This is a genomic window from Luteolibacter sp., from assembly GCF_039920825.1.
Classification (GTDB): Bacteria; Verrucomicrobiota; Verrucomicrobiia; order Verrucomicrobiales; family Akkermansiaceae; genus Luteolibacter.
This window is the reverse complement of the sequence record NZ_JBDSCX010000077.1, coordinates 115,343-173,013: the sequence shown is the minus strand read 5'-3', so window position 1 is coordinate 173,013 and position 57,671 is coordinate 115,343. Positions and strand designations below refer to the sequence as shown.

Genomic DNA, 57,671 nt, shown 5'->3' with positions numbered 1-57,671 from the left:
CGACTGACCCTTTCGATTAGGGCGGTGTCTAAATTTACCGTCCGGAGCCATGGCATTTTTTGAATTTTTGGCCACTCCCGCATGGGCATTGATCGTTGCGACCAAGCATTTTTGAAGAAGAGAGAATTCGCTCGTGATCAGAAAAGTCTGCATTTATTACCCGAAATAAATCTGAACGCTGCAGTCTAGGCAGATTCTTTCCAATATGATCACTGATTACTTGTAGTTGGTTGCTGCTAATTGCTGAATCAAATTTCTCGTAGGCAAACTTGGCTCTCGCCACTAACCAACTGCCGAATAGTACGTCACGGATTTCCTGGGGTGTTGAAAGCGTGCCTTCGTCACAATCAATTCGTGTTCCGACCCAGTCGGCATCAGAGTATGGCGATAACATTCCTACGAAAAAGAAGCGGGAAAATTTGACAACGACATAGCAATTGCCGCTGAGTTCAAAAAACGTCACATCAAATGCCCGAGCACAATATTGGTTGAACTTCGGAGCTCCTGGTGGATTCTCCACAGTAATATCCGCAATGAAGATATGAAAATGATTGAATCTAGTCAATGAACCGCGCCCTAGTAGATATTCCCTCCATTCTTTTTCTGCTAGAAAAAGCTCTTCATGGCGAGAAAAGGTAGTCTCAAGGGCTTCATTTCTATTTCGCTGTAGGGCTCTCCACAAAAGCGAGACTACGAAATAGGCAAGGCGACTGTCGTAATTTACTCTTCGTTGCCCAGACAAAAATGGTCTAAATAATTTTGATGCGAAGTAACTTTCAGGCTCTGAGAAACGCTGCTCGCATTCTCGGCATAGCAACCGCATTTTAGCACCATCTTGTAAGCGAATATTGGGATTTGCAATCCGACGGAAATATCCTGTCCCGGTATCTTTCATCCACCGAATTGCAAATTTTGGAATAATGTGACTTTCTTGGAGATCAGCGTCTTGCTCGCATAGCCTGCAAATTCCTTTCACTGTATGATGGGATTGAGATATGCTTTGCCCATGCATTCAGGCATCTAAGATTGAAAGTATTTGCTGCTCAGTGAGATGATATGCCGATCCCATTGACTTCCATGCATTTACCATTTTCCGATATTTCGGCACCATGGGTAAATGGCTATTCAAATTATCGTTTCTTTTGAGGTAGGGCTTTTGCTCAGTAAATTTACCCTGTTTTTCGATCAAAAATCTCGAAAAACTTAGGTACTCCGATTCATTGTTTCCGTCAAATCCAGGAAAGAAATGGAATGAATGCTCCATCACCGCTTGGCTGGATACCAGACGTTTATGGTCCTCGATAATTCGATAGATACCAAGAATGTCGAGAACGAGAATGCTTCGATCCTCCGGCATGTCATCTGATATCCATTCGTCAATCATTGAGTAAAATAATCGATATCCGTTTTCCAGGATTTCGATTAATTCTTCAAGTCGCTCCGATTCATTGGGTTCAAGCTTCGCTAAAATTCGGTATTGATTGATCAGGATAATCCGATCTTTTTTGGAAATTTCTAGATCCATAGAATTAGAGTAAGATTTTTCGTTTTATGTGATAAGCCATTCCTACGATGTCAGGATATATCGTGTATTCGTCAAGATTTGCCCATTTTAGGAAAGTTCGGGCCTCCGCTTTTGCTGCGCTGGGAAGGATCACCTTTTTTACGCAGTTCGCTGCGACGCTTTCAAAGCCTGATGCGAGTGTGCCGTGAACGGTGAACATTCCCTTTTGGGCCTGAAGTCGGTCGGTTATCATCCCCGGACGGATTGCGAGCGGCTTGTCTATCCTTACTGGATTGTTATCCCAATAGACTTTTTGGTAATCAAATCCTTTGTCCTCGGGCACGTTAATCACTTCATCTCTTCCACTAAGGCGGTTGAGATCAGTGGGATTCAAAATGAATAAGGCGCTATCTTCTGGAGTGGAGTAATCATTGTGCAAGATGAACGCGATGGCCACACCCATCACGGTCGTCCAATCAAGCAGTCTAGTCGGAATCCAGTAATGTTGCATGTCAAATAACGTTTCCCAATCGCTCGTGCGCTTTTCGAATAGTCTAGAAGCTGTTTTCTTGAATTCGATAAAGAGATCTTTTTCCTTTCTTTCCCAGTCTGACTCACGCATCAAACTAGGAGTTAAAAGCCAATCTTTTTGGGAGTGCCCTCGGTACCAAATTTCTTTCGGGTTTCCGAGTTCGGATTCTGCCTGCTTTACCTCGGCTAGAAAGCTATTCCATTCGCTCATTAGTGATTGGTTGTGTTGGTTTTTAGCTAATCTAGAATAGATGATTTTTGTCTGGAGCCTATGTTTCCAACATGTAGCCCGCTATTTTGAAAGTATTACCCAATCACCTCGGAATATAGACCTCCGCACGTGCATTGGCAAATTGCTGCTCTTGTCCTCCATGCCATTTTCAAGGGCTTCCTCTTCGGAGATGCCTTGCTGGGCGGCGTATTGGCGGACGTCCTCGCTGATTTTCATCGAGCGGCGGGGAAGAGCTTGGGATGGCAGGAGGGAGATCATGGGCTTGGGTGGGTTCTAGCAAGCGGTGGCTTGGAGGGCAATGGGGAAGTGGAGGAGAAGAAGTTTGCTAGTTTTCAGTTTGCCGTTTTCAGGGAAGAGGTGGCGAGTGAGCAGTGATCAGAAACGGGAGTTCGCAAAGTGGGCCTCAGCCGGTCACGGCGGCGCTCCATTCGCCGAGCTTTTGCTTCAGCAGCTCCTTGGAAGGCAGGTAGAGTTGGTATTCGCGGGCGTGGATGTTGGCGTCTTTTTGCAGCGTGAGTTCGACGATGGTCTTTTTGGCGGATTTGCAGAGGAGGAGCGGGGATGCGAGAGGGATGTCAGGATTGCGGTTTGCTGGTTCCGAGCAGGGTGTCGGTGCTCAAATCGTTAGGAGGCGGCTGCGGGTCTTCTTTTGCGAGCGGATGACGACCCAGTCTTACCCGGCGACAATGGAGTTTCGCGCACCAGGACTGCGGCGGGAATTCCGAGGTGGATGCTGAGTGACCGAATCATCGGCAGGCTGAGAGGTCGTTTGCGATTCATGACCTCGGACACCTTGCTCTTTTGACCGATGAATTCCTCCAGGTCTTTTTGTCTGAGCCCGAGCTGATCCATGCGGAAATGGATTGCCTCGATGGGATCGGGAGCGCTGATGGGATAGTGCTCCTTCTCGTATTGTTCGATGAGCAGGGACCAGAGTTCGAGTTCTCCTTCCTGTTCAGATCCCGGTTCGGCATCCATCAGGGATTCCACCAAGGCGAGTGCCTTTTCATGCATTTCGTCGTTTTTGATGATTCCAGGTTTCATGGTTCGCTCAGATGGTTGCGGCGTTGATCTTGTCGTATTCCGCATGGGTGCCCACGAAACGGATGTAAACGATGCCGGTGTTGTAGTGCATTTTTACGATCAGACGATAGGTGTTGCCCTTGATGTTGAAGATGATGCGATTGCCAGGGAGGATGTCTGCCGAAGGATAGTGCTGCTTGATGTCATTGGGGCCGTTCCAACGTGTGGCGGTGGCTTCTTTGAACCAGGATTTGAGGGCTTGTTCGGCATCGGCGTGAGTGGTCCAGAATTCCCGCAGGGTTTTCACTTCGATGATTCGCATGACACCCTGCTCCGGCTTGTGAGTGGGGTCAAGCTTGGAGTTCCCTTTTTGGGAACTTTCTTGTTTTTCGGAAGATTTCCTTTTCGCGCTCATACCGGGTAAGAGCTCTCCGGGAGGTCCGTATCCCGGCTAAACTCGGCCGCGCCGTAGAACACGCACGCCTGGCCGCCCATCAGCAGGCACTGGACGCGGTGCTTGCGCATCGAAGAAAGGACTTTGAGTATCGGGTTCGGGATCAAGACTTCCTCCTAGTGCGATGTAGGTTTGCCAGAGTTTTTCAGATTCCGCCCAGCGTTGGACAGGAGTGAGGCGATACCAGTCCGCCCACTCCCCTCCAACCAGTTGTTCAGGCTGAATCATTGGCAACAAGTAGCAGGTTCAGGCCGGGACGTAAAACTCTGATCCCGCTTTGGTCAGAGCGACCTCATATTTGATTTTTACCGCGAATGGACGCGAATCCAAATCATTTGGCTTGGGAAAATCACCTTGAGTAGAATTCCGCCTGGTTTCAGGAGCGGAATTCGGCTCAATCCATCAGCCATTCGTGTCCATTGGCGTCCATTCGCGGTTGGTCCTCTCAGATTGGGGTTACCCTACCGCTTTGGTGAATTCCTTGAGCATTTCCTTCATGCCTTTTTCGTGGGCTAGATGTCTTGTCGGGCTCCTGGATAGGATTTGGCAGAGTGGCCGGTGCGGTGTTTCCGGTGGGAGCGGTGTGGCTCGTTAGGAAGCGAGGGATTTCAGGAAATGAGTGAGAATCTCGATGCTGATCCGGATGTCTTCGGGTGATGCGAGTTCCTCGGGATGGTGGCTGAGACCGTCGCGGCAACGGATGAACAACATGGCGATGGGGCAGATTTTCGAAATGGCGACGCCGTCGTGTCCCGCACCGCTGGCGAGGGTGCGGCGGGAGCCGGTGATGGATTCCAGTGAATCCATCAAGTGATGGGTTAGATCGGGATCGCAGGGAGTGGCGTCGTTGTCCTGGACGGGGATCCAGTCGAAACGGAGCGAGCGTCCGTTGGCAATCTGGTTGAAGGTTTCCTGGAGCTCGGCGAGAGCCTGGTGGCGGGCGGCGTCCTCGGGATGGCGGAGATCGATGGTGAAGCTGACGGATTGAGGGACCGAGTTCGATGCGCCGGGGTGGATCTGGATTTTTCCGACCGTGATGACGAGCGGCGGGTGGGTTCTCGCGAGGGATTCGGCGGCGAGGATGCATTCCGCAGCGCCTGTTAGCGCGTCGCGGCGCATCGGCATGGGAGTGGTGCCGGCGTGATCGGCGCGTCCGTTCAGCTTGACGGTTAGGCGGGATTGTCCGGCGATGGCGGAGACGACGCAGCAGGGCTCTCCCGCTTTTTCCAATACGCGTCCTTGTTCGATGTGGAGTTCGACATAACCACGGCATTGGCCTTTCGTGTAGCGGATGATGGTGGATCCGACGTTCCAACCGTGATCTTCAATGGCGGCGGCGATGGTGACGCCGTTCGCATCGCGGGTGGCGAGCGTGGTGGAATCGAGCGGACCGGTGATGCTGCGGCTGCCGAGGTAGGTGGTCTGGAAGCGGGTGCCTTCCTCGTCGGAAAATGCGAGGAGGTGGATCGGGAAGGGGAGGGTGATGTTTTCCTGTTGGAGATTCTCGAGGGCCGCGAGGGCGGCGATGATTCCAAGCGGACCATCGTATTTCCCGGCATCGATGACGGTGTCGATGTGCGATCCTAACAAAAGTGGTTTCGCCGCGGGATCGGAACCCGGCAGGATGCCGCGGACGGTGCCGTCGGCGGCGTGTGAAATTTCCATTCCCAGACCCGTCATCCAACCGGCGACTTCCTTGGCGGCAAGCAGGTTGGCGGGAGACAGGAACGTGCGGACGAGGTGGGACGGAGAGTCGGAGATGAGGCCGAGTTGATCCAACCGGGCGAGAGCGTTTTCCAAAGTTTTTGACATCAGGCGAATCGTTTAGCTGCCACGGTAGGTGGAATAGGAGTAGGGTGAGCAGGCGAGGGGAACGTGATGGTTCCGGCCGGGCTCGATGCTGAAGTGGATCGGAATTTCATTCAAGAACGGCGAGGCGATTCCCTGTGCCCTGAAGTAGTCGCCCATCCGGAAAACCAGCCGGTATTCCCCGGGAATCGCGTCGTCGAGGAGCGGGGCGTCACAGCGTCCGTCGGCGTTGGTGATGGTGTCGGCGAGGAGTTCGGCACCGCGATAAAGCTGAAGATGGACGCCGTTGGCTGGATTTCCCGAGACGGTGTCGAGAACGTGCGTGGTGAGTTTTCCCATCGGGAAAAAGGGGAGCAGATGGCGGGCCGGGATGCAAGACCCGTGAAATCCGGCATATAAGCATTCTCATCCGGCCGCGATTCGCGCAGACTCCCGCCGCGACGACGCAAATTTCCCTTTTCCCCATCCAAATGCCCCCTCCTCAAAAAGGCTATAAAATCATCAATCACCACGATGTCCAATACCGCTGGATCATGCAGAACCGGCGCGGGACGAACGAGATTGTCATCGAGGCAAGCGCTCCGGTGAACGGCCAACCGCTGGTTGGCGAGCTGCCGAAGGTGGTGAGTTACGTCATGGTAACGGCGGCGATTGATTTCGGAAACGCGAACGGCTGGAAGCCGAATGACGCCGGTGCGCCCTTCCGCTGCAAATGGGAGCGCAAGGGATTCGTGATTCCTGAAGCGTGAATCCGACCGGAAACTCGCCGGGAAAATGGCTGTGGCCGCTGGGGTGTGCGTTGCTGTGCCTGGGCCTCGGAACCGCATCCGGTCTCTCGACCGTGGGTGGATCGGACACGTGGTATCAGGAACTCGCCAAGCCACCGGGCACGCCGCCGCCGTGGGTTTTCGGGCCCGTGTGGTCGGTGTTGTATTTGCTGATGGGGATGGCGTTGGGACGATTGGTTTTCCTGAAGGCATGGACTGCGGTTTGGGTTTTCGCGATGCAATTCACTTTGAACCTGATCTGGACTCCGGTGTTTTTCGGCGTGCATCGGATCGATGTGGCGCTGCTGGTCATCGCGGCACTCTGGTTCGGCTTGGTTTCGACGATCCAACTGGCTCGGAAATCCGACATCGTTGCGGCATGGATGCTGGTTCCTTACTGGCTTTGGGTCAGCTACGCCGCTTATCTCAACGCCGGATTTTTCTGGCTGAACGGAAGATAGTCGGACTTGCGGAGCGGAGTGGCAGGGCTTAGCTGTCGCGCATGGTTGGTTTGAAAACGATAGCCCTGCTCACCCTTTCCAATGTGTTCATGACCTTCGCCTGGTATGCCCATCTGCGCGATCTTCGCGATAAAACGTGGCTCGTCGCCGCGCTCATTTCCTGGGGCATCGCCTTTTTCGAATACATGATCCAGGTTCCGGCTAACAGGATTGGCTCGCAGGTGTTCAATCTCGGGCAGTTGAAAATCCTTCAGGAAATTATCACTCTAACGGTGTTCGTGCCGTTCGCGGTGTTTTTCATGAAGGAGAAAATCACCTGGAACTATCTTGGTGCGGGCGTCTGTCTCGCAGGTGCCGCGTTTTTCATTTTCCGGAAATAGCCCGATGGTCATCGCGTTTCACAAGCCGTATGGCGTGCTGTGCCAGTTCACCCCCGATCAACCGGGCCAGAAAACACTCGCGGATTTCGGATTTCCAGCGGGCGTCTATCCGGTCGGGCGGCTGGACATGGATTCCGAGGGGCTGCTCCTGCTCAGTGACGAACCCGGATTCAATAATCGCTTGCTAGATCCGAAAACCGCCCACCCGCGGACTTATCTGGCGCAGGTCGAAGGTGTCCCGACAGCTGACGCTGTTTCGCGACTCGCGCGTGGCGGCCTGGTGATTCAGGGCCATCGCACGCTGCCATGTTCCGCCAGATTGTTGGAAAACGAACCGGAAGCGGCTCCCCGCGATCCTCCGGTTAGATTTCGCCAGGCAATTCCGACTTCATGGCTGGAGTTGAAATTGGTCGAAGGGAAAAACCGCCAGGTGCGCCGGATGACGGCAGCCGTGGGATTTCCGACACTCCGCTTGATCCGTGTGGCCATCGGCAAGCTCGACGGCGCAGGGTTGGCGCAAGGTGCTTGGGAATCACTCGCATCCGGCGACATCGCACGGATCTGGCAAAAGTAGCCTAGAGCTTTTTTCCCTTCCCTCTGCCCCGATCACTGGGGGGCGACCGGGGCAGTTACACACACTATGCTGGGGGGAGCCCCACGTTCCGAGTCTCAGAAACAACGGGAGGGGGCTGGGGAAATTGATGACGGAATAAAAGCACGATTTCCGGACATAAACAACCCACGCGATCGCGTGGGTATCACCATTCGGAATGATTTTCCGGTTCGTGCTTCTCCGTGGTACCTAGCGAGCACTGCATGTAGAGTTCGCCCTCGGGGGGAATCGTGTCGACACCGAAGGCGACACCGAAATTGTAGGTGCCATTGCCGGGGCAGATCGGTGTGTTTTCCACAAATTTCCCCATTCCGATCACCTGGTTTTGCAGGTTGGTGGCATTGTCGCCGGGCGCGTAACCGTTGAGGTTGGAAAAACTGCGGACGCCCTTTTGCACGTTTTGAATGAGGACGATGCACATGGCGCGATCCGAACCGCGTTTCCAAGCCTTGGCCCCGAAGAACATGACGCTGATGAGTGTCAGCAGCACCAGAATCACCACGGTCATTTCCAGCAATGTCATGCCGGACTTTCCGTTACGTCCGGAGGGACGAACGGGGTTCGACATTGCTAAAGTTTCCTTGATGATCCGAGAGAGCATGACTTTACATTTGGTTCACGGCTAAGAAGGGTGAATAATTCGTGCAAAATCAATCGTATTTTCCGAAATCTAGTCCCATAAGCGGCCACAGAGCCCTATTTTGCGTGGATTTAGCCCATATGTCCGGAAACAGGACGTCGGTACTGGCTACTTCGAACCTTTTTCGGAACTTTGCGCCACTCCGGCCTGATGCTGTTTGAGAAGGTCCCGCAATGCCGTTTCCGCGGCTTCGGTGGTCGATTTTCCGAGGCGTACGAGCGCGTCATTGTTGAGGAAATCACGGCCGCGGTTGCCGGATGAAAACAGGTCGATCTCCACCAGGATGCGGGGGCCTTGTGCGGTCTTCACGACTGTGTAAAGCGGGTAAGTGGATTTGCCGTCGCGATCCATTTTTACTCCAGCCGCGGACCACGGCTTCGACTGATAGACGCCGGTGATCGGGGGCAATTCCGGTTTTCCGCGAGAGCCTGCGATTTCATATCCCAGATTCTGGAGGGTGGCGGCGCCACTGCGAGGGGAGTCCAGACAAGCGATCCGCGCGATCGCCGCATTCACGTCGCCGTGGCGGATGGCATCGAGCCAATCACCCACGCATTTCCGAGTCTCTTCTTCGGTAGATGCCTCGAGACCATCGACATCGGTCACGACCGGACAAGCGGATAGAACCTGCCGCTGCCAGTCATCCGGCAGATGCTTGGTTTCGGTTTCGACCCATGTCTTGAATCCGTCGCTGCTTTCCTTGGATGGCACGGGAGTCCAAAGCCAGCCATTGGGAGATTTCTCGAAATAGACGGGACGCGCATCCAGTTTGTCGGGATCCCGCGCGGCGAAGAACTGATAGATGCCGGCGGCGCGGGATTCGTCCGCCTTGAAAGAAAGAGGCATCACGAGATCGGCGGAACCGCCGCGGATGGTCCACCAGGTTTGTGCGGCCCTGGCACAGGCTTTGGCGGTGGTTTCAGGTGTGGTGTCGAGTTTTGAAATCGCAAGGAACGATTGGAAGCTTCCTTCCCGCAAGGCTGCAAGCCACGCTTGGGCGGCGAGCTCCGCGCTCGGCTGTGGTGTGGTTGGATGGGTTTTAGTCCAGCGGCCGGCGAAAAGGCTCTCCTTATCAGCAGCGGGGCTGTTAGCAGGATCCGTATCCGTGGCATTGCCAGCTCTCGGGTTCGCTTGGCCAGCCGGTGATTTTTCCTTCTCGTGAAGGTAGGAAGCCGGAGGATCGATGCGCCATAGCCCGTCGCTGGATTTCGAAAGGGGGAAATAAATCACTTCGATGCGCGCCGGAGAGCCGTCGATGCCGACGGGATCCAGGCATCCGATGGAAACCAAGCCGGTATCGCCGTCCGTTTCGTGATCGACCACGACCCGCGCGACATCCGGGCTCACCATCAGCCGCCACGGACGCGGTGCCGCGGCGCCTGCGGTGATGGCGTTTTCCGCGGACTTCAGCCGGGCGGACCAGTCGTCCGGAAGTTTGCCACTCAAGCCGCCGAGGACTCCTAGCAGGGAACCCAGGTCGCCGGTCTCACAGGCAGTTAGAAAACGGTTGCCGGTTTTTTCCACGTCGAATTTCCGCAGGTCCGTTTCGGATAAACTGGCTTCGATCTTGCCGCGCATTCGGCTGTTGGACTGGACTCGGAGTTTTTCCAAATCCACGACCTGTTCCCGGAGCATCCAGTTTTCCAACTGCTCGATGCGTTTCTGAAGGGCGATGGCGTATCCCGCGCCGGAGTTCTCAAATGATGCCGGAACCGGGGCCGCTTCCCAGCCGGTGTCGCGTTTGACCAATGCCACGGGAAACACCTGCAAGTGGCTGGGATCGAAATTTCCGACCTTGCGGATGAGGACGGCGGCGAAATCCTCGTCGAGTTTGATCGCGCCGACTTCCAGCGGATCGGTGCCCAGATCGCGGGCCATTTTTTCGAGGCGCTTGGCGATCTGGCGGCGCTTTTCCACCGCCGTTTGGGCGGAAAGGGCGGTGTCGCCACCCGGGTCGAGATTGAGTTTCCGGTCCCTCACTTTTTCGAGGAAATCGATGGCCACCTTGCCCGGATCACTCGGTGCGGCTTGTGCGGCCAGAGTTGCCGCGAGGAGGACGGAAAGGACTTTCACTGAGTGGATCATAACGGATTCCCGGTTTCGCGAAAGCGCTGATTTTGTCCGGCTGGCCGTGGATTTTGAAAATAATCCCGCTTCGATGTCACATTCCGGCCTGTGGAAATCAATAACTGGTGAAATCCGATGAAACCTTTAGCCATTGCCTATTCACCACCCGACATGGACCGTAGCCGATTTTCCGAACTGATCCATGATCACCACCAGCCGCTTCTCGCCTACGCCCGGGTGCTGGCGGGCCATCCCGAGCGGGCGCGCGAACTCGTCCAAGACGCATTCGTCGCCGCCTGGCAAACGATCGGCCGTTTCGATGTGACCCGCGACTTCGGTTCGTGGCTGCGTGGAATCGTCCGCAACAAATGGCGGGAGGACTGCCGCAAGCATCGCCGTGAGGTGGCGTTCGATGATCCGGAGTTGGTGAGGCTGGAAGAAGCCGTTCGCGCCTGGAGTGCTGGTGATGGCGAGTCCGGGCTGCTGGATCGGTTGGCAGATTGCCGGTCGAAATTACCCGAAGCGCTTTCGTCCGCCGTCCAGGCTTACTACGACGAAGACCGCGATGGTGACGGGGCCGCGACCTCGCTCGGCATCCCTCCCGCGACATTCCGCAAACGCCTCGAACGCGCCCGCTCGGCGCTCCGCCAGTGCCTTGAATCCAACCCTTGAATCCTAACATTTTTATCGCCATGAAATCCGAATTTACAAACTCGCCAGAAGACCGCCTGCTCGATGAACTGCTCCGCGAGCAGGCCCATGGACCCGACGAGGCGTTTCTCCAACAGATCGAAAACGCCGTCGATGACGGAGCGCCGCTCGCGGCAAAGCGTCCGGCAGCACGACACTACGGCCGCTTTGCCATCGCGGCAGGCCTCGCGCTGACAGCGGGAGGTTTCGTCTGGTCTTCGTTGCAGAACCGGCACCCGCGAGCGACTGTTAGCGCGACTGATCGAAAGAACGCCGAAAAGGAGAAGTCCGCGCTGGAGTTAGAAAAACTCAACACGGCCATCCACTATCAGGAGGACAAGGTCGAGGAACGCCGGAAGGTGTTGGCGACCATCGCCGCGGCGCCGGCTAGCGGCGAAAACGTGGAACTCCTCCCGTCTCTTATCGGGAAGCTGATGTATGTGAAGGATGAGAGCCGCGCTTGGGTGCTTCGCCCGGGCTTTGGCGCGGACGGCGGATTTCCCATCACATATGAGGACTCCTCCCGCCAGACGAACAAAAGGGCCCCGGCGGAGTTGATCGGTCCCGGTGACAGCTTCTTCCTCACGGGACCGATGGCCAACCGCTTTAAGCTCCTCGGTTCGGAAGTCCGCCGGGAAATAAGCAAAGCGACGAAGAGCGAGCGGGATGTCACGATCGTCCGCATCGAGGATCAGTGGCCCAACAAGAAGGGGACAGTCTATGAATTCCCGTCCCCGCTGAATGACCAGCGCAAAAACGAGTTCCTGCAATATGACCGGACCGCGGTGTTCTCGCTCGGAGCAACCGGCGTGGAGGGAAAGGAATTTAAAGTGGAGGAAAACACGGCTTTCTCCCTTCCGCCAGGCGGCGAGAAGAAGGATTATTTATTGAAATCGATCACCCCGACAGGCGTTATCGTTGAAATTGTCGATGGCGGCAAAATGGTGGAGATCAGGAAGGGGGCGATGCCCGCTGATGGGGCTCTTTCGGCCATGGCTGAGAATTCGGCTGGCAGCCCTCGGGGTCATATCCCCGAAGAAGCGATCATGCGCGGGCTCGATGCACAGGACTATGTTGATGCAAAAAGGGACTTTGAAACCGATCAGCAGCTGTTGCAGGGGATGAAGCTGAAGCAGGCTGAACTTGCTGCGAGATCCGGATACGTCGACGGAGCGAATTCGGCGAAATTGGAGCGGTCGGAGATCGTTGCCGGTGGATTGAACAAGAAAACGGTCGCGAGCAGCAGAGTGGACGCACTCCCACCCGTGCTTGGAATGACCGTAGATTCCAAACCAGCGCTGCCAGAGCCGGAGTCATTGCCAGAAATCGCGCGACTCGACGATATGGGAGCAGGTAGTGGTTTAGGAGGATCAGGGATAGGTAAAGGATTCGGAGCTGGAATGGCCGCCGGAAGATCCGGAACAGGTGAAGGCAGTGTTCCTAAAAAGGCACCGTTAGGCTCGTATTCCCGTCTCTGGAATGATTCTCCATTCGATACCAGACCAGCACCTGAAGCACTTGCTGGAAACGATGCCATGGACAAGAACCGGACAGCAGGATTGGCGAGGCTCGAAAGGGAAAACAGAAGATTCCCTGCCGAGGATCGATTTTCAGCTCCCGAACAAACCTCCGGCGACAACTACGGCACCTTCATCGACCAACCATGGAAGACCTCGGAGAAAGATCCGCTTTCGACCTTCTCCATCGATGTCGATACCGCGTCCTACTCTAACGTCCGCCGGATGATCCAAGAGGGCCGGGAAATTCCCAAGGATGCCGTGCGCATCGAGGAGTTCATCAACGCCTTCAAGTATCACTATCAGGCACCGAAAGGAGATGCGCCCTTTGCTGTGGGTGCCGCTCTGGCGGTTTGCCCGTGGGCTCCGACCCACCAACTCGCCCGCATTTCCATCAAGGGCCGTGAAATCGATGCTGGCAATCGTCCGGCCTCCAATCTGGTGTTTCTCGTGGATGTTTCCGGATCGATGCAGAGTCCCGACAAGCTGCCACTGCTCAAGCAATCGATGGAAACCATGGTCAGCCAGCTCGATGAACGCGACCGGGTCGCCATCGTTGTCTATGCGGGATCCGAAGGTGTCGCTTTGCCCTCGACCCGCGTGGATGAAGAGGGGCGGGCGAAGGTGCTGACAGCATTGTCGAAACTCGAAGCCGGTGGTTCCACCAACGGCGGCGCGGGCATCAAGCGCGCTTATGAACTCGCCATGGAGCAGAAAATCGAAGGCGGCGTGAACCGCGTGATCCTTGCCACCGACGGGGATTTCAACGTCGGTGTCACCGGGAAGCCGCTGGTGGAAATGGTCAAGGAGCGCGCGAAAGGCGGGGTCTATCTAACGGTCGCTGGCTTCGGCTCGGGAAATCTCAACGACGAGATGATGGACGCCATCACCCATGATGGAAACGGCAACTATTTCTACATCGATTCCGAGGCCGAGGGCCGCAAGGTGTTCCTTCAGGATCTATCAGGCACGCTGGTGACCATCGCGAAAGACTTGAAAATCCAGGTCGAGTTCAATCCCGCGAAGGTCGGCGGCTATCGCCTGATCGGCTATGCCAACCGCGTCCTCCGCAACGAGGATTTCAACAACGACAAGGTCGATGCGGGAGACATCGGCGCGGGCCACACGGTCACCGCGTTCTACGAACTGACACCGCCGGGGGCGTCGAGCACCGATGATTTGAAATACCAAGCTGCAGAAAAGCCAGCCACCACCAACGAATGGCTGACGGTGAAATTGCGCTACAAGCACCCTGACGGCAACGAAAGCAGCAAGATCGAGTTTCCTCTGGCAGGAGACCCTCTGTCACTGGAAAGGACGGACAGCGATTTCCAATTCGCCGCCGCAGTCGCATTGTCAGGCATGAAGCTTCGCGGCAATGACGAGGCGAAGGAGGTGAGTTGGGATCAGGTGATCACTCTCGCGAAATCCGGCCTCGCCGACGATGCGAGGGAAGACCGCACGGAGTTTGTAGGACTGGTGGAAAAGCTCGGGCACATCACCCCGTCCGTTTCCAAGAAAGATCCCGTCAGGAATGCGGATGAGAACATGGAGGTGGACGGCCCGAACGTCCGCGTCATCCGTCATCAAGATGGTTCCCGCTCCGTCTTTGTCCGCTCTCCGGATAAGAGGAGTCTCGTTAGAAAGACCTACTCGGCGAATGGCAGCCTAGCGATGGTCACGGTTTACAAAATGGACGATGCCGGAAATCCCCTGGACACCAGGATCTCCGACGCACGGGGAGAGGAAATTTTCAGGGTCAGCTACGGGTATCACAAGGAGACTGGCCGACTGGTGGAGGAACTGATGTTCGACTCGCGGGTCAAAAGAGTCAGTCCCGATACCGGCAGGGAAATGCCTGTGCAAAAAGTCGTCTATTTCTACGATGCGGATGGCAAGCGCAGCGCTCCGGTCGTCTATAACTATCCGCCGGGCAAAACCATTGAAGAGCTCCTTGCTACCCTTGAAGGGTTTCTGGGGTTGAAGTCAACCGAGCTGGATCGCAACCCATTCGACGTGACGGACGGCAATGGACGGGAAGGGAACTTGGGAGGAAATCCCCGCATCGTTCCCGCACCTGCGGAAGTCGTTCCTGGCAATCGCTGAACGGTTACTCCTCGACAGGCAGGAATTCCGGAAGACTGCCTTCCGCTCCTGCCAGTCTGGGATTCGCCTCCCACGCTTCCCGGTCTCCGGTGATTCTCCTGCCCATCCGCATGAGGTCGCCGGGGGCTGATTCGTTGGGGAAAATTTCCCGCAGATGATCGCCGTCGTGTTTCGTGTCGATCAGCCAGGAAATCGCCAGCCGGCTGTCCACCGCGTCCTTCCTGCTGCCCCAGGTCCGTGTCTCGCAGAACCGCAGATCGCCGAGCCACGCACCTTTTATGTTAGGTCGGGCGATCCACCAGTTGTCGGTGACCGAGGTCAGCGTTTTGGTTTCCCGCAGATCGGCCACCTTGGCGAGCGCGTCAGCTCCCTTCGGATAGATGGTCCATCGAACGGGTGTGTCGTGCCGTTCGAAAATCGTCCGATAGCCGACCCATAGTTCGACGTCCCGGTCCACTACCGATCGCCACAGCAGGAAATTGAACGGGGTGGGGGATTCCATCCGGCGGCTGAATTTCGTACCGCGCCGGGCGAGGTCCGCATCGAAGCCGGATGATGCGATGAATTTCATCCCGCATGCCAGCAGCGCGTAACCGGCGGCGAGTCCCAGCCCCCAATAGCAGATCTTCTTCCGCTTCGACACGGGCGCTATTTTCTTCCCGCGGGTTTTCTTCGGCTTCTGCTCATTGATGAATACGAGCCACACCGCGGTGACGAGCAGGGGAGCTGTAAACAAAAAATCGATTCGATAGAGAAAATCGAAAGTCACCCGCTTGCTTAGGAGCGGCCACAACAGCGCGGAGCCTTCCGTGGAAAAACAATCGACCAGCACGTGCGCCGACCACACCGCGAACACGAACAACCCGGCCTCGCCCTTGCTGATTTTTTCCCGCTTCCAGAGTTTTGCCAGCCCGTGCGCGATTCCCCAGGATCCCAGCGCCATCAGCGGCAGCGAATGCGCCAGCGCGCGGCGGCAGGCCAACTCCCGCGCCGTGTCCAGCACCGGCGAAAAAAACAGCTCCAGCAGCTCCGGCATCACGCCGAACAGCGCCCCCCAAGCCAGCGCCAGCTTTCCCAGCCGCTTGCCCATCATTAGTTCTCCGATCAATGCGCCCAGCGCCGCCTGCGTAATCCAATCCACGTCGCGACGATGGAGGAAAATTTCCGTTCGCAAATCCGAAAGTTTGAGGGTTACCACGGCTGCAAGGCGTCATTCTTTGAAAAACGGTGCGATGCCCCAAATTTCCGCCCTACCGGCGAATGCAAAAAGCATGCTGATGGGGCGATCTGCATGAGCTGGCTCCGGTTAAATCGCGGAAAATCACGCGACTGCGTTAGGAACGGGCGGTGCTGGGAAGGTGTTAGCAACTTACCACCCGAACCCATGAACGGAAAAACATCCAACTGCTTCCGAACTTGCAGCCGCCTTTTGGCGGACGAGTTACAGTTGATCCGCACTTACACGGAAGCGGTCCAGCGATTTACAGGATCTCCTTACCAAGTCTTGATCGCGACGATTCTTGCAAACCATGAGAAAAGCGCTGCTGAGCTGGGTGCTTATGTGGATTACAGCGGCAAGGCATTTACCGACCTGATTCCGCCTTCGCCTCAAAAATTGCCATCGATTGGCAATTTGGTGGATCTTCCGGCGCTTGAGACGCTTGTCGAGGGCGAGAAGCTGGCCTTGGTCGCGTCTCAAAAAGCTCTGAGTGACGCCGGGATGACCGACGAAATTCGCGCATACATCGTGGAAAATCTGATTCCTCGACTTCAGGACCATGTCGTGGTGCTCGAAATGATTACCCCGATGCGAAGTGATCTGCAGCAAAATGTAAATAAGGGTTGGCTGGAGGCATTGTACCGCCATTAAGCAGAGGATCCGGGAGCGAAATTCTCGCCCGGCTGCGGAAAAATCTCCGAGTCTTGACGCCGCCCCCCGAACGGCAAGATGCTCCGCCCGCGATGAATGATACCAAACGCCCGTTTTCCAGTCTGATGCTTGATGGCCCCGACCGCGCGCCCAGCCGCGCGATGCTTTATGCCACCGGTTTCCAAAAAGAAGATTTCTCCAAGCCCCACATCGGCATTGCCTCCACTTGGAGCGAGGTCACGCCGTGCAACATTCACATCGACAAGCTCGCCATCGAGTCGTCCAAAGGCGCGGATGCCGCCGGCGGAAAAGGCGTGATTTTCAACACCATCACCATCTCGGACGGCATTTCCATGGGCACCGAGGGGATGAAATATTCGCTCGTTTCCCGCGAGGTCATCGCTGACTCCATCGAGACGGTGGTCGGTTGCGAAGGCATGGACGGCTTCGTCGCGATTGGCGGCTGTGACAAAAACATGCCCGGCTGCGTCATGGCGATGGCCCGCATGAATCGGCCATCCGTGTTCGTTTACGGCGGCACGATCCTGCCCGGTTGCGCGAAAATCAAAGGCGAGGAAAAGGACCTCGACGTGGTTTCCGTGTTCGAAGCCGTCGGCAAGCACGCGAACGGCGAATATTCCGATGAGGAACTGGAAACCGTCGAAAAGTGCGCCATCCCCGGTCCCGGTTCCTGCGGCGGCATGTACACCGCGAACACCATGGCCTGCGCGATCGAGGCGCTCGGCATGTCGCTTCCCAACAGCTCCTCGCAGGCGGCGATTTCTGATGACAAGATGCGCGACTGCTTCGACGCCGGAGCCGCCGTGCTCAACCTGATCAACCTCGGCTTGAAGCCGCGGGACATCATGACGAAGAAAGCTTTTGAAAACGCCATCACTGTGCTGATCGCACTCGGCGGCTCGACGAATGCCTGCCTTCACCTCCCGGCGATGGCCCACGCGGCGGGAGTGGATTTGCACATCGATGACTTCGAGCGCATCGGCAAAAACGTTCCCGTGCTCGCCGACCTCAAGCCTTCCGGAAAGTTCGCCATGGCCCACTTGGTGAATATCGGTGGCGCGCTCCCACTGATGAAAATGCTGCTGGATGCCGGCCTGCTTCACGGTGATTGCATGACCGTGACCGGCCGCACCATGCGCGAGAATTTGGAAAAATTCGCGAAGCCCTATCCGGAAGGTCAGGAGATCGTCCGCCCGGTGAACAATCCGCTCAAGAAGGACAGCCACCTCCGCATCCTCTACGGAAATCTAGCAGAAGGCGGTGCCGTCGCGAAAATTTCCGGCAAGGAAGGCGAACTTTTCCAAGGCAAGGCCCGCGTTTACAACTCCGAGGACGACGCCATGAAAGCCATTCTCGCCAAGCAAATCAACAAGGGCGACGTCATCGTCATCCGCTTGGAAGGACCGAAGGGCGGACCGGGTATGCGTGAAATGTTAGGGCCCACCAGCGCCATCATGGGACTCGGCCTCGGCAAGGATGTCGCGCTCATCACCGACGGACGTTTCTCCGGCGGCAGCCACGGATTCGTGGTCGGCCACATCACTCCGGAAGCATTCCTCGGCGGCACCATCGGCATTCTCGAGGAAGGCGATGAAATCGTCATCGACGCCGTGAACAACCGCATCGATGTGAAGATCTCCGACGAGGAAATCGCCAAGCGCAAGGCCGCCTGGGTCCAGCCCGCCCCGCGCTACACCCGCGGCGTTCTTGCAAAATACGCTAAGCTCGTCTCCACCGCCAGCGAAGGTGCGGTGACGGACAAGTATCTGTGAGGAGCAGGGACCTTACTGTCCCTTCTTCTCTTCCAACTCCTGCTAACGAAGAAACGACAATAAGGTCGTTACTCCTTATCGGGAGCTCCAGCCTCCAACATCCAAAACCATCACCGCTTCCGAATTCAACTCGACGCTGGAATCCTATCGTTCATTCGAGTTGAAAGTCGGAAAGCTGATGCAAGGAGTGTGCGGGCCGTTCTGCGGAGTTTGTAAAACACCCTGCTGCCGCGTGGACATCTGTCGGGAAGCCTTTGAGAGCCCGTTCCTGCTAGCCGTGCACGGTGAAAAGCAGACGTTCGATAAAAAATCCGGTTACCTCGGCTGCACCGGTTGCAAGCTCACCACCGGCCGGCCGCCGCTTTGCCACGCTTTTGTCTGTGACCTCATCGTTAGAAATCAACCGAGCGACGACCACCGCTACGCCCTCGACTGTCTTGGCGATCTGGTAGGATTCATTCAATCCAAAGTCTGGCAGAAACGCCAGCTCATCGAAGCCATGACCGAAGCCGATCTGCTCAAGTCGGACAAAGCCATCTACGACGCGCGCCTGGCCACCGCCGAAGCCGCCTTCACCGTTCTGGATGCATTTTTCACCCGGCACAGTCCGCTGGGCTTCCGGGAACTGGGGATTCTGAGTCGCATCAGGAAACCCTAGACGCAGCGGATTTTCATTAGAACGTCCAAGCGCACCCCACGGTGAATCCGAAGGCGTCGATGCCGGGGTTCGGGTCAGTGAGGCCGAGGTTGGAGTGGTGGATGAAGTAGGGGCCGGCTAACAGCGAGACGTTTTCCGTGATTTTCTGACGGATGCCGAGCTGGGTAAACCAGTTGAAGGTGAAATCCTGGCCGAGTCCCTGGTCGCCGCCGGAGCTGTTGGTCCAGCCGAAGCCGCCGCCGATCGAGAAATAGACGGAGGTTTTCTGAGAGGGAAACCAGTATTCGACGGAAGGCGCTCCGGCGAGGCCGATGTAGGTGTCCTCCGGGCCGTGGGTGATCGCCTCGAACAACGCGGAGAAACGGTTCCTAACGACAATTTTCGCGCCCGCCTCGTCCTCCCACAGTGTCCACACCACCGGGGAGCGGAGGGTGAGCTGGGTAGGGATGATTTCGTAATCGATGTCGGTGTTGTTGCCGACATTCCAGAGATAGCCGCTTTCCAGGGTGAGTTCCCAAGTGTCCGATGCGTGGCGGGCGGGCTCGCCGGCCAGAGCAGGAATCGTCAGCAGGCAGAGCAAGGAAAGGATCTTCATGGGCTAGGATTAGTGGGGTGGCAGTAGCCGGTCGAGAACGATTCAATACTCCTCTTCCTCGTCGCCGGGAACGGGCGGGATGATGTCCTCGCGCATCAACAGGCGGCTGAGATCGAGATCGTCCAGCAGATCTTCCGGCGTGTCGCGGACGATGGCGGCGTAGGGCGTGATGCGGTCCAACTCGGCGATGGCGCAGTGGACCATCGAGGAAATGATGTCGCTGTCGTATTTTTCCCGTTCGAACAAATTGGTGATGCGGAAAACGAGGAACTCCCGATCCAGATCATACTCGAAGCCGCCGAGTGTGAGTTGCTTGTTGGCGCGGGCCAGCAGTTCGAGGACGGGATGCAGATGCGCTTCGTCGAGCGGCATCGGAGATTCGGAAACCACGGTCAACGCGTTCAACTGTGGATAAGCCTGTGCGATCATGTCGATGCGCGTGTGGTGGGCGTCGAAGCCAGCACGGAGGACATCGCGGCCCTCGACGAGTTCGCAGTGCCAGCCGTTTTGGCCAAAAGTTTCTTCCACCGTGAGGATTTGTCGGGAATGGGTGCGCATGTGATTTTAGCCGTTCGCGGCGGGCGGAGATACGCGCCCGATGACGGCTTTGGCAAGCAAGGTCCGCCGGTCGGCGCGAATCGGAGTCAGCGAAAGGTGAATGCCCGAGGTTTTTTCCGCATCGTGATGGAGGGTGAGGCGGGTGGTTTTTTCATCCACTTCGGCGTGGTCGATCTCCTGCCAGAGGATGAGCCGCATTCCGTCGGCAGGCTTGAAAAATGGGAAAATCTCAATGCCAAGCGGCGTCAGGATCAAATAGGCGTGTCGGGTCAGTTTAATGGCCGCGTGCGCCATGAACGCGGCGAAGGAGAAGGGCAGCAAGGTCCAGAGCTGTGCAAGCTGCGGACCGAAATCCCGGTAAACAGCGGTCGCAAGCATCGTAATCCCCACCGCGGTGAGCACGGCGGACGCAATCCAAAACAGGCTCGCTTGTCCGGAACGGGTGAATCGCAGCTCTTTTTCCGGGGATTGAATCTTGCCTGCCATCGTTCTAGTCCGAAGCGGTGTCTTGATCGGGGTTGGAATCGATCCGACGGGCCATGAGAATCATTTTGGGGCTCGTGTAAAACCCGATCTTCGAATAAAATGACTCCGAAATATGACCCTTGGCGGTCAAAAGGTAAATCCGTTTGGTGTTTCGTTCGCGAAGTTCTTCAGTCAGAAAATCCATGAGTTGGGTTCCAAGACCCTGCCTCTGGTGGTCGTGGCGGATGCACATTTCCTTCAAATAAAAATGTGTTCCCTCATGCCAGGGCTCCGAGAACCCGAGTGCGAATCCCCTGATGCCAGGACCATCGATCACAACACCGAGTGACTGGGGCGTTCTGATGATCTGGTCGAGCCTCAGATAGACTGTATGGCGATCCCACTCCTCATTCCAAGGCGGTTGAGAAAAAGTGGATACGAACAGGTCAACGCATGAGTCGATGTCGGAACCCGTGAATCTGCGCAGCATGAGGATTTTTTAGCGGACTGTTGTTCTCATTCCGTCATCGCGACGACGGCACTCTCTGCTGCGGTCAGCTCGTTCTCGAAATTCACGATGTCAAATCCCCGGCTTTCAAGAGCTTCCGGACTCTCGACAGACCCGATCATTGCAACGATTCGCTCCAGCCCGAAGAGCGAGGCTCCGCCTTTGCAGCGATGGAGATCGTCGCGAAGTTGCTTGAAATTTCCGGCTTCGATGAGGGCCAACCAGCCGGTCATCTGGCGGCGGGTGTCATTGAAAAAGTCAAAAGCCAACTGACGCAGACCGGGCAGATCGCCGTGGGCCATCTTGAGAAAATTCGCCGTATTCATGGGTTCGAGATCACGATTCACAGCCCTCAGTTTAAGCCGGTTTGAGCACGTTTTTTGAAGGCAATAATCGCGTAATGTTCAAAAGCGCAGTTGATCACGACTTTAAGTCGCGGATCTCACATTCCAAGTCACTTGCGAGATCCGTACGGCCAGTCGCACGGGCCAATTTCAGCCGCAATTCCAGCGTTTCAGGCTGCCGCAATTCTTCTTGGCTCAGCGTGCCAATCCACTCGGCTGCCGCCGGGTAGTCACCGATGAAATACGCTCCCTCCGCTTGGGCGAAAGCGGATGGCTCCTCCGCGTCCAACGGCTTTTCCCGGTAGATTGCCCATTTCGCCTGCTCGGGTAAATTTTTCGGCAGATCGGGACCGGAGACTTGTTCCAGATAAACGAACTCATCGCCTTCCTTGTGTCGCCGCCAGATATTCACGAAGAGGACAATCATCAGGCCGACAGCGACGAATGATCCTTCCAGGAAAAAAGGCGTGCTCATGACGCCGACCATCGTTCCAACCCATTCACCCAGAAGGCCGGGGAGATACCGCCAACCCAGCAGCAGCCCGCTGATCGACACCGCAAGAAGGATCAAAATCCCTGCTCCGATGGCGACTTGCCTTACCCGCTCGTCATGCGCCCGCTCCATTTGTGAGAGGAATCTACAGCGAACCGCCGGGAAACCCAATCCCCTAAATCTATAAATGTATTTCATAAAACTTGATTATTTTTAAAATTTAAGCACCTTGGGTGGGTCGTGTCTTGGGTTTTGAAAATAAAAGGCCTGTTGTTCGGAATGCTCGTCGCATCGCCGGCGGTCGGACTGTGGGTACTCCATAGGACGCCTGTGAAAGAGGCGCGGCCTGAGATTCATACGATTTCCTTTGGTGGCGCGGTTCCGCTGCCCGCGACGGTTTCCCGGATCCCGGTGGAGGTGATTTCAAAAGGCAGCGCTCCGGAGGTGATTTATGTCGATGTCGCCAATCAGGCGGTGCCTGAGCCCGGAGTGGTCTCGCTGGTGGGATTCGCCGCGCTGCTGCTGGTGCTTCATCGGAAACGGACATGAGTGGCGATCCCTGCTGCTATTTCATCGCGCATCGATCATTCCACTTGGCTCCAAGCCTCCCGCTCCTTAAACCGCGCCATGCGGCTTTTTGACACGCTTTCCCGGACCGAACGCGACCTGCGACCCATCGACGGCTCGACCTATCGGTTCTATTGCTGCGGCCCGACGGTTTACGGTCCGGCGCACATTGGGAATTTCCGCACTTTCGTGCTTCAAGATGTATTTCGGCGCACTTTGGAAACCGGAGGGTTCCGCACGCTTCATGTCAGGAACATCACCGACGTGGACGATAAGACCATCCGGGATTCCCAAAAGGCGGGGAAGTCGCTCACCGAGTTCACCGCCGGCTGGACTGCGAAATTCCACGCGGACTGCGAGAAGCTCGGCCTGCTGCCGCCACACATCGAGCCCGGTGCCGTCGAGCACATCCCGCAGCAGATCGCGATGATCGAAAAGTTGGTGGAAAAGGGCAACGCCTACGCGTCCGAAGATGGCTCGGTATACTTCAAGATCTCCTCGTTTCCCGGTTACGGCCGTCTTTCCCGCTTGGACCAGCGCGAGCTGGACATCGGGAAAACCCAGAACGCGCGGTCCAACTCCGACGAGTATGAAAAGGACAGTCTATCGGATTTCGTCCTTTGGAAAAGCCGTCGGCCGGACGATGGTGACAACTTCTGGCAGTCGCCTTGGGGCGAGGGGAGGCCGGGCTGGCATTTGGAATGCTCGGCGATGATTCAGGAGTATCTGGGCAATTCCTTCGATCTCCATTCCGGCGGCATCGATCTTGTTTTCCCCCACCACGAAAATGAAATCGCGCAGAGCGAATGCGCGTGCGGCGGCCACTTCGCCGAACACTGGTTCCACATCACCCACTTGTTGGTCGATGGGGGAAAAATGTCCAAGTCTCTCGGCAATCTCTACACGCTGGATGACCTCGCGTTGAAAGGCCACACCGCCATGGAAGTCCGCTACGTCCTGATCGGGGCGCACTACCGCAAGCAGCTGAATTTCACACTCGACTCTCTAACCGGAGCGCGCGAGGCGCTCGCGAAGCTGGCGAAAGGCGCGCGTCACCTCGCAGCGAATGCCGATCCGGATGCCCGTCTAACATCGGCGGATTTCGGCCCCTTTCAGGCGGCGTGGGACAGTCTTGCCAATGATCTCAACACCCCCTGCGCCCTCGGCGGACTTTTCACCGGACTCCGTGATGCCTCTGCTCTAACCGGTGTTGAGGCCGCTGCCGCGCTTGCTGGTTTCAACCGCGTCCTGCGTGCGCTCGGACTCACGTTGCCGGAAGAGGCCGTTCATGATTCCAGTGCCATTCCCGAGTCGATCCAAGCCATCGCCGAAGCCCGCTGGCAGGCGCGTCTCGCCAAAAACTGGGCGGAATCCGACACGCTTCGTGCCCGGCTCGCCGAGGAAGGCTGGCTCGTGAAAGATGGGAAAGAAAGCTACAGCCTTGAGCCGCTGCCTGCGGCTTGACGATCGTTTCATTGCCGCAATGCCGACCCGTTTGAGGGGGCGTCGGGTTTTCCATTGATCTGGTCGATTTCAGGCGCTAGGTACTCTCGGAAACCCATGATTGAAAACCTCTTAGTTCTCGGTGCCGGAAGCGCCGGCCTGATCGCCGCCATTTCCATCAAGCGCAAGATTCCCCAGCTCAATGTCCGCGTCGTGCGCAGTCCGTCGATCGGGGTGATCGGAGTCGGTGAAAGCACGACCCCGAATTTTCCGCGGCACATCTTCGAATACCTTGGCATCCCGCGGAAGCGCTTTTACGAACTCGCCCAGCCAACGTGGAAACTCGGCATCAAGTTCCTCTGGGGCAGCCGCGGCCGCTTCGACTATACGTTTGATCTCCAGATGGACACGCATTGGTCGGACCTTCCGAAACCGACAGGCTTCTATTGCGACGATGATTTCGACAATGCCAGCTTGCCCGGTGCGCTGATGCATCAGGAAATGGCCTTTCCCCGCCAGTCTAACGGCGCGCCGGACATTCACCCGTGGCATGCCTTCCACATCGAAAACAAGAAGTTCGTCGAGGTCCTCGAAATCGTCGCCCGCGAGCACGGCGTCGAGTTCACCGACGGCAAGGTCACCGGCAGCGAGCGCGGTCCGAAAGGGATCTCCGCCATTCATCTCGAAGACGGGCAGCGGCTCGAAGCGGATTTCTTCATCGACGCCAGCGGCTTCCGCAGCGAGCTCATCGGCAAGGCGTTGGAGGAGCCGTTCATCAGTTTCAACAAATCCCTATTTTGCGACCGTGCGGTCATCGGTGGTTGGGAGCGCACCGACGAGCTGATCCAGCCTTACACCACCGCCGAGACCATGGACTCCGGCTGGGCATGGCAGATCGACCACGAGCAACTCATCAACCGCGGCTATGTTTATTGTTCGCAGGCGATCTCGGACGATGCCGCCGCAGATGAGTTCTATCGAAAAAATCCGAAGATCAAGGATGCCCCGCAGATCGTGAAATTCAAATCCGGCTGTTATGAACGACAGTGGGTGGAAAACGTCGTCGCCCTTGGAAATTCCGGTGGCTTCGTCGAGCCGTTGGAATCCACCGCGCTGATGATCCTCTGCTCGCACACCCAGACACTCATCAATTTTCTCCTTCATAACAGCCTGGAGCCTACGCCGACCATGCGAGATCTCTACAATGATCTGACCTTGAATGGCTGGAAGGACATTCGCGATTTTCTGGCCATCCACTACAAGTTCAACGGCATGCTCGACACGCCGTTCTGGAAGCAGGCCCGCGAAGAGACCGACGTTTCCGGCGTCGCGGAACTGATCGAATTCTATCAGGAAAACGGGCCCACCGGTTTTTGTCGCTACCGGCTTCCCAACACGCAGACCGATTTCGGACTGGAGGGTTTTCTCGTCATGTTCGTCGGTAATCAGGTGCCGTATGAAAATCGTCACAAGGCGACGCCCGGAGAGTTGGAAATCTGGAAGCAACACAAACAGAAATTTATTCAACAGGCGAAAAACGGCATCCGTTGCGAGGAGGCGCTGGCCTACGTCAAACATCCCGGATGGCAGTGGAACTCCGACGGCTGAGAAGCGCTGAATGTTTCGTTAAGGGAAAAGTTTTCACAACCTGAACCTTCTTGGCGGGATACTGATGGAAAGCCGATGTTTCCGCAGGCAACCGCGAGACTTCGTTGACTGATGGTTTTTCGTCATCTCTCACGGAACCAACAGCTTGTAAGATTGAGGGTGTTGCATTTCGAGCGACATCGTGCCGTGCATCAGGGGGCATGCTTCCGCAATTTGATAGAACCGCGCGAAGTGCATTGACATGATAGATCCGAATCTTCATTTACAAAGGGTCAACTACCCCCATGAGAAGGCATCATTTAATCCTGTTGTTTGCGCTGCACTGCGCTCCTCTTCACGCCGCCGAAATCGATTCGAAGTCAGCGGAGATCACCAAGAACGCCTCGGCTTTTGTCGAGGCCTTCCATAAGGGCGACGCGAAGGCGGTCGCCGCATTCTGGACGCCGGATGGTGACTATTGCGACGACACCGGGCGGGAATTGAAGGGGCGGGCGGAAATCGAAGCATCCTTTGCGGAACTTTTCGCCGCGAACAAAGGCATGAAACTGCGAATCGATATCCAGTCGATCCGGTTTCCGAGCGAGGACGTCGCCATTGAGGATGGCTCATCGGTGGTGATTCCGCCGGATGGTTTCGCACCCTCTCGGGCCCGCTATACCAACGTCCACGTGAAGAAAGACGGTCAGTGGCTGCTCGCAAGCGTGCGCGAGTCCGCCGATCCCGGCCCTAGCAATTTCGAACATCTCAGCGATCTGGAATGGACCATCGGCGAATGGGTTGACGAAGCGCCGTCCGTGGAGATGGGGCACGTTAGCTTCACTTGGGCACCGGGCCGGAATTTCATCATCTCGACCCGTTCGGCGGATTTCAAGGATGACATCCAGCTTCAATCGACCCAGTGGATCGGCTGGAATGCAGCGGACAAACAAATCCGTTCCACGAGTTTCCAAGCGGATGGCGGCACTGGCCAGAGCACTTGGACGAAAGATGGTGATCTATGGATCATCAAGACGGAATCCATTCTCGCGGACGGAGGCAAGGTCAGCTCTACTAACATCGTTACCCCGGTGGACGCCGATTCGATCACCTGGCAATCCAAGGACCAAACAGTGAACGGCAAGTCCATTCCGGACACCGTCGTCGTGAAAATGAAACGCGCGGAATAGTCGGAACGCTGCCACATAACATTTAACCGGAATCAATCAGGATGATCACCAAAACACTCGCAATCACCGCCGCCACTTGCGCCGCATTGTCACTCACCACCTCCATGGCTTCCGCCTGGGGATGTTCACGTTCCGTAAGCAGAAGCGGTTACCGCGGAAGCATCTCCCACACCAGCAGCACTTCGGGAGGGTGGGGGAATTTCTCCCACTCCGCTTCCACCACCGCCACGGGGCGCTATGGCAATACCTACACCGCCGGCCATTCGGGATCCGGAAACTACGGCTACGGCGGCGCCACCTATCATGGAACTACCGCAGGCGGTGCAAGCTATGGCGGAGCCGTCTATCATACCGGCGGCTACGGAGCCTATCATTACGGCGGATGCTATAACACCGGCTACGGCTATGGAGCCGCTGTTGCCGCCGGCGCGGTGATCGGTGCTGCCGCGGCGACTGCCGCCACCGAGCCGCCACCGCCTTATCCGTATGCGCCGGGTGTTTACTATCATCCGTTGCTCTGACCGTTGCCTCCCCCAGGACCTTCACTTGCGCATCGATGATGAAATTCAAATCACCGGGCCTGTCCCCGATTGCTCTAACGATGCTTGCCGTGGTTTGTCTCAATGCCACGGCGGAGGAGGCGGTGGTAAGCGGCGAGGATCTCACCCAGCCCATCGATCGCTTCGACATCCGGATGCAGTTCAAAAGCCTTCCCGATGCCCCGCTCGCCTCGGGCGGAACCATCAACGATGTGAGCGAGGAAACGCTAACCTTGCGGACGGATCTTTTGTTTTTTAAAAAGCCGGACCAGCTCTCGCTTCGTTTCGACCTCCCGCTGATCTGGACGAACAAACCCGAGAAAGACAACCCGGGAGCCTCCACCGATTTCGGTCTGGGGGACATCCTGATGCAGGCGATTTACGTGCGGGAAATCGACTCCCGCTGGGCGGCGGGTATCGGCATGCAAACGTTGCTCCCGACTGCGACAGGCGACGGGCAGGGTACCGGCAAGTGGCAGCTTGTTCCCACGCTCGGCGTTCGGGCCAGCCTTCCTGAAATCAGCCCCGGCAGCTACGCGGGCGTGATCCTGAGGCAGTACAACAGCGTGGCCGGTTCGTCGTCGCGGAAGAACATCAACAACACCGGCATCGAGCCGCAGCTCAATATCGGCCTGCCCGACCGGTGGTTCCTGAATACCTCGCCGAAGCTCATCTACAACCGGACAACCGGCGATTGGTTCGTTCCGCTGGACCTGATGATCGGGAAAAAATTCGGCGAGCGCTGGATCGCCTCGATCGAATACCAATTCGGCCTTGTTAGGGATTACGACAGCTACGACGAATGGGTGGAAGCCCGCCTCGGTTACTATTTCTGAACCAGCCTGCAAGTCCGACCCTTTTGCGATTTTTCAACCCCAACCACCTGAACCCATGTCACACCGTTCCCTTCTGGTCTTCCCCGACGATACTTCGAAATCGATCGTCGAAGCCATCCATAACGCGAAGAAATTGCTGCGCATCAAGATGTTCATTTTCTCGGATCCCGAGTTGATCCAGGCCGTCATCGACGCCCATGGCCGCGGCGTCGAGGTGAAGATCATGCTGAATCCCGCGCGCCGCACCGGTGAGCAGGAAAACGAGGAAACCCGGGCGACATTGGAAGCCGTGGGGATCGAGGTGAGGGACAGCAGCCCGTCCTTCGGCATCACTCACGAGAAGTCCTTGGTCGTCGATGACGAGGTCGCCTTCATCCAATCCCTCAACTGGGAAATCAAGGACCTCACGCTGACCCGGGATTTCGCCATCGTCACCTCGCACAAGCATGAGGTCGAGGAAGTGATCGCCGGTTTTGAGGCGGACTGGCAGCGGGAGGATTTCGATCCGGGCGCGGAAGCTCATCTGATCTGGTGCAAGGGCAACGGCCGCGAGCGCATGGCCAAGCTCATCGACAGCGCCCGGCACACGCTCTTCGTGCAGAACGAGCGCTATCAGGATCCCGTCATCATCGAGCACCTGCTTCGTGCGGCGATGCGCGGTGTGAAGGTCCATGTTCTCGCGAAACCGGCCCATTCCCTCAAACAGGGCAAGCTTGGCGAAGGCGTCGGCAGCCTGCGGATGATGGACGACGTGGGCATCAAGATCCACAAGCTCAAGGGTCTCAAGCTTCACGGCAAGATGATCCTGGCGGATGGAGAGCGCGCCATCATCGGCTCTATCAATCTGGCACCGGGCAGCTTCGACGATCGCCGCGAGCTGGCCATCGAGGTGCATGACGAGGAAATCGTGGGACGCCTGCACAAGGTCGCCAAGGAGGATTGGGAGGACTCACACAAGCTCGATCTATCCGATGAAGGGATTTTCGCCGATCTCGAAAAGCACAATGAAGGCAGCTCGTCCGAACTGGCTTTGGACGTCGGTGAAAAAGAAGCGGAGCATCACAAGCATCACGATAAATGAGAAGCTCCGGCTCGAAGCAGCCCGACGCAGAACTACGAAATTTCATGAGATCAATCCAACAGAACACCGCGGGCAGAATCCGCCGATGGCTGGCAGTCCCGTTCGTTGCCGCACTCGTTGCCCTCGCCGACGCAGCGGAAACCCCTGCAACTGCTAACAAGGAAGCCGCTCCGGAGGGCATGGTATGGATCGCTGGCGGAACATTCGCCATGGGCAGCGAGCTTCCCGGCGGCCGGATGGATGAGAAGCCCGTCATCAAGGTGACCTTGGATGGTTTTTGGATCGATGCCTGCGACGTGACCAACGCCCAGTTCCGGAAGTTTGCCGATGCCACCGGCTACAAGACGATCGCGGAGCGCCCCATCGACTGGGAGGAAATGAAATCGCAGGTCCCGCCCGGCACGCCGAAGCCTTCGGACGAAGATCTGCAACCCGGAGGAGTCACCTTTGCGCCGCAGCCGGGAGCTATTCAACCGGGAGCCGAGGAAAACTGGTGGACCTGGACGCATGGCGCGAATTGGCAACACCCGGAAGGACCTGCCAGCGACATCAAAAGCCGCGACAATCATCCGGTCGTTCTAATCGCCTGGGAGGATGCCGTCGCCTACGCGAAATGGGCTGGCAAGCGCCTCCCCACCGAGGCCGAGTGGGAGTTCGCCGCACGCGGTGGACTCGATGGCAGGCGTTTCGCCTGGGGCGACGAGTTCAAGCCCGGCGGCAAATTCATGGCCAACACCTGGACCGGAACCTTCTCTAATAAAAACACCGAGGAAGACGGTTTTCCCGGCACCTCACCCGTCAAATCCTTCCCGGCTAACGGCTACGGCCTCTACGACATGGGCGGCAACGTCTGGAACTGGTGTGCCGACTGGTATCGCGTCGATACTTTCGCCCGCGCCAAACTCGCCGGAGAGTGTATCAACCCGGTCGGCCCCAACAGCAGCTACTCGCCCGGCCACCCTCTCCAACAGGAGCGTGTCATCAAAGGCGGCTCCTACCTCTGCAACGTCGATTACAGCGAGGGCTACCGGCCCGGTGCGCGGCGCGGCTCTCCCATCGACACCGGCATGAGCCACATCGGATTCCGCTGCGCGAAGGGCGTTCCAAAGGCCAAATGATTTTCAACGACCTTTTTCAATCTCCACCCCGAAGAATCGCATGAACGTCACCAAACAAAGAATCGTCCATCTTGCGCTCGCGGGTGCCATCACCGCCGCCGCTCTAACCGGGTGCGACAAGAAAGCGGATCCGATTTCCGCCGCCGAAAAAGTGGACAAGGCCGCGGGTATCGCCTTCCCGGGCATCGAGGAGACCAAGGCCATCGCCGAGGAGGGTTTCATCTACGGGCTGCCGATCGTGATGAATTATGCGGTGATGTATGAACTTTCCGTGGACACCAAGTCCAGCCAGTTCAAGGCACCGTTTAACAAGATCCTGAATGAACATCGCACTTTCACTTACAAGGACACCGCTGTGGTCACGCCTAACAGCGATACGCCGTATTCGAGCTTGTGGTTGGACTTGCGTGCCGAGCCGATGGTGATCTCCGTTCCCGCCGTGGAAAAGGAACGGTATTACTCCGTGCAATTATGTGACGGCAACACCTTCAACTACGGCTACATCGGCAGCCGCGCCACGGGCAGTGAACCGGGTGACTACATGGTCGTCGGTCCGGATTGGAACGGGGCCACTCCAGTCGGCATCAAAAAGGTGTTTCATTCCTCGACAGAATTTGACCTGACGATTTTCCGCACCCAGCTTTTCAACGCGGAGGACATGCCGAACGTCACCAAAGTGCAGGATGGCTACAAAGCACAGCCGCTCTCAGCCTATCTCAAACAGCCCGCTCCACCCGCCGCACCGAAGATCGACTTCCTCCCGGCGTCCACCGCCGGGATCAAGAAGAACTTCTACGAGTATCTCGACGCCGCTCTGGAGTTTGTGCCGGTGACGCCGGACACGAAGGAGCTGCGCGCGCGGCTTGCCAGCATCGGTATCGGGCCTGGCAAGACCTTCGAGTTCAAAGACCTCTCGCTCGAACACAAGGCTGCGGTCCTGCTCGCCATGAAGGAAGGCGACGACAAGGTGAGTGGCTATCTGGACCACGGGATGTCCATTATCAACGGCTGGAAAATCGGTGATCTCGCCGGTGACAGCGCCTTTTTCAGCGGCGACTGGCTCAAGCGCGCCGCCGGTGCGAAGGGCGGAATTTACCTCAACGATAGCGTGGAAGCGATGTATCCGATGACTCGAAACGACGTCAGCGGCGCCACGCTCGACGGCAGCAAGGCGAACTACACGCTCACTTTCCCCGCCGGGCAGCTCCCGCCGGTGAACTCCTTCTGGTCCGTGACGATGTATGACGGCAAGACGCAGCTCCTGATCGAGAACCCGATCAACCGCTATCTCATCAACTCGCCGATGCTGTCGGGCATGAAGACCAACGACGACGGCTCGCTGACGATCCACATCCAGAAGGACAGCCCCGGTGCGGACAAGGAGAGCAACTGGCTCCCCGCCCCTAACGGCTCGATCTACCTCGTCATGCGCCTCTACTGGCCCAAGACGGAAGCTCCCTCAATCCTTCCCGCTGGCGAAGGAACATGGAAGCCGCCGGGCATTGTAATGGTGAAATGATCCTTGCCCGCGAAATCACCGGGAAGCACGGCTTTCTCACGTTTCCCGGTGATCGCCCCGTTTCAAATCCGAATCATTTCTAACGAAAATCCCTATCCATGATCGATCCATTCACCAGAACCCGCTATCACTCCGGCTGTCGGCTGGACGCATGGTTTCCCGATGGCGTTCTCGATATCACGATGGCGACATTGATGGTTCATTACGTCGGTTTTGAAGAGGCCATCACCGATGAACCCTTCAATCGGTTTGCCGACCTCTCGAAACTAACGGCCATTCACCTGGAATTCAGTGATGTGGCCAGGATCGCTGCGGAACGCCGTGCTTCCTACGACGGACCACAGGTCAAGTCGGCGTTTCTTGCGACGAACCTTCCCGCTTACGGAGTCGCTCGGATGTTCGCCGCGCTCATGGAGCCGTCGTCGATCGAAGTGCAGGTCTTTCGCAAGATCGAAGATGCCGCGGAGTGGCTGGGCGTGCCGCCTGATGTGCTCCGGGAGGAATAGCGAACCATCCGTCTTCGAACTCTGAATCAAAAGGCTGAATCAAATAGCCAACAAAATCATGAAACTAACCAAACGATCATTCCTCCACCCGGCGCTGATCGGCGGCCTTGCCACCATCGCCTTGTTCTCCACTCATCTGCCAGCCTCTGGTGCTCCCCCCACTCCGGAGGAAGCGCGCGCCATCATCAAGGAAGCCTATATCTACGGCTTCCCGATGGTGGATAGCTACCGCATCCAGCACGCCTACTTCGTGGATCGCCAGAGCCCGGAGTTCAAAGCGCCGTGGAACCAGCTCGTCAATACCCCGCGCGTCTATACTCCGGCGGATACGGCCATCCAGACGCCTAACTCGGACACTCCATATTCCTTTGCCGGTCTGGATCTGCGGGCCGAACCCATCGTTCTAACGGTTCCTGTCATCGAGAAGGAGCGCTATTTCAGCATCCAGTTTGTCGATTCCTACACCTTCAACTTCGCCTACGCCGGCAGCCGGACCACGGGCAACGACGGCGGCAGCTTCCTCGTCGCCGGTCCGGGTTGGAAAGGCGAAGTGCCTCCGGGCATCAAGAAAGTCATCCGCTCGGAAACCGACTTCGCGATGGCCTTCTACCGCACGCAGTTGTTCAACCCGGCGGACATTGACAACGTGAAGAAAGTGCAGGCCGGCTACAAGGCGCAGACGCTCTCCGCGTTCCTTAGCACCGCAGCCCCAGCCGCCGCGCCGGCCATTGATTTCATCACGCCGCTTTCGCCGGAGGAAGAGAAGCGCTCGCCGCAGTTCTTCAATATCCTGAACTTCCTGCTGAAATACTGCCCGTCGGATCCCTCCGAGAAAGAACTCATGGCCCGCTTCGCCACCATGGACATCGGGGCGGGGAAAACTTTTGATGCCGGCAAGCTCTCGCCGGAAATGAAGAAGGCGGTTGAAGACGGCGTCGTCGAGGCCTGGGGTGCCTTTGGCGGACTGGTCAAAGAATTCGATGCGGGCAAGGTGACTTCCGGCGATGTCTTCGGCACTCGCGAGTTTCTTAAAAACAACTATCTCTATCGGATGGGTGCCGCCGTCATGGGCATCTACGGCAACTCGAAGGAAGAGGCGATGTATCCGGTCTATGGCGTCGATGCCGATGGCAAAAAGCTGAGCGGTGACAACCGCTATGCACTGCACTTCGCGGCGGGCGAGTTGCCACCTGTTCATGCCTTCTGGTCGATGACCATGTATGAACTGCCCAAGAGCCTGCTCGTGTCCAATCCCATCAACCGCTACCTGATCAATTCGCCCATGGTTCCCGAACTCAAGCGGGATGCCGACGGCGGCCTGACGCTGCTCATCCAGAACGAATCCCCCGGCAAGGACAAGGAAGCCAACTGGCTGCCCGCACCGAAGGGGCCGTTCATCATGTATATGCGGTTGTATTGGCCGGAAGAAGCAGCGCTCGACGGCAAGTGGACCGCGCCGAAGCTCAAACAAGTCCAGTGAAGGAGCCTGCTCCGGGCGCGGTGAAGAACTGCCGGCTGAGCGTGCCGTGTTAAATGATCAGCCGTGCTGTGTTCGTCTAACCGTCTCCCCCGGCGTCTCGCCGAAAAGCCTCCGGTAGTCGTGCGTGAAATGGCCCATGTGCCAGAATCCCCAGCGCAGCGCACGCTCCTTGATGACCCCTGGTGCCGGGTCGCAGTCGTGGAGTTCGTGATGGACTCGGTGCAGACGGCGTGCGCGCAGGAAGGCATTCGGACCGACTCCCAGCGAATCGTGAAACAGATTTTCGATTCCCCGCCGCGAAAGTCCGGTGGCGGCACAGAGATCCTCCAACTGGAGGGTGCCATCAAGATTCTCGGTGATGAATTCCCTGGCCTTGGCGAAGCGGCGGCGTCGATCCGTCACGCGGCGATTTGTTTTGGGCATCAGGGCGGAAGAAGCTCCGCATAATGCAGTTAGAAATGCATCCAGCAGCTCCCGTTGGGCGCTTGGCACCGCCTCCGCGGTGCATTTGTGTCCGGGGGGCGTAAAGGCTCTTGCCTGGATTTTCGCGAGAAGTCCGCGCAGGCGCGTCTGATCGACGGGTGAAATGTGCAGCCTGGCTCCGCGTTCGAGAATGTGGTCGGGAATTTCAGGAAAGCATCGTTCCGCCGCTGCGAGAAACATCGCCTTGGGTACGGTGAGCGTGGCGTTGGCGTAGCCCTCCGGAGTGAACGCATCCAGCATGCCACCCGGCGGGAAAAAGCCCATGTATCCGTCGGAGTGCTCGATGGAAAAATTGAAGGAACGGCCTTTATCCGGACACTCGGTCACGAAAACCAGCGTGTAGTCATCCACCGACATCCTGCCGGTGAACAGGAGCGCCGGCCCGAGTGTGGCGAAATCCAGACAAAGCTGGGGAAACACCACCCGACCCAGATTGCTGGGCAACGGCCGCATGCTCAGATTGCACGGCTCCAGATTCGCATGCTGGATTGCCGCCACCAGCAGCTCGGGGTCCAACACCAGCTGGCTGGCAACGGTGAAGTTACCATTGTTCATCTACTACATATATAGAAAGGATGCGAATCGATAGGCAAGACGATTCACTGCGTTTTTGGGATACGGTTTTAAGTCGTCGCCATGACACGCATTCCATACGTTTGTTAGGTAGTTTGATCTCCCTTATATTCTAGCCAGGTTTTCGGAACTCTCGCACCACCTCGGTTAGTTCCGGTCACCCTTCAGTCACTCTCCACCCCCTCGAAACCAAATGAAAACCAATAGACATATCCAGGTTGGCGGATTGTTGGCGATCGCTTTTGTGGCGTTCGCATCATCCGCCGGAGCCCAGCAAGTCACCGGAACTCCCGGTTCGCCCGGTGCCACGATTTCCATCGATGGCAAACAACTCCCCGCGCCCGACCCGAAATTCGGCGGCGTGATCAAGGAAGACGCCAAGGACTCCAAGTCTTACTGGCCGCCCACCATCGTGCCACCCAAGGGCGCGCCCAATGTGCTGCTAATCATGACCGATGATGCGGGTTATGGGGTGGCTGGCACTTTTGGCGGCGTCATCCCGACACCGGCGCTGGATCGCGTCGCGAAGGCCGGGCTGCGCTACACGCAATTCCATTCCACGGCGCTTTGCTCGCCGACGCGCGCGGCGCTCATCACCGGCCGCAACCATCACTCGGTGGGTTTCGGGGTCATCTCCGAGCAGGCGACAGGTTTCCCGGGCTATGACAGCGTGATCACCAAGGACAAGGCCACCGTCGGTCGCATCCTGCGCGACAATGGCTACGCCACTTCCTGGTTCGGCAAGGAGCACAACACGCCCGCCTATCAATACAGTACGGCGGGGCCATTCGACCAGTGGCCGGACGGGATGGGCTTCGAGTATTTCTACGGGTTCATGGGCGGTGAAACCGACCAATGGACGCCATATTTGTTCCGCGGTCATGAGCAGATCTTTCCGTGGATTGGCAAGCCCGATTACAACCTCACCACCGACTTGGCGGACGAGGCCATCAAGCACATGCGGCAGTTGAATGCCGCCGCGCCCGACAAACCGTTCTTCGTCCATTTTGTCCCGGGCGGCACGCACGCGCCGCATCAGCCCACCCCGGAATGGATCCAGAAAATTGGTGACATGCATCTGTTCGACAAGGGCTGGAACGAACTCCGTGAAACCATCTTCGCCAATCAAAAGAAGCTCGGGGTCATCCCGGCGAATACCAAACTCACCGCCTGGCCGGACAGCCTGCCGAAGTGGGACACGCTCTCCGCCGATGAGAAGAAACTTTTCATCAAGCAGGCGGATGTGTTCGCCGCCTACGTGGCATACACCGACCATGAAATCGGTCGCGTGATTCAAGAGGTCGAGGATCAGGGCAAACTGGACAACACCCTCATCATCTACATTGAAGGCGATAACGGCACCAGCGCCGAAGGCTCCACGATCGGCACACCATTCGAGTTGGCCGCGATTCAAGCCGTCAATGTTCCGATTGCGGACCAGTTGAAATTCCTGGATGTCTGGGGTTCCGCCGTGACCGACCCGCACATGTCGGTGGCGTGGTCCTGGGCGTTTGACACGCCGTTCAAATGGACCAAGCAGGTGGCGTCGTTCTTTGGCGGCACGCGTCAGGGCATGGCCATGTCGTGGCCTGGCCACGTTACCGATGTCGGCGGCATCCGCACACAGTTCCATCACATGATTGACATTGTGCCGACCATCCTTGACGCCGCTGGTATCAAGCAGCCTGAAGTCGTGGACGGCATCAAGCAATCGCCCGTCGAAGGCGTGAGCATGACTTACACTTGGGACAAGGCGGGCGAGAAAGCTCCGTCCAAGCGCCAGACGCAATACTTCGAGATGTTTGGCAATCGCGCCATCTATCACGACGGCTGGGTCGCCGCCACGCCGCCGCCGCAACCGCCGTGGCTCATGGGCACCGCCAAGATGCCCGATGTCCTCACCGGCTACAAATGGGAGTTATATAACATCGCCAACGACTACTCGCAGAACGATGATCTCGCGGCTGAAAATCCGGGCAAGCTGAAGGAACTGCAGGATATGTTCATGGCGGAGGCGAAAAAGTATCAGGTGCTCCCGCTGGATAACTCCATTCTCGAACGCATCGTCGCACCGCGCCCGAGCGCCACCGCCGGACGCACCGTCTTCACCTACCCGGGTGCATTGACCGGTCTGCCGCCCAGCGATGCGCCGAGTATCCTGAACAAGTCCTATACCATCACCGCCGAAGTAACCGTTCCCGACGGCGGCGGTGACGGAATGATTGTGACGCTCGGTGGCCGCTTCGGCGGCTTCGGGCTTTACGTTCTAAAAGGCAAGCCGGTCTATACCTACAACCTGCTCAACCTCGTGCGCTTCCGTTGGGAAGGCAAGGACGCGCTCACGCCGGGCAAACACACCGTCGTGTTTGACTTCAAGCAGGATGAGGGTCCGGGCTTCGCCAAGGGTGGCGCTGGCAGCCTCTCGGTGGACGGCAAGGAAGTCGCCAGCGAGAAAATCCCGCACACGATCCCGTTCCTCATGACGATCGACGAGACTTTCGATATCGGCAGCGACACCCGGTCCGGGGTGGACGACAAGGACTATGATGTGCCGTTTAAGTTCACCGGCTCGGTTGACAAGCTGACAGTCAAGCTGATCCCGCCGACGCTGACGGCCGAGGAGCAGAAGGCGCTGGAAAAAGGAACGCAGGACGCCAAAGACGCTGCCCATTGAGTAGTTCGGTCGTGAACAACGCGGGCTGCTTCGCACCGGAGCGGCCCGCGAATTCACCCGCGAAATGACGAACACGAGCAAACCAAGAATGAATCCCAACAGTGAGAAGAAATCGGGCGTGAAGGAGAAGCTGATTGATGAAGCAAAAGAAATGCTGTCGATATTCCTCTACCTGGCCAATGTGATTCTGCTGGGGAAACTGGTGCCATTCACCCGATGGCATGATGACCGCCATCGGTCTCGGCGCGAACCGCCCGCAGGATGCCATCTATCCGACTTCCGAAGGCTCCGACATTCTCGGATCCTACACCGGTGAGAAGAATTACGTGATGCACTTCGAGAAGGGTGAACTCCCGCCCGCGAAGGGCTTCTGGTCACTCACCCTGTATGACGGGAACTACTTCTTTGTGAAGAACCCGCTCAATCGCCAGAGCATCAGCGCCCGTCAGGATTTGAAGGCGAACGCGGACGGCTCCGTCGACCTCTACATCCAGAATGAAAGCCCCGGCACCGAAAAGGAATCGAACTGGCTGCCTGCCCCGAAGGACAAGTTCATTCTCATGCTGCGCCTCTACTGGCCGAGCGAGACGGACCCTTCGATCATCGACGGTTCGTGGAAGATCCCTGGGGTGAAGGCCGTCGAATAGCCTGGCTTCGATGGCGAAACGCGCGGGCCGTGTCCTGCTAGGCGGCCCGCGGATTCGCCCGCGAAACAAAATCTTCCATCAAACCTAGCTGCCCATCTGCCGCTTGCGTGAAATGTTCACCCGTGCGGTGTCCGTCTAACTGTCTCGCCGGGCGTCTCGCCGAAAAGCCTTCGGTAGTCGTGCGTGAAATGGGCCATGTGCCAGAATCCCCATCGGAGCGCACGCTCCTTGTGACGCCCGGTGCCGGGTCGCAGTCGTGGAGTTCGTGATGCACGCGGTGCAGGCGGTGCAGGCGGTGCAGGCGGTGCAGGCGGCGCGCGCAGGAAGGCATTCGGGCCGACTCCCAGCGAATCGCGAAACAGATTTTCGATTCCCCGCCGCGATAGTCCGGTGGCGGCACACGCCGAAGCCCATGGCCGTTCATGGGCGGCGCGAAGCTCGTTTCATGAGTTCTGTATGGATCCAGTTGCAGCATCCGCGCGCTCTCCATGACTTTTGCTAGGGCGGCTGCTGGGTGAAAGGAAACAGCAATCGGAGACAATCACCGATATCCTGAAGATGTCGGAAAGAAAATGGTCCCACCCATCAAAGAATCCGGCATCCGGGAAGGCTCCCGGATGCCGGATAGATGACCTGGTTGTGACGGGCTTTGTCCGTTAGTCCGCCGACGGGCCGCCGATCCGATAGAACATCCGGCTCTTCGGAGTTTCGGAGGCGGATGCGTCGTTGAATTCGATCGGGCCGGCGGAAAACTCCTTTTCTTCGATGGTTTCCCAAGTCGAGAGGTCTTCCGAACGTTGGAGGAAATACACGCCATCAACGGCAGCGCTCGAGCTGATCCGGAATTCGCCCGGAGCGGTGGCTGTCAACGAGGCCGATCCGAGACCGCCGTCACCGTTGGTGGGGACGATGGGAGCGATGGCCAGAGACTCTTGAGGAGGAAGCGGGATGGCAGACGCTCCCGTGGAACCGTTGAGGCGCACATTGTCCAACAAAAGGTCGAGACCGTCGCCGGTGGTGGACTGATCGCTGAAGGTCAATGTGGTGGAGGTGCTGTTCGCAGTGAACGTCACGGTTTTGCCAGCGTAGTTGACGTTTCCTCCGCCAGTGCCGGTGATCGAGAAGTTCTGGTTCACCAGGCTGCTCGAACCGGTGACCTGGCACTTGAGCGTTTGATTCGAGGTGTTGAACGCCTTGGTGCCGATGTCGAAGGTGAGGGTGTAGAGCGTGCCCGGAGTGGTGGTGAACGTCTGGGTAATCGATCCATCGAGGCCGGAGCTGTTGCTATTGAACTCGACGACGATCAGACCATCGGTGGAAGGCAGGCCGTCCTTGACCTTGACGGATTGCTGGCTGCCAGACCAAGTCCAACCGGTGAACTCGCTTTCAAAGCTGCCGTTGGTGAACGGACCGAGCACGGGTGTCGTGGTGTAAACCGCGGTCATCGTGGTGTTGGCATCGACCACCACCGAGATGGTTGGGTTGGTGGCATACCACGCACCGTTTTTGAGCCACTTCACAAAGTTGGCGTAGGGAGCGACCATGTTCACCGTGGTGCCTGCTGCATAGATGCGGCTGAAGCCCGTGGTTCCGTTGCCCTGACCTGCGAGATCGGGAGTGCTGACCGTTATCACCTTGCCGGCGGCCGGGGTGGAGTTCACCGCGAGAGTCACGGGAGCCAGCGTGCCGGGGCGGATTCGGACGTTGTCCACGAAGAGGTCGGTGCCATTTCCGGTGGAGGATGCATCCGCCAGGAACAACGTGGTCGCGGTGGTGTTGGCCGTGAAGGTGAAGGTCTGCGGCGCCCACACGGTCGTCGTGCCGCTGCTGACAATACTCACTGTGCGGGAGAGCAGGATTCCGGAACCCTCGACAGCGACATTCAGGGATTGGCTGATCCCGGAAATCCCGGGTGCGTAGGCAGAGACATCCAATTGCAGTGTGTAGGTGGTGCCGACGGTCGTGGCTAACGTTTGCGAAGCTACGCCGGTGGTTGGTGTGCCGCCCACATTGAAGGAGAGCATGTTGTTGCCGTCGGAAGGGAAACCAGAGGCCGAACCGGGTTGCTCGATGCGGTTGGAGCTGTTAGCGCGGTTCCAGGATGTGGCCCACGAGCTGCCGTCCAGTGATTCGAAGCTTCCGTTCTGAACGATGTTGGATCCCAAGGGGGCGAAGGTTCCGCCGGAATAGACCGCAACCATGCTGGTGTTGGCGGAGATCGTGACGCTGGTGGCCGGAGTGACGGCGAAATCGACTCCGTCCTTCACCCATTTGGCGAAGGTTGCGCCGTTAGGGGCGGTGCCCGGAGCGGTCAGCGAGACCACGGATCCAAGGTTGTAGTTCCGGGTAAGCAGGGTGGATCCGTTGGCATTTCCATTGTTGTCGCCCGGGCTGATGATCATGGCGACATTGCTGCCGATCACCGAGTCCACCGTGAGGATGCGGGCGTTGGCATTGATGACGCGGACGTTGTCGAGCAGGACGTCGATGGAGTTGGTGGTGGACGAGGTGTCCGTGAACTTCAAAGTGGTGGTGGTGCTGTTGGCGGTGAAGTTATAGCTCTTCGCAACCCATTTGACCGTGCCGCCGCCGATGCCGTTGATCGAGGCGGTCTGATTGAGCAAACTACCGCTGCCGGTCGCGGTGACCTGGAGGGATTGAAGGCTGGTGTTGAAGGCGTAAACTCCGAGATCAAAGGTCAGGATGTAATCGATGCCGGGAGTCGTCGTGAACGTCTGCGTGATGCTGCCGCCGTTCGGTGAGTTGGAAGCATTGAACTCGACGATCTTGGTGCCGTCGGTTCCACCGGTAACGCTGTTGATTCGGGCGCTGTCCACGGTGCCGCCGGAAGCGGTCCATGGAGCGAGGACGCCGGTTTCGAAGCTGCCATTGACCAAGGCACCGACCGTTGAGACCGAGATGGAAACGGTGGCGGTGGTGGAGTCGAGGAGGCCATCATTCGCCTTGTAGGTAAAGGTGGCGGTGCCGCTGAATCCGCTAACGGGAGTGTAGGTGAATCCTCCGTTAGGATTGAGCGTCAGGCTGCCGCTGGCAGGACCGGCGACAAGGATCGCCGTCATCGGGTTGGTTTCGGCATCGATGTCATTTCCGAGCACTCCGGGAGTAGCAACCACCAGAGCGGTTCCCTGAGTGGTGGAGTAGTTGTCGTCCGTGGCCACCGGTGCCGTGTTCAGGCCGGAGGCACCGCTGAAGACCCTGACGTTGTCGAGCACGAGATCCAAACCGCTGCCGGTCGTGGAGGTGTCGGTGAAGCTGAGGGTCGTGCTGGCGCTGTTAGCGACGAAGGTGAAGCTTTGAGCCGTCCATTTGGTGGTGTTGCTGACACCCGTGATGGTCACGGTTTGCGACAGGAGGCTGCCGGTGCCGGTGACGCTTACAGCAATTTTCTGCTGTGAGGTGTTGAATGCCAGGGTTCCGGCATCGAAAGCGAGAGAGTATGACGTGCCGGGGGTCGTCGCAAACGTTTGGGTCAACACTCCGTTAGGCGCGGTGTTGCCCGAGTTGAAGGCTGCGAGTTTTGTGCCATCGGTCGGTGCATACGGTGCGGTGTTTTGGATCACGACATTACCGGCGGTGGTCCAGCCGGTGAAGTCGGATTCAAAGCTGCCGTTGACGAGACCATTGACTCCGGGGGCGCTGACCGTGAGCGAGACGGTGACCGTGTTCGAATCCAACAGACCGTCGTTGGCCTTGTAGGTGAACGAATCGGGACCGGTGTAGCTGGTGGTCGGGGTGTAGGTGAATCCACCGTTGGCTGCGAGGCTCAATGTTCCGTGAGATACATTGGCGACGACCGCGGCGGTGAGCGGGTTCGATTGGGCGTCGGTGTCGTTGGTTAGGACTCCGGCTGCAGCTACCACGAGCGCGGTGTTCATCGGAGTGGAATAGGTGTCGGCAACAGCGACCGGGGCGGTGTTGGATCCTCCACCGGGGCCGGTGACGACGACGTTGTCCAAGGTCATGTCGAGACCGGCCGTGACGGTGGATTGGTCACGGAAGGTCAGGGTGGAGGTGGCGCTGTTCGCCGTGAAGGTGAAGCTGCGCGGAGTCCAGGTGTTGGAGTTGGTGGCGGTTGTGTTGATGGTCAGCAACTGGCTGAGCAGACTGCCGGTGCCATCCACCGTCACCAACAATTTCTGTTGGGTGGTGACGTAAGAGAGAACGCCAACGTCGAAGGTAAGCGTGTAGGTTTGTCCCGCCACCGTGTTGAAGGTCTGGGAGAGCACTGCGCTTGGAGCGAGGTTGCCGTCATTGAAGGAAACCAGCTTGGAGCCGTTGGTGGGGACGTAGGGAGCCGACGACTGGATCGACTGGGCACCGGTGGTGGTCCAGCCGGTGAAGTTCGATTCAAAGCTGCCGTTCACCAGTCCTCCGAACGCAGCGCTGACATTGAGGGAAACGGTAACCGTATTTGAGTCCAACAGACCGTCATTGGCCTTGTAGGTGAAAGAATCCGGTCCGGTGTAGCCGCTGGTCGGCGTGTAGGTGAAGCCGCCGTTGGCGCTTAGGGCGAGCGTGCCGTGGGCTGGATTACCGACAGTCAAAGCTGCCAGAGGATTGGATTCCGGATCTGTATCATTGGCCAGCACGCCGGGAGCGGCAACCACGAGAGGGGTGTTTTGATTGGCGGAATAGCTGTCAGCCACGGCGGTCGGGGCCGTATTGGCAGGTCCGGCCGGTGGTCCGGTCACGGAGACATTATCGAGCAACAGATCGATGAGATTGCTGGTCGGTGACAGGTCGGTGAAGGTGAGTGTTGTCGTCGCGCTGTCGGCCACGAAGTTGAATGACTTCGGCGTCCAGACGGAGTTGCCACCGCTGTTTCCAAACACGGATTCGGCCTGATTGATCAGCGTGGTGGCACCGGTCACGTTGACGTTGAGTTTCTGTTCGGCGTTGTTGAACGAAAGGACACCCATATTGAAGGTCAGCGCGTAGGATTGGCCGGGGATGGTTCCGAAAGTTTGGGAAATCACGGCGTCGGGAGTGTTCGAGCCACCACTGAGCACCATCATTTTAGTGCCATCGAAGGCGACGTAGGAACCATCGGAAGCGTATGGGAAGCGGTTGCCGGTCATCGTCCAACCGGTTTCGTCCAATTCGAAGCTGCCGTTGACGAGAAGCTGGGAGGTGGCCACCGAGTTCACCGTAAGCGAGACGGTCACGACGTTCGATCCCACGGTGCCATCATTGGCATGATAGGTGAAGGAGTCGGGGCCGGTGTAGGTGGTGGTCGGAGTATAGGTGAAGCTGCCGTTAGGGTTCAGGGTCAGGGTTCCGTGGCTTGGTCCGGAGTCTTGGACGGCGGTGAGCGGGTCGGATTGAGCATCCGTATCATTGGCGAGCACACCGGTGGCGGCATTGATGACAAGGGCGGTATTCAGGTTGGCGGAATAGGAATCCGCGACAGCTACCGGAGCGGTGTTAGGAACGACGACGGAGACGCTGACGTTGTCGAGCAATTGGTCGATTCCCAAGCCGGTCGGGGAAACGTCGGTGAAGGTCAGGATCGCGACCGAACTGTCGGCGGTGAAGTTGTAGCTTCTGGACGTCCATTGGGTGTTACCCGCGCTATTTCCGAAGACCGAATCGGTTTGGGAAAGCAGGGGGGTGGCTCCGGTGACGGTTACCTGGAGCTTTTGCTCTGCGCCGTTGCTGGCGAGGAAGCCCTGATTGTAGGTAAGGTGATAGGCTTGTCCCGGAGTCGTGGCGAAGGCTTGGGTTACCACCGCATCGGGCGTCGTTTGGCCGGCGTTGAGGATGAGGAGCTTCGTTCCGTTGAAGGCGACGTAAGGCGCTGTCGAATCGTAAGCCAGGCGGTTGCCGGTCATGGTCCAGCTTGCTTCACCCAATTCGAAACTGCCGTTGGCGAGTCCGCCGACGGAGACCGGAGTTACCGTGATCGAAACGGTCACGAGGTTCGAGTTGAGCACGCCGTCATTGGCGCGATAGGTGAAGGAATCGGATCCCGAGTAGCCGCCGGCGGGTGTGTAGGTGAAACCTCCGTTAGCATTCAGGGTGAGGGTGCCATGGGCCGGGCCGGTGCCGAGGACCGCGGTCAGCGGGCTGAGTTCGGCATCCGTATCGTTTGAAAGCACTCCGGCTGAGGCGACCACAAGAGCGGTACCTTGGAAGGTCGAATAGGAATCGGCGACGGCAACGGGAGCGGTGTTAGGCACTCCCGGAGGTCCGGTGACGCTGACATTGTCGAGAGTAAGGTCGATTCCTCCGGTCGAAGCGGATTGGTCGCGGAAGGTGAGGGTGGTCACGGTGCTGTCAGCCACGAAGGTGAAGCTCTTCGGTGTCCAGACATTGGTGCCGCTGTTCGTTCCATTGACCGTCACCAACTGATTGAGGAGGCTGGCTGTGCCATCGGCGGTTACCAATAGCTTTTGCGGTGAGAAATTGAACGAGAGGACGCCCGCGTCGAAAGTCAGCGTGTAGGTTTGACCGGCCACCGTAGTGAAGGTCTGCGACAGGACACCGTTAGGAGTGAGGTTGCCGCCGTTGAATCCGGCGAGCTTGGTGCCGTTGGTCGCCGTATAAGGCGATGCGGATTCGATGACCAGGTTGCCAGTGTTGGTCCAACCGGTGAAGTTGGATTCAAAGCTGCCGTTTACCAGGAGTTGGGAAATCGGTGTGCTGACCGTGATGGAAACGGTAACCACGTTGGAGTCAAATTCGCCGTCGTTCGCCTTGTAGGTGAACGAATCCGGCCCGGTGTAGCCGGTGGTCGGGGTATAGGTGAATCCACCGTTGGCTGCGAGAACCAAGGTGCCGTGAGTCACATTGGCAACAACGGCTGCGGTGAGCGTGTTGGACTGGGCGTCGGTATCGTTGCTGAGCACACCGGCTGCGGCGACCACGAGAGCGGTGTCTTTGGAAGCCGGGTAGGAATCCGCGACGGCGATCGGAGCCGAGTTGCCGGCAGGAGGACCGGTGACGCGGACATTGTCGAGTGTTAGATCAAGGCCGCTGGTGGAGGCGGATTGGTCGGTGAAGGTCAGGGTCGTCGTGACGCTGTTGGCAACGAACGTGAATGTCTGCGGAAACCACTGCATGTTAGATCCGCCGGAGCGGCTGACGGTGACGACCTGGGTGAGCAGGTTGGATGTGCCGTCAACTTTTGCCTGAATCTTCTGCGGATTCGTGTTGTAGGAGAGAAGACCGGCGTCGAAGGCCAGCGTGTAGGTGGCTCCGGCGACCGTGCCGAACGTTTGCGAAAGCACGCCACTAGGGGCCAGGTTGCCGTCGTTGAATGAAACCAGCTTACTGCCGTCGGTCGCGGCGTAGGGAGCGGTGGATTGAATCGATTGAGCTCCGGTGTTGGTCCATCCGGCGAATCCTGATTCGAAACTGCCGTTGACCAATGCGCCGGTGGGCACCGAGTTGACGGTGAGTGAGACCGTCACGGTGTTGGAATTGAGAAGCCCGTCGTTGGCCTTGTAGGTGAACGAATCGGGTCCGGTGTAGCCGGTGGTCGGGGTGTAGGTGAAACCACCGTTGGCAGCGAGAGCCAACGTGCCGTGTGTGACGTTAGCGACCAATGCGGCAGTGAGTGGATTGGTTTCGGCATCGGTGTCATTGGCCAGGACACCGGCAGCGGCCACGACCAAGGCGGTGTTTTGATTGGTGGAATAGCTGTCAGCCACTGCGACCGGGGCGGTGTTGGGCGGGCCGCCGGGCTGGCCGTTGACACTCACGTTGTCCACCAATAGGTCGGATAGATTTGCGGTTCCCGGGACGACACCGGCCGAGGCGTCGGAGAGAGTCAGGGTAGTCGTCCCGCTGTCAGCTACGAAGGTGTAATTCTTTGCGGCAAGCACGGCGATGCCGGCGGCCGAAGTGACTTCTTCCGTTTGTGAAAGGAGGGAAGCGGTGCCTTGAACACCGATTTGGAGGCGTTGGACCTTGCCGGCCACTCCGCTCGAGAAGACGCCCACATTGAGGCTGAGCGAGTAAGTGGATCCGGGGACCGTGGTGAATTGTTGGGAAACGAAACCGGTGAAGATGTCGCCACCGGCGTTCAGAATGAGAAGGCGGACTCCATCGGGGACGGTCGCGGGGTATCCTCCATCAGGAACGTAAGCGGTAGGGGCACCCGGGGTGGGTTGGTTTCCACTCATGGTCCAGCCGTCAACCGGTCCAATGTTGGCAGGAGTGCCGGCTTCGAAGCTGCCGTTGACCAGCAGTTGGGAACCGGCGGAGACGGTGATGGAAGCTGTCACTACATTGGATCCGACGGTGCCGTCGTTGGCATGATAGGTGAACGAATCCGGGCCGACGTAGCCGGTGGTGGGCGTGTAGGTGAAACCACCGTTGGCGTTCAGCACGAGGGCACCGTGTGTGGTGGTTGCATCGATCACTGCGGTGAGCGGATCGCTATTGGCGTCCGTGTCGTTTGCCAAAACTCCCGATGCGGCGACCACCAGAGCGGTGTTCAGAGGAGTCGAATAGGAATCAGCCACAGCGACGGGTGCGGCGTTGGCCACCGTTGCTGCGACGGCGACGTTGTCCACCAGCAGGTCGGCTCCGGTGGAAGTCACCGTGAGGTCGGTGAAGGTCAGCGTCGTGGTGGCGCTGTCCGCGGTGAAAGCGTAGGTCTTCGGCGTCCAGGTCGAAACGCTCGCGCCGGTTCCGAACACGGATGCCGTTTGAGTCACCAGCGGAGCGGTACCTGTCAGTGCAACTCCGAGACGTTGTTCGATTCCGTTGTTGCCGAACACACCGACATTCAATGTCAACTGATAGGATTGTCCGGGCGTCGTGCCGAAGGTCTGGGAAATGACCGCATCCGGAGTGAGCGAACCACCGCTGAGGACCAGCATCTTCGTTCCGTCGAAAGCGACATAATTGGCATCTGACGGGTAAACGATATGGTTGCCGGTCATGGTCCAGCCGGTTTCACCGGACTCGAAGCTGCCGTTGACGAGGGAGCCGGTGGCGATCGCATTGACGGTGAGGGAGACGGTGGAGAAGCTGGAGAAGGAGTTGCCGTCGTTGGCGCGGTAGGTGAACGAATCCGGACCGGAGTATCCCGTGGTGGGGGTGTAGGTGAAACCGCCGTTCGAATTCAGGACCACGCTGCCATGGGCTGGAGTCGTGCCGATCACCGCGGTCAGTGGATTGGACTCGTTGTCCGTGTCGTTGGCAAGAACACCGGGCGCGGCAACGACCAAGGCGATGTTTTGATTGGTCGTGTAGCTTTCGGCCACGGCGACGGGCGAATTGTTGACGGGGCCCCCTGGAGGGCCGGTGACGCGGACATTGTCGAGAATAAGGTCAAGACCTGCCGAGGTGGGCGACTGGTCGCGGAAAGTGATCGTGGAACTCGCGTTGTTAGCCACGAAGGTGAACGATTGCGGGAACCAGCGTGTCGTGCCGTTGGTGTTGGCGCTCAGGTTGACGACTTGGGAAAGAACGCTGCCGGATCCGGTGACGGAGACTTGCAGCGATTGAGTGCTGGTATTGAAGGAATAGACACCCGCGTCGAAAGCGACGGTGTAGGTGGCTCCCGAAGTGGTCGGGAAGGTTTGCGACAGAATGCCGTTAGGAGCGAGGTTACCGGTGTTGAACGCCACCAGCTTGGTGCCGTCGGAGGCGATGTAAGGCGAAAGACTTTTGATTTCCTGATTTCCCGTCTGGGTCCAGCCGGTGTAGCCATTTTCAAAGCTGCCGTTGTTGAGCACTTGGTTGTTGGCCGAATAAACGGCGTTCAAGGTGTAGTCACCATCCAGTGTCACGGTCGTGCTGCTGCTGGTGGTCAGGTCCACGCCGTTGCGTTGCCATTTGACGAAGGCATTTGCTCCGACGACGGAAGGCGCGGAGATCGTGACGACCGTGCCATTGACGTATTGGCGGCTGAATCCGGTGGGAGCTCCGCTCGCGCCGTTGAGATCGGCAGGACTGAGGGTTACGTTCACACCGGTTGTCGGAGTGGAGGAGACCGTCAGCGTGCGCGGGACCTGGGTGGTCAGGCGGACATTGTCCAGCAGAAGGTCCACGCTGTTGCTGGTCGTGGAAATGTCGGTGAAGGTCATTGTCGTGGTCGTGCTGTTCGCCACGAACGAGAAACTTTGCGGAGCCCAGGTGGATCCGGCACCACCGGGAGCGGTGACGGTGACTATTTGCGAAACGAGAGAGCTGCCGCCGGTGACATTCACCTGCATGCGCTGCTGGGCATTGGCACCGAGTGCTCCCGCGTCGAATGCGAGAACGTAGGCAATCCCGACCGTGGTCGAGAAGGTCTGGCTGACCACGCCGTTTGGAGTCAGTTGTCCCGCGTTGAAGGCCACCAGCTTGGCGCCGTTGGTTGGTGCGTAAGGAGCTGCATTCTTGATTTCAAGGTTGCCGGAAGTGGTCCAACCGGCGAAATCCGCTTCAAAGCTGCCGTTGGTTTGCGCGTCGGTGGAAAAGGCGATCGTCGAGCCCGGCGTGATGAGCGTCTGGGCTGCCGTGCGGTCACGGACGCCGGTGACGGAGAGCGTGTAGAGCGTGCCGGGAGCTTGCGAGCTGGTCGTCAGCGTCATGATGCGCTTGCTCGCGACATCCAGAGATGCGGCGGAAACGCTCAATCCACCGTTGATGGTGAAATTCGCCGGAGTCGCGGCGGAATCGGCGAGCGGTTTGCTGAAGCGAACCGTCAATTGCTGAGGGGTCGTCGGTGGCCCGGTGCGCACAATCGCGGGAGGATTCGTCGTCCCCAAGGGTGAAATCACGCTGCCGATGGCTGGCAGCCACACATCCGCCATCTTGTTGTAGCCACCCTGATTGGGGTGCACGCCTTCCACCAAGTCGCTTGGCACCCACGCGGAGTGCATATCGACAAGGGAAACCTGACGGCCCAGCAATACCTGGTTGTTCACGATTCCCGCGAGGGCGGAGTTGAAAGAAACTTGCTGGGATTCCAGTCCGGCACTGTCCGTTCTCAGGGGCAAATTCGAAACGATGATCTTCGCAAACGGACGCTTCGTCGCGATGTCGGCGATCAAATTGGTCCAACGAGTCTGAATGGAGCCGAGATTGAAATTTTGCGAGAAATCGTTCGTCCCGATGAGCAAAAGCACCACATCCGGATCTTCCACCGTGTTCAGCCAACCGGCCAAATTCGTCTGGATCTCGTCAATCCGGGCACCACCGACACCTTGATGATCCTTGTCCGGAAGAGTTGGATTGCTGGAATCCGTATTGGTTCCCACGAAATCCACATTGTAGCCAGCCGTCGTCAACAAGCTGTAAAGCCGGTTTCGGTAAGCTCCGGGGACGACCGATGTACTGACGCCGGAAGTCAGAGAATCGCCCAAGGGCAGAATCCTTACCGGTGGAGTTTGCGCCTCACAAACGGTGACGCCAAGGCTGCCGAACGCCAGCAGGCCAAGTACACGAAGTACACTTCTAAACGATTTCATACGGTGGGGGGGGGGATAGGGGGAGAACTATTTTAGAAAACTGCGGGAAGCGTGCCAAAATCACGCAAAAGTTTATATTGCGGGAGGGAAGACTGCCGAGACAAAGCCGTCAGGCGGAAAACCGGGAAAGGCGGGAAATTTTCCACGCGGGAACATAGGGGGATCGGGGGGAAGTTTGATGCGGAGAGCATCCAAACGCCGTCAGGGAATGATAAAACCGTTCCCGCGGTCAAGCCATTTTTACCCCTCTGCCCCGGGTATGAGGTGCCTTCCAAACCGCTTGGCGACTCGATTGCAGCGTTGTGCATTGCCGGAATTTTTGAAAATCGGGCGCTCGCACGAGTGCCGAAGATCAATCGGAAAATGCCGGGGAATGGAATCGAAACGGAAAACATGACGCAGGGGGGAGCCCCGGGATGGACCGGGCGGGGGGATCGGTTAGTGACGCGAAAATCACTTTCCTCGGCTGTTATGTCATGGAATCCGTAGAAAGGCATTACGTGATCGCGTAAGAGCGTGATTTTCTCACAAAATTGGCCGGTATTGGACTCGCGCGCCGGGGATTTTATGCTTTTCAACAGACCCCGAAAAATGCTGGGTTTCTGTCATCTGCGGCAGATCGTTGCTGCAAGCCATCTTGTATGGACACTCCCCCCGCTCAACAACGACAACCCGGCCGTGTGGACGAGCTGGACGGCCTCCGTGGCCTGCTGGCCCTGTGGGTCGCTGTCGCACACATCTTTTCGATCTGTGGTTTCATGGAGACGAATATTCCCCGGCCTTTCTCGCGGTTGCAGCCGGCGTTCATGGGGTTCATCGAAGCATCCGCCGCAGTCGATACGTTCATCATCCTCAGCGGATTCGCGATTTCCTTCCTGCTTCACAAGCGCCGGCAATCGTATGGAAGCTTCATGACCGGCCGCGTCTTCAGAATCTATCCGGTCTATCTTTGCTGCCTTGTTTTGAGCATCGCGGCCAGCAGGTTGATCCCATTCATCATGTCCACCGTGGTCTGGCGCGACACGATTTATTTCGTATGGATCAAGGACCTGCTTTTTAGCGAGTCCACGGCGTTCGGCACCCATGTCTTCTGGCATCTGACCCTTCTCAACGGATTGCTGCCCGAGAGCTTCCTGAAGAATGCGACCGGCACGCTGCTCACTCCGGCGTGGAGCATCACCCTCGAGTGGCAGTATTACCTCGTCGCTCCGTTCGTGGCGCGGATGGTGAGATCGGCGAGCGGAATGCTTGCTCTAACGGCAGTCGCGTTTCTCGGCATGCACTTCTCGAAAATCTGGCAGAACCCGCAGCTCGCCTTCTTCCCGGCGCATCTTCCGCTGTTCTTGTTAGGTATCGGCAGCTACCATTTTTACGCCTGCTTCGGTGGCGACGAAAAGAGCGGTAAAATCCGCAACCTCGCGATCACCATCGTCATCGCCGTTGGCATCCTGCTCCAATGGCATGCCGTCGCACTCGTGCTGTGGGGCCTCGGATTCGGCTGCATTCTCGCCCGCGGCACGGATCCTTTCGCAAGAGCGCTTGCCGTATTGCGCAAGGTTTTGTTAGCACCGTTGCTCCAACGCTTGGGAAAAATTTCCTTTCCGCTCTACCTCGTTCACTGGCCGGTCATTTTCGGGATTCTCTATCTCGTCGTCCGGCAGTTCCCCGCAATCTCCTCCGTTCAGGCGGCTACGGTGATGTTGGTGATAGGTCTTCCTGTCATTCTGGTGATGGCCCAAGTGATGCACCTGCTGGTGGAAATGCCCGGAATGGCGCTTGGGAAAAAGGTCGGCCGCCGCGGCACCCCAGCCATCCAACCCCAGGCGACTGCTGAAAATTGAGACTTTCAATTCCGTGTCACCCGCAGTCTGGCGAATTTCCGGGTGCCGCCAGCTCCGAGTGGCACGGTGACAAGTTCCGTGTCTGTGTCTCCGTTGATCGACGTGACCATCGCACCTGACTGGTTTTGGATCTGCCAGTTGTTCGGGGATAGATCGGATGAAACGAGAATCTCGAAATTCACATCCGCGATCTTGCTGCGGCGGAACTGGAAAAACGAAGAGGGATTCGCGGGGTTTGAGTCAACACTCAACGCGGGGCGGGCGCTCGCAGGCAGGTTTCCAAGCGGATCGACATTGAAGGCAAAGGCGAGAAGATTGCTCAAACCGTCGTGGTTGGGATCTGCGGATGGCAACTGATCTCCAGCGGGCAGCGCCGTGAACGCAGGATAATTTGACGACCATGATAGATACGCATCAGGCAGGAGCGAGCCTGTGGATGTGATTGCGTTGAACCAGATCGCGCCCATTTGGTTATAACCTGCCTGTCCGGGGTGAATGCCGTCGCCGGGTTGATAGAAATTCAAAGCCGGATTCGGATTGGTCAGCACGATGCTGCCGTTCATTTCCACCAGAAAAACGTTGCGTCCTTGATTCGCATACTGCTGCACAAGAGTTCTTACCTGGGCGTTGTAGGTATTGGCATTTCCGTTGAGATACGCAGCCGTCCGGCCCTGCCAGTCCTGGGTGATCGGAATGATGGTCGCCACATACAGCCTGCGTGCGGTGTCGCTGGTGATGGTAGTGATCAACGAGCTGAGATTGTTGATGGCGGTCGCGACCGGGACGTTCTGGAGAATGTCGTTGGAGCCAGCATGGAGAAGGACGGTATCGGGATCGACCGCGAGCCAACCGGACAAGCCCGCAAGCATTTGGTCGGTGCGGAAACCGTTGTTGCCGTTGTGATCCGGATCCATGCCGGGGTAAGCGTTATCGGTATTGTTGCCGACGAAATCATAACGGTGTCCGGCTGCAGCCAGTCGTTCTCCCAACCCTCTGCGGTAACCTCCGGGAATACTGCCGTTAGGATAATTGATGTCATTGGTTCCACGCGTGATGGAATCCCCCAGCGGCATGATCTTCGCGGTTTGTCCCATGCCCACCGGCGAGACCACCAGAATTGCGACGGTCATCAGGTAGCAGTAAATGCAGGAGCTTGTTTTCATCGCCAATCGGGTAGGATTCCATCGGGGGGAGAATCTGAAACCTTCTTTGCATGGGGCATGCCGACGGCAGACCCGGCAACTCAACTTGATGAACCTGAATGGAAAGCGGAAATCGCGAAGCGGGTCGCAGACCATCATCAGCTGCCCTAGTGCATGAAACGCGTGCAGAACGCATGATCCGCGCTCTCGCTCCGATCTCTGCAAGTCAGTCCATTCGCAGGCGGAAAAAACGTGATGGCCGGTCGATGGCGACAGGGACCACATCTTGATCCGTGAAATTGGAAACCGGCGCGGTGAGTTCCTGCCATCCTCCCGTCAGGGTGTCGGAGGCCTCAATCTTCGCCGTCGTCAGGCCCGCTGGATAAGTCAGGCAAACCACGTCTCCAGTCTTCGCGAGGGTCATCCTTACATCCGCGGCTGCTGGCGGACCGCTGGCCTGATAGACGGCGAAACCGGAGATTTTCGGAACTCCTTTGGATTCCTGCTGCAATCCGATGTTGAGCGTCCCATCCTCCACTTTCGTCCGGTAAGGACCGTATTTCAACCATTCACCCTTGGCTTGATCGCCAATGCCGCGAGCTGCTGTTAGGTTTTCGATCGATACCCGCATGTCCCGCGAATAACTTGTCTGATCCTCAGCGACGAACAGGAAAACATCATAATAGCCGTTGACCAGCGGATAGCCCAGACCAAGCTCGATGTTGCCCGTCGCGCTCGCACGCAGCAGATGGGCCCCCAGCACGATGCTGGTGGACGCGTCGGGTGCGGGGTAAAAATTGATGCCCCCACCTCCATTAACAGGATTGCTGTTAGCTACCGTTAAGCCTGCCGAAACGGCGGCGGATTGCGATTGCCACGATTGTCCGTCCACGATCAACGCACCTCCATTCAGGTTGATTCCGCAGTGGAAGGCTCCCTCGACGCATGCCTTGATCGGAGGCGAAAGCGACGTTCGTCCGTCGGTGGTGATGACCTTCGCCCGGAAAACGTGCTGGCCTTCCGCCAAGTCGGTAAGGGTGAGCTGATAGGGAGCCGTTGAGACGCTGCCCAAGGATTTTTCCCCATCCAGAAATTCCACGCCCTGCACGGTTCCGCCGCTCGTCGAGGCATCCGCCGTGAGGACAGTGGCGGTGGTTCCTGAGGCAATGATGCTGTTATACGATGGTGTGGTTAGCCTGACTTCCGGCGCTGGAAGGCCGCCACCGGACAAACGCAGGGCGATGTCCTCGCTGTAGTTTGGAGAGGCGAGGCTGCGTGTTCCGCCCGCGTGGACGAACTCCGCAACTGCCCCGGAAACCAAGCCGGAGCGCGGATCGATCCACTGGCCCCGATAGGTTCCGGCGGGAAGATTGACCACCAGATTGGCCTGCGTGCCGCCACGCAGGTAAAGTCCGTAAGCCGTGCCCGGCACCCCCATTGCCTTGGCCGAGCCACCTGTCGGAACACCACTTGCGACGAATCCGGGCTGCGGCGTGAGATTGACCAGCGGCATTTCCTCGAGGAACCATCGCAGGATGCCGAATTGGCGGCGAATCGCCGGGCCGCCGCCACCGGGAGCCGCTTGCGAGGCGATGCCATCCTCGCGTGTCGTGGTGAAGGAAAAATCGAGGTGATTGAACAGCCCGCCGCCGGAGAGCATGAACTCCCATGCCTCGCGGCGATACGTGAAATCCTCCCGTCCGTTGTTGCCCGTCTCGTCATCTCCGAGTGCGCGGTTCAGCCCGAAGTTTTGCGACGCGGCAGTCGGCGAAGCATAATGGAAATTGAATAGGGAAACAGCAGGGTTGGGACTGGAGACAACCCCTTGATAATTATAAACTCCCTGCGCGATGAGATGGTGGAGGGGGAATTCCGCTTCGGTGGCGACCAACTCGTCGATGATCAGATTTTGCCAAGCCTGGGTGATGTTCTGTTCGTAGGGTTCGTTGCAGATTTCGTAAATGACATTGTCAAAATCACGCAGCTCGGTGGCGCATTTCCGGGCGAGGGCCTTTTGAAACGGCACAAGATCGCCGGTTGCGCTGAAGCTGTTAGCGCGGCCGCCGGCACCCACGCCATTGACGTGATTGGCGGCGTTCAATGGTGATAAATTCCACAGGGTGTCGTCATAAATCGCGCTGAAAAAAGTCAGTTCCACCACCACGCCGCGCTTCGACGCCGCGCCGACGAATTCCCGCAGACGGAAGAAGTAAGTCGGATCCCATTGGTTGAGGTCGAATTTGTTTCCTCCGTCAGCGGCACCGGGCTGCCCCGTCCGTTTCCACGGAGCCACCGAGCGCCCGGGCAGTGGAGACAGCGTGTTTTCCGGGATGTTGAACGAACCGGTGGTCTCGCGATACGCACCGGTGAACACCCTCACGAAATTCAATCCGCAGGTTCTCGTTTCCTCCAGATAACGGACGTAGTCGAAATCGAGATTGATCAACACTCCGTAGTGTTCGCTGGATCCCACCAACACCGTGGGGCGTTCGCGAAAGAGAAAATAATGCCCGTTTCCAGGATGCAGGCGGACCGCGTCCGCTGCGGGTGCCGTGGCCCCGGTCACGATCCAAGCCGCAGCCGCTAACAGGGCTTTTAGCCGGGAAATCGGTCGTGTGGGAGGAATGCGCATCGGTAAGGAATCCGCTACCTCTTTCGCAGGCGCCGTGCCGGGAACTTGCTTGAGTCGTAATCCGCTTGCGGTCAGCGGATGGAGGGAAACGGCGGACCGGTCCATGTTACCGGGTTGATCGTGCATTGTGTGAGGAGAGTGCGTTTTGCATGAAGATTTTGGAATGCGGGCGTTAATTCTGAATTACCCTCAGACGGGCGAATTTCCGCTCAGCACCTGCCTCCAGCGGGATGGTGACGAGCTCCGCCGAAGGATCACCTGGGATGGCTTCAACCGTGGCACCTTCCTGACTCGCGACCTGCCAATTTTCCCCCGACAAATTGGTCGAAACGAGCAGCTCATAAGTCAGCCCCGACGTCGTGCTGCGGCGGAATCGAAATGATGGAGCCGGGTTTGTGGTCACCACCGGAAGCGAGCCGGATGCCAACGGGGACAGCGGATCGAGGGCGAAGGCATAGGCGAGAAGATTGTTGATTCCATCCCCATTGGGATCCGCCGTGGGAAGCTGGTCGCCGGCAGGCAGCGAGACAAACTGTGGATAATTCACGGCCCAGGCTTCGTAGCCGGTGAGCGGGTTCGTGGCCGCACCGACTTCTTCGGCGTAACCGGAATTGTCAACGCCGTTGGTGGCGCGCAGTCGGTAGATATAGCCCGTGGCCGGGGCCAGCCCCGCGTCGATGAAGCTGGTTGTATTGGCGGGTGCGATGGCGATTTCGGCAAATGTCCCGCCGGCTCCGGCTTTTCGTTCCAGCTTGAAAGCGGTTTCTCCCGTCGAATTATCCGCCCAGCCGAGAGTGATGTCGTGCCCGGTGGTTTGTGTGACCACCAGATTGCTGGGCGCTGTCGGCACAGCTGGCGGGACCGATCCGAAGATTCTGATTTCCGTAAAGGAGAAGTAGCCGCCGTCGGTTTTAGCCACCTTCACATAGCGGAAGGGAGTAATGGGATTGATATCCGCCGCCAGCGTCGAGGCATGGGACAAAGGCGGTTCGCCTTGTGTGGCCAGCACGGTGTAGGTGGCAAATGCCGAATCGTTCGAAGCCCGAACTTCGAAGTTTTTCCGGGTCACCGGCTGATCAGCGTCCTGGCGGGTGGTGACTTCCAAGCGTGAAATCCGGAAAACGTTCGTTAGATCAACCGCCCAGGACGCCGCGGGATCGGTGAGGGTAGCGGACCAGAATGTAGTTAGATTTCCGTTGTTCGCGTTGGAGGCGACCGTCGCTCCGCTGTAAATCGACGAAGCGGAAGCAGGCTTGTTCAGCGCCACGTTGATGGGAACAGACGAGGAGACATTCGACCATGCGGAATCTCCGCTGGCGTTTATTGCCCGGACCGCGAAGAAATAAGAATTCGCCCCGGTCAATAATCCAGAGATGCCTGAAATCGTGGCATTCGCGCCAACGGTGGCGATCTGCTGCCAAGTTCCGCCGCTGCCGGTTTTGCGATATACCGAAAATCCCGTTTCATCGCCCGAGTTGTCCAGCCAGCTCAAATTGATCTGCGTTCCGGAAATGACCGTGGCGGTGAGCGAGGAGGGAGCCGCTGGAACTCCTGTTGGCGGAGGAAGGAACAACGATCCGGTGGCTGTGATGGAGTTGAACCAGACCGTTGCCATTTGATTGTAGCCCGCTTGTCCGGGGTGGATTCCGTCACCGGTCTGATAGAAATTGTTGGCAGGAACGGGATCGGTGTAAACGAGGCTGCCGTTCATTTCCACCAGGAAGACCTTGCGTCCCTGATTCGCATATTGGGTCACCAAATTGCGCACCTGGACGTTGTAGGCATTCACGTTTCCATTCAGATAGGCCGCCGAATACGTTTGCGTCTGTGGCGGCCACGCCTGGGTGATCGGGACGATGGTTGCGACGTAGAGCCTGCGGTTCGGGGCGTTGGCGGTGACCGCATCGATGATCAGGCCGAGGTTGCCGGCTGCGGTGCTCACGGAAATATTTTCCAGAATATCGTTGGTTCCAGCGTGGAGCAGAACGACATCCGGATTGACCGCCAGCCATGTCGGAAGGTTCGCGAGAAGGGTGTCGGTGCGGTAGCCGTCGTGACCTTCATGGTCCGGGTCCATTCCTGCCGCGGCATTCTGGATGCTGCTGCCGACAAAGTCGTAAGCGAATCCGCCATTGCCGAGGCGGATTCCCAGCTCCTTCCGGTAACCACCGGGAATGCTGCCGTTGGGATAATTGATATCGTTGGTCCCTCTCGTGATCGAATCACCCAGAGCCATGATTTTCGCCTCGGGGGATTGGGCGGCGACCATCGCTGTGATTTGGCTGAGAAAAACCAAGCACATAAACATG

The 57,671-nt window shown here is 57.8% G+C and carries 44 protein-coding genes and 1 pseudogene; 23 read left to right on the top strand and 22 right to left on the bottom strand.

What is annotated here, in order from left to right; all coding sequences use genetic code 11:
* Nucleotides 1–34: 34 nt before the first annotated feature.
* The 8 genes from ABIQ96_RS22125 to uraH form a co-directional block, all read right to left on the bottom strand.
* Complete coding sequence (locus ABIQ96_RS22125; protein WP_348216820.1) at nucleotides 35–895, bottom strand: SEC-C domain-containing protein; 861 nt, start codon at nucleotides 893–895, stop codon at nucleotides 35–37.
* Nucleotides 896–1,012: 117 nt separating this feature from the next.
* The gene (locus tag ABIQ96_RS22120; RefSeq protein WP_348216819.1) at nucleotides 1,013–1,525 is read right to left on the bottom strand and encodes a YfbU family protein; all 513 of its coding nucleotides are present in this window, start codon (nucleotides 1,523–1,525) and stop codon (nucleotides 1,013–1,015) included.
* Nucleotides 1,526–1,529: 4 nt separating this feature from the next.
* Nucleotides 1,530–2,246 carry an FRG domain-containing protein gene (locus ABIQ96_RS22115; RefSeq protein ID WP_348216818.1) on the bottom strand — a complete coding sequence of 239 codons (717 nt, stop codon included), beginning with the start codon at nucleotides 2,244–2,246 and terminating at the stop codon, nucleotides 1,530–1,532.
* Nucleotides 2,247–2,327: 81 nt separating this feature from the next.
* Nucleotides 2,328–2,525 (bottom strand): hypothetical protein, encoded by a 198-nt coding sequence (locus tag ABIQ96_RS22110; RefSeq protein ID WP_348216817.1) that lies wholly within the window; start codon nucleotides 2,523–2,525, stop codon nucleotides 2,328–2,330.
* A gap of 366 nt (nucleotides 2,526–2,891) precedes the next feature.
* Nucleotides 2,892–3,311: a transcriptional regulator gene (locus tag ABIQ96_RS22105; protein ID WP_348216816.1), complete on the bottom strand. Its 420-nt coding sequence runs from the start codon at nucleotides 3,309–3,311 to the stop codon at nucleotides 2,892–2,894.
* 7 nt (nucleotides 3,312–3,318) lie between these two features.
* The gene (locus ABIQ96_RS22100; RefSeq protein WP_348216815.1) at nucleotides 3,319–3,612 is read right to left on the bottom strand and encodes a type II toxin-antitoxin system HigB family toxin; all 294 of its coding nucleotides are present in this window, start codon (nucleotides 3,610–3,612) and stop codon (nucleotides 3,319–3,321) included.
* A 723-nt stretch (nucleotides 3,613–4,335) separates the two neighbouring features.
* The gene (locus ABIQ96_RS22095; protein WP_348216814.1) at nucleotides 4,336–5,556 is read right to left on the bottom strand and encodes a M20 family metallo-hydrolase; all 1,221 of its coding nucleotides are present in this window, start codon (nucleotides 5,554–5,556) and stop codon (nucleotides 4,336–4,338) included.
* A gap of 12 nt (nucleotides 5,557–5,568) precedes the next feature.
* Nucleotides 5,569–5,892 (bottom strand): hydroxyisourate hydrolase, encoded by a 324-nt coding sequence (gene uraH, locus ABIQ96_RS22090; protein ID WP_348216813.1) that lies wholly within the window; start codon nucleotides 5,890–5,892, stop codon nucleotides 5,569–5,571.
* 131 nt (nucleotides 5,893–6,023) lie between these two features.
* Here uraH and ABIQ96_RS22085 point away from each other — a divergent pair, with 131 nt between their 5' ends.
* The 4 genes from ABIQ96_RS22085 to ABIQ96_RS22070 are packed head-to-tail and all read left to right on the top strand — an operon-like array spanning nucleotide 6,024 to nucleotide 7,735.
* The gene (locus tag ABIQ96_RS22085) at nucleotides 6,024–6,302 is read left to right on the top strand and encodes a hypothetical protein (protein WP_348216812.1); all 279 of its coding nucleotides are present in this window, start codon (nucleotides 6,024–6,026) and stop codon (nucleotides 6,300–6,302) included.
* Nucleotides 6,299–6,781 (top strand): TspO/MBR family protein, encoded by a 483-nt coding sequence (locus tag ABIQ96_RS22080; RefSeq protein ID WP_348216811.1) that lies wholly within the window; start codon nucleotides 6,299–6,301, stop codon nucleotides 6,779–6,781. The genes ABIQ96_RS22085 and ABIQ96_RS22080 overlap by 4 nt, the downstream gene beginning before the upstream one ends.
* A 41-nt stretch (nucleotides 6,782–6,822) precedes the next feature.
* Nucleotides 6,823–7,161 carry a DMT family protein gene (locus ABIQ96_RS22075; protein WP_348216810.1) on the top strand — a complete coding sequence of 113 codons (339 nt, stop codon included), beginning with the start codon at nucleotides 6,823–6,825 and terminating at the stop codon, nucleotides 7,159–7,161.
* Between the two features lie 4 nt (nucleotides 7,162–7,165).
* Nucleotides 7,166–7,735, top strand: a complete 570-nt coding sequence (locus ABIQ96_RS22070; protein WP_348216809.1) for a pseudouridine synthase — start codon at nucleotides 7,166–7,168, stop codon at nucleotides 7,733–7,735.
* A 184-nt stretch (nucleotides 7,736–7,919) separates the two neighbouring features.
* On the opposite strand, the gene ABIQ96_RS22065 is transcribed toward ABIQ96_RS22070, so the two are convergent.
* Complete coding sequence (locus ABIQ96_RS22065) at nucleotides 7,920–8,342, bottom strand: type II secretion system protein (protein ID WP_348216808.1); 423 nt, start codon at nucleotides 8,340–8,342, stop codon at nucleotides 7,920–7,922.
* A 180-nt stretch (nucleotides 8,343–8,522) separates the two neighbouring features.
* Nucleotides 8,523–10,487 carry a hypothetical protein gene (locus ABIQ96_RS22060; protein WP_348216807.1) on the bottom strand — a complete coding sequence of 655 codons (1,965 nt, stop codon included), beginning with the start codon at nucleotides 10,485–10,487 and terminating at the stop codon, nucleotides 8,523–8,525.
* 129 nt (nucleotides 10,488–10,616) lie between these two features.
* On the opposite strand from ABIQ96_RS22060, the gene ABIQ96_RS22055 reads away from it, so the two are divergent.
* Complete coding sequence (locus ABIQ96_RS22055) at nucleotides 10,617–11,153, top strand: RNA polymerase sigma factor (protein WP_348216806.1); 537 nt, start codon at nucleotides 10,617–10,619, stop codon at nucleotides 11,151–11,153.
* 20 nt (nucleotides 11,154–11,173) lie between these two features.
* A complete protein-coding gene (locus ABIQ96_RS22050; RefSeq protein ID WP_348216805.1) occupies nucleotides 11,174–14,794 on the top strand; it encodes an Amuc_1099 family pilus-like system protein in 3,621 nt (1,206 codons plus the stop codon).
* 4 nt (nucleotides 14,795–14,798) lie between these two features.
* Here ABIQ96_RS22050 and ABIQ96_RS22045 read toward each other — a convergent pair whose 3' ends face one another.
* Nucleotides 14,799–15,992, bottom strand: a complete 1,194-nt coding sequence (locus ABIQ96_RS22045; protein WP_348216804.1) for a metal-dependent hydrolase — start codon at nucleotides 15,990–15,992, stop codon at nucleotides 14,799–14,801.
* 186 nt (nucleotides 15,993–16,178) lie between these two features.
* Between ABIQ96_RS22045 and ABIQ96_RS22040 the strand changes: the two genes are divergently transcribed.
* The 3 genes from ABIQ96_RS22040 to ABIQ96_RS22030 all read left to right on the top strand — a co-directional run bounded on the left by ABIQ96_RS22040 (nucleotide 16,179) and on the right by ABIQ96_RS22030 (nucleotide 19,115).
* The gene (locus tag ABIQ96_RS22040; RefSeq protein WP_348216803.1) at nucleotides 16,179–16,664 is read left to right on the top strand and encodes a hypothetical protein; all 486 of its coding nucleotides are present in this window, start codon (nucleotides 16,179–16,181) and stop codon (nucleotides 16,662–16,664) included.
* Between the two features lie 92 nt (nucleotides 16,665–16,756).
* Entirely contained in the window at nucleotides 16,757–18,457 is a 1,701-nt protein-coding gene (gene ilvD / locus ABIQ96_RS22035) for a dihydroxy-acid dehydratase (RefSeq protein ID WP_348216802.1), read from the top strand.
* Between the two features lie 232 nt (nucleotides 18,458–18,689).
* Nucleotides 18,690–19,115 carry a hypothetical protein gene (locus ABIQ96_RS22030; RefSeq protein ID WP_348216801.1) on the top strand — a complete coding sequence of 142 codons (426 nt, stop codon included), beginning with the start codon at nucleotides 18,690–18,692 and terminating at the stop codon, nucleotides 19,113–19,115.
* Nucleotides 19,116–19,131: 16 nt separating this feature from the next.
* Here ABIQ96_RS22030 and ABIQ96_RS22025 read toward each other — a convergent pair whose 3' ends face one another.
* The 5 genes from ABIQ96_RS22025 to ABIQ96_RS22005 form a co-directional block, all read right to left on the bottom strand.
* A complete protein-coding gene (locus ABIQ96_RS22025) occupies nucleotides 19,132–19,710 on the bottom strand; it encodes an acyloxyacyl hydrolase (protein ID WP_348216800.1) in 579 nt (192 codons plus the stop codon).
* Between the two features lie 42 nt (nucleotides 19,711–19,752).
* Nucleotides 19,753–20,268 (bottom strand): YbjN domain-containing protein, encoded by a 516-nt coding sequence (locus ABIQ96_RS22020; RefSeq protein ID WP_348216799.1) that lies wholly within the window; start codon nucleotides 20,266–20,268, stop codon nucleotides 19,753–19,755.
* A 6-nt stretch (nucleotides 20,269–20,274) separates the two neighbouring features.
* Nucleotides 20,275–20,754: a hypothetical protein gene (locus ABIQ96_RS22015; RefSeq protein ID WP_348216798.1), complete on the bottom strand. Its 480-nt coding sequence runs from the start codon at nucleotides 20,752–20,754 to the stop codon at nucleotides 20,275–20,277.
* Nucleotides 20,755–21,249: 495 nt separating this feature from the next.
* Complete coding sequence (locus tag ABIQ96_RS22010) at nucleotides 21,250–21,567, bottom strand: Hpt domain-containing protein (RefSeq protein ID WP_348216797.1); 318 nt, start codon at nucleotides 21,565–21,567, stop codon at nucleotides 21,250–21,252.
* A gap of 94 nt (nucleotides 21,568–21,661) precedes the next feature.
* Complete coding sequence (locus ABIQ96_RS22005; RefSeq protein ID WP_348216796.1) at nucleotides 21,662–22,210, bottom strand: hypothetical protein; 549 nt, start codon at nucleotides 22,208–22,210, stop codon at nucleotides 21,662–21,664.
* A gap of 147 nt (nucleotides 22,211–22,357) precedes the next feature.
* Here ABIQ96_RS22005 and ABIQ96_RS22000 point away from each other — a divergent pair, with 147 nt between their 5' ends.
* From ABIQ96_RS22000 to ABIQ96_RS21950, 11 genes are all read left to right on the top strand, one after another.
* Nucleotides 22,358–22,627 carry a PEP-CTERM sorting domain-containing protein gene (locus tag ABIQ96_RS22000; protein WP_348216795.1) on the top strand — a complete coding sequence of 90 codons (270 nt, stop codon included), beginning with the start codon at nucleotides 22,358–22,360 and terminating at the stop codon, nucleotides 22,625–22,627.
* A gap of 78 nt (nucleotides 22,628–22,705) precedes the next feature.
* On the top strand, nucleotides 22,706–24,109 hold the full coding sequence (cysS, locus tag ABIQ96_RS21995; protein WP_348216794.1) for a cysteine--tRNA ligase: 1,404 nt from the start codon (nucleotides 22,706–22,708) through the stop codon (nucleotides 24,107–24,109).
* Nucleotides 24,110–24,205: 96 nt separating this feature from the next.
* Entirely contained in the window at nucleotides 24,206–25,696 is a 1,491-nt protein-coding gene (locus ABIQ96_RS21990) for a tryptophan 7-halogenase (protein ID WP_348216793.1), read from the top strand.
* A gap of 284 nt (nucleotides 25,697–25,980) precedes the next feature.
* The gene (locus ABIQ96_RS21985) at nucleotides 25,981–26,862 is read left to right on the top strand and encodes an SgcJ/EcaC family oxidoreductase (protein WP_348216792.1); all 882 of its coding nucleotides are present in this window, start codon (nucleotides 25,981–25,983) and stop codon (nucleotides 26,860–26,862) included.
* 41 nt (nucleotides 26,863–26,903) lie between these two features.
* On the top strand, nucleotides 26,904–27,383 hold the full coding sequence (locus tag ABIQ96_RS21980) for a hypothetical protein (RefSeq protein WP_348216791.1): 480 nt from the start codon (nucleotides 26,904–26,906) through the stop codon (nucleotides 27,381–27,383).
* Nucleotides 27,384–27,418: 35 nt separating this feature from the next.
* A complete protein-coding gene (locus tag ABIQ96_RS21975; protein WP_348216790.1) occupies nucleotides 27,419–28,237 on the top strand; it encodes a hypothetical protein in 819 nt (272 codons plus the stop codon).
* A 55-nt stretch (nucleotides 28,238–28,292) separates the two neighbouring features.
* Nucleotides 28,293–29,318 (top strand): phospholipase D-like domain-containing protein, encoded by a 1,026-nt coding sequence (locus tag ABIQ96_RS21970; protein ID WP_348216789.1) that lies wholly within the window; start codon nucleotides 28,293–28,295, stop codon nucleotides 29,316–29,318.
* 44 nt (nucleotides 29,319–29,362) lie between these two features.
* Nucleotides 29,363–30,436, top strand: coding sequence for a formylglycine-generating enzyme family protein (locus ABIQ96_RS21965; protein WP_348216788.1), 1,074 nt, complete (start codon nucleotides 29,363–29,365; stop codon nucleotides 30,434–30,436).
* Nucleotides 30,437–30,476: 40 nt separating this feature from the next.
* Complete coding sequence (locus tag ABIQ96_RS21960; protein WP_348216787.1) at nucleotides 30,477–31,955, top strand: DUF1254 domain-containing protein; 1,479 nt, start codon at nucleotides 30,477–30,479, stop codon at nucleotides 31,953–31,955.
* A 98-nt stretch (nucleotides 31,956–32,053) separates the two neighbouring features.
* Nucleotides 32,054–32,461: a hypothetical protein gene (locus ABIQ96_RS21955; protein WP_348216786.1), complete on the top strand. Its 408-nt coding sequence runs from the start codon at nucleotides 32,054–32,056 to the stop codon at nucleotides 32,459–32,461.
* A 58-nt stretch (nucleotides 32,462–32,519) separates the two neighbouring features.
* On the top strand, nucleotides 32,520–33,941 hold the full coding sequence (locus ABIQ96_RS21950; protein WP_348216785.1) for a DUF1254 domain-containing protein: 1,422 nt from the start codon (nucleotides 32,520–32,522) through the stop codon (nucleotides 33,939–33,941).
* Nucleotides 33,942–33,998: 57 nt separating this feature from the next.
* Here ABIQ96_RS21950 and ABIQ96_RS21945 read toward each other — a convergent pair whose 3' ends face one another.
* Nucleotides 33,999–34,979 carry a helix-turn-helix domain-containing protein gene (locus tag ABIQ96_RS21945; protein ID WP_348216784.1) on the bottom strand — a complete coding sequence of 327 codons (981 nt, stop codon included), beginning with the start codon at nucleotides 34,977–34,979 and terminating at the stop codon, nucleotides 33,999–34,001.
* A gap of 211 nt (nucleotides 34,980–35,190) precedes the next feature.
* Between ABIQ96_RS21945 and ABIQ96_RS21940 the strand changes: the two genes are divergently transcribed.
* Together ABIQ96_RS21940 and ABIQ96_RS21935 are read left to right on the top strand one after the other, a co-directional pair.
* A complete protein-coding gene (locus ABIQ96_RS21940; RefSeq protein WP_348216783.1) occupies nucleotides 35,191–37,671 on the top strand; it encodes an arylsulfatase in 2,481 nt (826 codons plus the stop codon).
* Nucleotides 37,672–37,892: 221 nt separating this feature from the next.
* Nucleotides 37,893–38,318 (top strand): annotated as a pseudogene (locus tag ABIQ96_RS21935) (DUF1214 domain-containing protein); the annotation flags it as partial.
* 656 nt (nucleotides 38,319–38,974) lie between these two features.
* Here the strand turns inward: ABIQ96_RS21935 and ABIQ96_RS21930 are convergent.
* Nucleotides 38,975–49,747: a cadherin-like domain-containing protein gene (locus ABIQ96_RS21930; RefSeq protein WP_348216782.1), complete on the bottom strand. Its 10,773-nt coding sequence runs from the start codon at nucleotides 49,745–49,747 to the stop codon at nucleotides 38,975–38,977.
* Between the two features lie 32 nt (nucleotides 49,748–49,779).
* On the bottom strand, nucleotides 49,780–50,142 hold the full coding sequence (locus ABIQ96_RS21925; protein ID WP_348216781.1) for a hypothetical protein: 363 nt from the start codon (nucleotides 50,140–50,142) through the stop codon (nucleotides 49,780–49,782).
* 246 nt (nucleotides 50,143–50,388) lie between these two features.
* Between ABIQ96_RS21925 and ABIQ96_RS21920 the strand changes: the two genes are divergently transcribed.
* Nucleotides 50,389–51,588: an acyltransferase gene (locus ABIQ96_RS21920; protein ID WP_348216780.1), complete on the top strand. Its 1,200-nt coding sequence runs from the start codon at nucleotides 50,389–50,391 to the stop codon at nucleotides 51,586–51,588.
* A gap of 5 nt (nucleotides 51,589–51,593) precedes the next feature.
* Here the strand turns inward: ABIQ96_RS21920 and ABIQ96_RS21915 are convergent, their stop codons facing one another.
* The 3 genes from ABIQ96_RS21915 to ABIQ96_RS21905 form a co-directional block, all read right to left on the bottom strand.
* Entirely contained in the window at nucleotides 51,594–52,751 is a 1,158-nt protein-coding gene (locus tag ABIQ96_RS21915; protein WP_348216779.1) for an SGNH/GDSL hydrolase family protein, read from the bottom strand.
* A gap of 205 nt (nucleotides 52,752–52,956) precedes the next feature.
* Nucleotides 52,957–55,488 carry an Ig-like domain-containing protein gene (locus ABIQ96_RS21910; protein WP_348216778.1) on the bottom strand — a complete coding sequence of 844 codons (2,532 nt, stop codon included), beginning with the start codon at nucleotides 55,486–55,488 and terminating at the stop codon, nucleotides 52,957–52,959.
* A 46-nt stretch (nucleotides 55,489–55,534) separates the two neighbouring features.
* A complete protein-coding gene (locus ABIQ96_RS21905) occupies nucleotides 55,535–57,631 on the bottom strand; it encodes an SGNH/GDSL hydrolase family protein (RefSeq protein ID WP_348216777.1) in 2,097 nt (698 codons plus the stop codon).
* Between the last annotated feature and the right edge of the window lie 40 nt (nucleotides 57,632–57,671).

What these genes read in the sequence shown, in the direction of transcription:
- ABIQ96_RS22125 (WP_348216820.1), bottom strand. Translation starts at nt 895, where the DNA reads ATGAAAGATACCGGGACAGGATATTTCCGTCGGATTGCAAATCCCAAT.
- ABIQ96_RS22120 (WP_348216819.1), bottom strand. Translation starts at nt 1,525, where the DNA reads ATGGATCTAGAAATTTCCAAAAAAGATCGGATTATCCTGATCAATCAA.
- ABIQ96_RS22115 (WP_348216818.1), bottom strand. Translation starts at nt 2,246, where the DNA reads ATGAGCGAATGGAATAGCTTTCTAGCCGAGGTAAAGCAGGCAGAATCC.
- ABIQ96_RS22110 (WP_348216817.1), bottom strand. Translation starts at nt 2,525, where the DNA reads ATGATCTCCCTCCTGCCATCCCAAGCTCTTCCCCGCCGCTCGATGAAA.
- ABIQ96_RS22105 (WP_348216816.1), bottom strand. Translation starts at nt 3,311, where the DNA reads ATGAAACCTGGAATCATCAAAAACGACGAAATGCATGAAAAGGCACTC.
- ABIQ96_RS22100 (WP_348216815.1), bottom strand. Translation starts at nt 3,612, where the DNA reads ATGCGAATCATCGAAGTGAAAACCCTGCGGGAATTCTGGACCACTCAC.
- ABIQ96_RS22095 (WP_348216814.1), bottom strand. Translation starts at nt 5,556, where the DNA reads ATGTCAAAAACTTTGGAAAACGCTCTCGCCCGGTTGGATCAACTCGGC.
- uraH (WP_348216813.1), bottom strand. Translation starts at nt 5,892, where the DNA reads ATGGGAAAACTCACCACGCACGTTCTCGACACCGTCTCGGGAAATCCA.
- ABIQ96_RS22085 (WP_348216812.1), top strand. Translation starts at nt 6,024, where the DNA reads ATGCCCCCTCCTCAAAAAGGCTATAAAATCATCAATCACCACGATGTC.
- ABIQ96_RS22075 (WP_348216810.1), top strand. Translation starts at nt 6,823, where the DNA reads ATGGTTGGTTTGAAAACGATAGCCCTGCTCACCCTTTCCAATGTGTTC.
- ABIQ96_RS22070 (WP_348216809.1), top strand. Translation starts at nt 7,166, where the DNA reads ATGGTCATCGCGTTTCACAAGCCGTATGGCGTGCTGTGCCAGTTCACC.
- ABIQ96_RS22065 (WP_348216808.1), bottom strand. Translation starts at nt 8,342, where the DNA reads ATGTCGAACCCCGTTCGTCCCTCCGGACGTAACGGAAAGTCCGGCATG.
- ABIQ96_RS22055 (WP_348216806.1), top strand. Translation starts at nt 10,617, where the DNA reads ATGAAACCTTTAGCCATTGCCTATTCACCACCCGACATGGACCGTAGC.
- ABIQ96_RS22050 (WP_348216805.1), top strand. Translation starts at nt 11,174, where the DNA reads ATGAAATCCGAATTTACAAACTCGCCAGAAGACCGCCTGCTCGATGAA.
- ABIQ96_RS22040 (WP_348216803.1), top strand. Translation starts at nt 16,179, where the DNA reads ATGAACGGAAAAACATCCAACTGCTTCCGAACTTGCAGCCGCCTTTTG.
- ilvD (WP_348216802.1), top strand. Translation starts at nt 16,757, where the DNA reads ATGAATGATACCAAACGCCCGTTTTCCAGTCTGATGCTTGATGGCCCC.
- ABIQ96_RS22025 (WP_348216800.1), bottom strand. Translation starts at nt 19,710, where the DNA reads ATGAAGATCCTTTCCTTGCTCTGCCTGCTGACGATTCCTGCTCTGGCC.
- ABIQ96_RS22020 (WP_348216799.1), bottom strand. Translation starts at nt 20,268, where the DNA reads ATGCGCACCCATTCCCGACAAATCCTCACGGTGGAAGAAACTTTTGGC.
- ABIQ96_RS22015 (WP_348216798.1), bottom strand. Translation starts at nt 20,754, where the DNA reads ATGGCAGGCAAGATTCAATCCCCGGAAAAAGAGCTGCGATTCACCCGT.
- ABIQ96_RS22010 (WP_348216797.1), bottom strand. Translation starts at nt 21,567, where the DNA reads ATGAATACGGCGAATTTTCTCAAGATGGCCCACGGCGATCTGCCCGGT.
- ABIQ96_RS22005 (WP_348216796.1), bottom strand. Translation starts at nt 22,210, where the DNA reads ATGGAGCGGGCGCATGACGAGCGGGTAAGGCAAGTCGCCATCGGAGCA.
- ABIQ96_RS22000 (WP_348216795.1), top strand. Translation starts at nt 22,358, where the DNA reads ATGCTCGTCGCATCGCCGGCGGTCGGACTGTGGGTACTCCATAGGACG.
- cysS (WP_348216794.1), top strand. Translation starts at nt 22,706, where the DNA reads ATGCGGCTTTTTGACACGCTTTCCCGGACCGAACGCGACCTGCGACCC.
- ABIQ96_RS21990 (WP_348216793.1), top strand. Translation starts at nt 24,206, where the DNA reads ATGATTGAAAACCTCTTAGTTCTCGGTGCCGGAAGCGCCGGCCTGATC.
- ABIQ96_RS21985 (WP_348216792.1), top strand. Translation starts at nt 25,981, where the DNA reads ATGAGAAGGCATCATTTAATCCTGTTGTTTGCGCTGCACTGCGCTCCT.
- ABIQ96_RS21980 (WP_348216791.1), top strand. Translation starts at nt 26,904, where the DNA reads ATGATCACCAAAACACTCGCAATCACCGCCGCCACTTGCGCCGCATTG.
- ABIQ96_RS21975 (WP_348216790.1), top strand. Translation starts at nt 27,419, where the DNA reads ATGATGAAATTCAAATCACCGGGCCTGTCCCCGATTGCTCTAACGATG.
- ABIQ96_RS21970 (WP_348216789.1), top strand. Translation starts at nt 28,293, where the DNA reads ATGTCACACCGTTCCCTTCTGGTCTTCCCCGACGATACTTCGAAATCG.
- ABIQ96_RS21965 (WP_348216788.1), top strand. Translation starts at nt 29,363, where the DNA reads ATGAGATCAATCCAACAGAACACCGCGGGCAGAATCCGCCGATGGCTG.
- ABIQ96_RS21960 (WP_348216787.1), top strand. Translation starts at nt 30,477, where the DNA reads ATGAACGTCACCAAACAAAGAATCGTCCATCTTGCGCTCGCGGGTGCC.
- ABIQ96_RS21955 (WP_348216786.1), top strand. Translation starts at nt 32,054, where the DNA reads ATGATCGATCCATTCACCAGAACCCGCTATCACTCCGGCTGTCGGCTG.
- ABIQ96_RS21950 (WP_348216785.1), top strand. Translation starts at nt 32,520, where the DNA reads ATGAAACTAACCAAACGATCATTCCTCCACCCGGCGCTGATCGGCGGC.
- ABIQ96_RS21945 (WP_348216784.1), bottom strand. Translation starts at nt 34,979, where the DNA reads ATGAACAATGGTAACTTCACCGTTGCCAGCCAGCTGGTGTTGGACCCC.
- ABIQ96_RS21940 (WP_348216783.1), top strand. Translation starts at nt 35,191, where the DNA reads ATGAAAACCAATAGACATATCCAGGTTGGCGGATTGTTGGCGATCGCT.
- ABIQ96_RS21930 (WP_348216782.1), bottom strand. Translation starts at nt 49,747, where the DNA reads ATGAAATCGTTTAGAAGTGTACTTCGTGTACTTGGCCTGCTGGCGTTC.
- ABIQ96_RS21925 (WP_348216781.1), bottom strand. Translation starts at nt 50,142, where the DNA reads ATGTTTTCCGTTTCGATTCCATTCCCCGGCATTTTCCGATTGATCTTC.
- ABIQ96_RS21920 (WP_348216780.1), top strand. Translation starts at nt 50,389, where the DNA reads ATGGACACTCCCCCCGCTCAACAACGACAACCCGGCCGTGTGGACGAG.
- ABIQ96_RS21915 (WP_348216779.1), bottom strand. Translation starts at nt 52,751, where the DNA reads ATGAAAACAAGCTCCTGCATTTACTGCTACCTGATGACCGTCGCAATT.
- ABIQ96_RS21910 (WP_348216778.1), bottom strand. Translation starts at nt 55,488, where the DNA reads ATGCACGATCAACCCGGTAACATGGACCGGTCCGCCGTTTCCCTCCAT.
- ABIQ96_RS21905 (WP_348216777.1), bottom strand. Translation starts at nt 57,631, where the DNA reads ATGGTCGCCGCCCAATCCCCCGAGGCGAAAATCATGGCTCTGGGTGAT.